The following is a 43616-nucleotide window of genomic DNA, read 5'->3' on the forward strand; positions in this document are numbered from 1 at the left end:
GAGGTCCAGGGGCTGGGCCGGCTCAAGGCCAGCCAGCCGCTGCCTGCCTCTGGCCTGGCGGAGATACTGATCCGGCCGCACCGGCTCACCCTGGCAACAGCCGCCGCCGACAACCATTTTACCGGTACCGTGGAGCATATTGTCTATCGCGGGCAGGTCCAGAGCATGACGGTGCGGTGCGGTGAGCAACGTTTACAGGCCGATCTGTTTACCCACGCCGGTCAATTGCCGCAAATCGGCGACCGGGTCAGTCTGGCGGTGGCGGCAGAGGATATCACCCTTATCGGCAAGGCGGACTTATGACCAGAGCCGCACCCGCCGCATCGAGGGGCAAAGGTATGCTGCTGCTCCTGCTGCTGCCCGGCCTGCTGGCGATGAGCGTCACTTTTTTCGCGCCCATGCTGTGGCTGATACGCGCTTCCTTTTCCAGCTCGGCATTTGAGGCCGCCAGCGGCGCCGATTGGACACTGGATGCCTATCGGGCCGCGCTGCTGGATCCTTTTTACTGGCGGGTGGCGGGCAATACGCTGGTGCTTGGACTGACGGTCAGCCTGGCCGCAGTGGTGCTTTCCTACCCGATAGCGCTGTTTCTGGCGCGCAGCAACAGCCGCTGGCGCGGGCTGCTGACCGCACTGGCGGTCGCCCCGCTGCTGACCTCGGCGGTGGTCCGCACCTACGGTTGGATGGTACTGCTCAGCGACAAAGGGGTGATCAACAGCCTGCTGATGTCCTGGGCATGGATTAGCGCACCGCTTAAGCTTACCAACAACAGTTTTGGCGCAACGGTGGCGCTGGTGGAAATCCTGATGCCTTACGCCATTCTGGCGATGCTCAGCGGCTTTGGCCGCCTCAACCGGCAACTGGAGGAGGCGGCAGCCATGCTGGGCGCCAGCCGACCGCGGATATTCTGGCGCATCATACTGCCGCTCAGCCTGCCGGGCGTGCTTACCGCCGCCCTGCTGGTGTTCGTGCTGGCGATTTCATCGTTTGTGACCCCAAGGCTAATGGGCGGCGGACGCGTGTTCGTATTGGGTACCGAAGTGTTCAGCGAAGCCACGGTCACCCTGAACTGGCCCCTGGCGGCGGCGCTGTCGGTAGTACTGCTGGTGCTGTTCAGCAGCATCATTTTCCTCTATCAGCGCGCACTGCGGACGCTGGAAACCTGAGGCCCGCTATGCAACCTGTCCAAAATTTACTCGGCAATACCGCATGGAAAGTGCTGATTGCCCTGCTGTATCTGTTTTTACTGGCGCCGATTATCGTGGTGGTGATCATTTCCTTCGATACCCGGCAATATCTGGCCTTCCCGCCGGCCAGTTATTCGTTCGGCTCGTATAGCAAGGTATTCCATAATGCCGAGTTTATCGCTGCCTTTGGCCGCAGCCTGGCGATTGGCGCAGCCGTCGGCATTATGGCGGTGGGGTTCGGCGTATTGCTGTCGCTGTGCCTGACCCGTTATCGCTTCCGTGGCCGGGATAGCCTGTCATTTTTGGTGGTGGCGCCGTTCCTGGTGCCGCATATTGTGTTAGCGGTCGGCATCATGCTGGTGCTGGCGCCGCTCAATTTGCTGGACAGCTATACCGGCATTATCCTGGCGCACCTCGGCATTACCCTGCCCTACACGGTGCGCACCATTTCCATGAGCCTACTGGCGGTGGATCTGCGCCTGGAGGAGGCGGCCCGGGTGCATGGCGCTTCGCCGGTCCAGGTATTCCGGCGCATTACCCTGCCATTGATCCGTCCCGGCATGATCGCCGGCGCGGTGATCGCCTTTCTAATTTCGTTTGATGAGGCGACCATTTCATTATTTATTGTGTCCACTAAAGTCTCGACGCTACCGACCCAGATTTATCACTATCTGGAATATGCCACCGATCCGCAGATCGCCGCCCTGTCGGTGCTGCTGATCTTGATATCGGTGGCGGTGGTAGTGGTGCTGGAGAAACTGGTGGGATTACGTAAAGCGCTGTGAGGCGCTGTTTCCGGCTGCCGTGCCGGCAGGCGGCGTGCCATTGGGAGTATCAATGACCATTATACAGACTCAGGCCGGCCGATTGGCAGGCATCGACCGACAGGGCATTAGCGAGTTTCTTAACGTGCCCTATGCCGCTCCCGTGGTTGCCGCCAACCGTTACCTGGCACCTGAACCGGTTATTCCCTGGTCAGGCATACGCGATGCCGGCACGCTGGGCAGCATCTGCCCGCAGATCCCCACCTATGGGCCGGTAGGCCATGCCGCCACCTCTTCACTGGCCGCCGGCAGCGATTTCCGCACGCTGAATATCCGCACCCGGTCGATGACCGGGCAAGCGCCGGTACTGGTCTGGATCCACGGCGGCGGCTACGCGGTCGGTTCAGCCAATGAACCGGTGCTGCAAAGCGGCGCCTTTGCCGCCAGCGGCGTAGTGGAAGTGACGGTTAATTATCGTCTTGGTGCGCTGGGTTTCCTCCATCTGGAGGGTTATCCGGCTAATCGCGGCTTGCTGGACATCATCGCCGCCCTGGGATGGGTGCGGGATAATATCTCTGCCTTTGGCGGCGATCCCTCACGGGTGACGCTGGCCGGCCGCTCAGCCGGCGGTTTTGCCGTGGCGGCGCTAATGGCCATGCCCGCCGCTCGCGGTCTGTTTGCCCGTGCACTGCCGCAAAGCGGCGCCAGTACCGGCATCTCGACCCTTGACGACAGCCATCGACTGACCGAGCGGTTGTGCCAATGGCTGAATATCGATAAAACGGCGATTGTCGGCTTGCCGCTGGAGACCCTGCTGCAGGCGCAAAAGCATTTGTGCGATCAATCTTATACCGAACATGATTTTGCCCGGGATGGCAATGTGGCGATGTTGGGCGTGCCGTTCGTGCCGGTTATCGATGGTCACACGCTGCCGGAACATCCGGAGCAGGCCGCCCAAGCAGGCCGGCTGGCGCCGGTGCCGATGATGATCGGCTGTACCAGCAGTGAATACCTGACCCATGCCACCGCTCAGCCTGAGATGGATGATGCCATGGCCGCCCGACTGCTGGATGAGCGGGTTCGTCCGCTGGGGCTAAGCGGCAGTGAGATAGTAGCGCGTTATCGGCAGGTGCTGCCGACCCATTCGGCCCGCGGCATCTGGCGGGCGGTCGGCGGCGATCTGGTGTTTCAGAATCCGGCCAGCCGCTTGGCCCGGCTTCACGCTGAATTTCAACCGGTGTGGAAATATCTGTATGGCTCAATAGACGCCGACGAACTGGGCGCCGCTCACGGCACCGAACTGGGCCATGTCTGGTACCGCGAAGGCAGCGATATCAGCCAATTGCCGGCGCGTCAGGCAATAACGGATCTGCAGTTGGCCAGGGAGATCCATCAGCTCTGGGTGACGTTTATACGCGATGAATCACCTGCTCCGCCACACGGCATGGTATGGCCACGTTATAACACCCACTCGCCGCTGTTGTTGCACCTGGTTACCGGCGGCGTATTCGAGGTCTGCGCGGACCCTTTTTTCCCCCGGCTCGCATTGTGGCGGCGGTAGATGTTCATTGCGTAGAATGGCAACAACGGCTTTCAATTTAGCAGAGGCCGTTGTGGTTTGAGGATAAACTGAAATGAATATGGCAATAAAAATGTGAGTAATTCCAATAGAGGGTTAATGGTTATACTACTTTGAATCACAGACACTGAACGTTCAACACAGCGTGATTTTCTTGGCATATCCCTATTACTGAATGCCCAGGGTATTACATTGGAAACGCATTGACTTTCACAGACTGCTTAGGCCCTAGTTAAGGCCGATAATTAAAAGGGCATTCAGAATTGCAGTGCAGTGGTTCAGTTATGATTACAAATTATCAAACCTAATCGAAGGGGGTCAATAATTGACGGCACCTTGATATGGGCGGAACTGATGCGCGCCTAATATTTTAAATCATATAACTATAACCTTAATTAATTCTTTACTGAAGGTAATAAATTAGCCTTTGCTATTATTCAACTAAGATAATCCATTTATATTTGTTGTAAAATTCAGCACCAATAATAATATATGCCCTGCTTTTAACAGCAGCTTACACCACACTCATTCTAAAACGGATAATTGTGTTTATAAGGCAAGCGAATAAAGTTTTGTGCTTATGTCGATTCAAAAATCTTAAGTTATAAAATCTTAAGGTTAAAGAAGTCATGACCAAACTATTCTTTATGAAAATGAAATTTCCACTAATGGAGCTTTGAAATGAAGTTGAAATTTTTAGCGTTGGCCGTTGTCTCATTGGCCAGCTTCAACGCCTTGGCGGTTACCATCGATTATCGACATGAAGTGCAGGACACTGCATCAAATAGCCAGAAAGACCGTTTATTATTCTCACACCGTTTTGCCAATGGCTTTGGGCTATCTACTGAGGTCAAATGGCAAAACGGCGAAAGTGATGCCGACACCGATAAAATATACAATGAGAATGTCAGCAATGGCTTTGAAGCAACGCCAAGTTATTTATATAAGTTCAATAGCGTGCTTGCTGTTGAGGCCGGATTGAATCTAGCATCCGATTCCAGTTATACAAATTATCGACCTTATATTCGCGGTAATATCCAGATAGCTAAACCGCTGCTGTTTCAGTTGCGTTATCGTCCATGGTACAAACGTTACAGCACAAACATAGGTACAAGCAAAGAAACCTCAGAGAATGGCTATTCGATTACTGTCGACTTGACTTATAAATTCCTTGATAAGTATTCTTTGATTTGGGAAGAGGAATATAATAAAACCAACTCCGCTTACTACTCACCTATAGAGAACAATAACAGCTATCAATGGACCCATGATTTAAAATTGGCTTATGCATGGGATAAAAACTGGTCCCCTTATATTCAAGTCGGCAATGTCACCGGCAGCAAATACACTAACGAACGTCAAACTCGTTATCGTGTTGGTGTTGCATACAGCTTCTGAAGATATCATCTACCCCATGGCATATCAGGCGAGGCTTATGGCTGAACCTGTGTCTGCCAAGGGATGAATTTTACTCCATCGAATAATACCTACCTTAAGCCCAAAAAAAACGGCAAGTCTGAGTGACTTGCCGTTTTTTCTTTCTGGCCTGGTCTGCATATCTCTAGACAAAGCCCTTGGGGAATGTGGTCGGCGAGAGAGGATTCGAACCTCCGACCCACTGGTCCCAAACCAGTTGCGCTACCAAGCTGCGCTACTCGCCGTTTTACTGCTGTCTGACGTCTACAACGCCAGGTACTGCCGTGGTCAACTTCAACCGTTCAAAAGGTGTGGTGCGAAGAGAGGGACTTGAACCCTCACGTCCGTTAAGACACTAACACCTGAAGCTAGCGCGTCTACCAATTCCGCCACCTTCGCATGCCCACTAATTTTGGGGTGACTGATGGGACTCGAACCCACGACAACTGGAATCACAATCCAGGGCTCTACCAACTGAGCTACAATCACCACTGTTTTACTGCATTCGCAACGCGGCAAGTAAACTAACCACGGCTCAGCGCACTGATTAAATGGTGCGCCCGACAGGATTCGAACCTGAGACCTCTGCCTCCGGAGGGCAGCGCTCTATCCAGCTGAGCTACGGGCGCGTAGCGCCGTTGCGGGTGGGGATAGTACGGATTTACGGGCTGGCTGTCTAGTGCTTTTTATCAGTTTTGATGTCTTTACGGATCACTTGCTCAAATACTGCCCGGATAACCGTTTTTTTGTACTACAGCATCTCATTTCCCAGCCAGAGTCAGCATTTTACCCGATCTGCCGGGCAAGGGACACTATAACCGACCACTGTAATAGTAAGCCAGAAAACGCAGCAGTTTAAGCTGGCGGCCGATACGGGTCGGCTGGCTCAGCAACCGGTACAGCCACTCCAGCCCCAGGTTTTGCCAGACCTTGGGCGCACGCTTCACATGGCCGGTAAATACGTCATAAGTCCCGCCGACGCCCATATATAATGCGTCTGGGTAACACTGCCGACAGTCGCGCATGAAGATTTCCTGTTTCGGAGACCCCATTGCTACGGTCACTATCGCCGCACCGCTGGAACGGATACGCCTGAAAACCGACTCGGTGTCGGCGGCAGTAAAATAACCGTCTTGAAAACCGACGATATTCACCCCCCAGCGGCTGCGCAATCGAGCCATGGTCTGGGACAGAATCTCCTGCCGCCCACCGACCAGGAACACCGGCGTGCCTTCGCGACCGGCACGCTCCATCAGCAATTCCCACAGATCGGCGCCGGCAATGCGTGAAACCCTGGCACCGGCATATTTGCGCCGGATGGATCGCACGATACTGATGCCATCGGCATATTTGTAATCCGCATTATCCAGCAGCTGTTTCAGGGCGGCATTACTTTCCGCCTTCAGCACCTTTTCGGCATTCATCGCCACCAGCGTGCCGGTTTTCACACCGGCAGCACTGAATAAGTAATCCAGAAATTGCCGGCTATCGCTAAAGCCCCAGATAGAAAAGCCGCGGATCTGGTAGTGGGGAATATCGTTATTATTATCCATCATTTATCCTGAAGGTTTATCGGTCCAACCATCGGGCCGGTGGCACCGTTAATTGAAAATCGACGAGGCAGGATTACGCCTGCCCGGTCAAGCAACCAGAACATCAGCTTGGCCAGCGACAGACAGATAATGAAAATCAAACAGAAAAAAACAATCCTGGATACGAAAGCATCCACGCCTTCCCGGGCCAGCACGATCATATTGAACACCGCGCCAAAACAGAATGCCTGCAGTACCGCCGAGCGATAACGGCAGGTGGCCGTCAGTCCGCGTTCATACAAGGTGTCAAAACCTTTGATGACCAGGCCGACCGCAATCGCTCCAGGCAGAATAAATGTCACGCCGCCCATCACCACCAGCGAACCAATCAGCGTCGGCGATATCGCCAGCCCTGAATGGTTGTTAAGCACTTCCCAGGTAAAATAGTTGGCGGAGTTCAGCACCAGGTCCGGTCGGTCGGGCCACAGCCAGGAAGGGATGAAAACATAGAAGTCGCGCGCAATCGGCGCCAGGCCCTGGAAATCGATTTTATCGTAGTTCTGCAGCAGCAGGGCCAGATTTTCCCAAGGCGAAAAGGTATCCCGGGTCAGATAAAGAAAGGTATAAAAGGCTTCATCGCCGCTGACATTCATGCCATAGCGCTTGAGGGCCAGCCAGAACATGCCGCCGATGGCGAACAGGCCCGCGCTGCCCAGCATCCACAGCGTAATCCAGCCACGCTGGATACCGATAAACAAAAACAGCGCAAAGGCGATAATGATATTGGCCCGGGTACCGCCGACCACCATATAGGTAAAGGTGCCAAAGGCGACGGTCGCCAGCAGGAACAGCAGCCAGTTACGCCGACCGGGGTGCAGGAAATACAGCACCAGCATCGCCGGGATAAAAAAATAGAAAAAGCGTTTGAGCGCTACGCCGGACACGTCGCTGGAGAAAATCTGGCTGTAGGTTTGCAGGCGAAACAGTAAAAAGCCGTTGTTGATGAAAAAGATGCCGACGGTGCCGATGGCGGTTATCGCCAGCAGGGCGCACAGTAAATGGGTCTCTACCCGGTTAACGCTTAACAATGGCCTGCGCTGGCGCTGGCGCTGGCGCTGGCGCAAGGAAAATAGCCGGGTCTTGTAGCTGGCATAATAAATGGCATAAAAGCCGGTTGCCGCCAGCAGGGCCTCTAACAGGTTCTCTACCGGCACCACCTGGACATCGAAGCGGAACACCAATACGCAGGTAAGCGGAAAACCCAGGTAAAACGTCAGCAGATACAGCAGGGAAAAAAAAATATTGAAATTAAAGCGCACCCGGCGGAATTCTCGCCAGATAGTCGCCAGCACAAAGCCGGTGGCCAGTAGATAGACCACTAGCAAACCGCTGAACTGCGCCAGCGTCATGAGCCGTCTCCCGCCGCAATGGTCAGCGCGCGTAGCCAGCCCTGCAGATAGTTGGGATAAAAGAAGGCGATTTTGCCGGTATCAAGATCCTGCAGCTGGCGTCTGGCTGCCGCCAGCGCTGCACGGTCCAGCGGATCGGTATCAAACATCACCGGCACCTGCTGCTGGGCCAGATCGTGCCAGAACGGATTCTGTCGGCTGAGTACCAAGGGCACGCCACAGCGGATAAGCAGGCTAAGGGTACCAATACCCTGCTGGCGATGGAAAATAAAATAGCCCAGCGAGCATCGGCGCAGCAATGCCAGGTAATCAGCGAAGGCCAGTTGTTCGGTCAGGATGTCTACCTGCCCTACCGGAAAATATGCCGCCGCCTGGGTGCGAACCTGCTCAATGTACTGCTGGTTGCCGCCGGGATAACCCATCGGTACCACCAGCTTCACCTCAGTGCCGAACTGCTGATATATCGCCTTGAGCGCATCGCCGTGACGGTTAGCCGGGTCGCCGGAGTTACCCACCAGAATAATCGGCATCGCGTCGTCCGCAGGCGGTTCCTGCGGCGGGTATTGCAAGTGGGCATCCATCCGGGTCGGAAAATAGAGCAGCGATGAAGCTACTGTGGGATGTCGGCGGCGATACACGCTGCGATCGCCCTCGGTGGCAAATACATGGCCGACCTTCCCCTGAGCGCGACGGCGCAGCTGGTAAAACAGTCGATGCTTGAGGCGGGTGGACTCTTCATACAGATCCGCTCCCCAAATATGCCAGGCGACGCGTTCCGGTTCAAGTTTGCCGGTGAGCAGCCCCAGCCACAGGCCGGGGTTGAATTGTCCATGCAGGAAAAACCGCGCCGAAGGATCGGCCGCCGCCCGGCGAAACACCGCCCGCGCCAGGGACTTTTTATCGGTGAACCGCTCAATGGTCAACCGTTCAAATGCGGCAAAAGGGCTGCTGTCGGCGGCCACGACCATAAAATGACGCGTCTGGTCGAGCGGACACACCGCTGCGAGCGTTTCATTGAAAAATCGCAGCACCGTCAGATTGTGATGAGGGATATCCGATCCCAGGACATGAATCAATAGGGTCATTTTTTCCTGCTGTAAATAAAGAACGCGCCGCAGCAAAGTATGAAATAGACAATATAGGTTGCCATATATGCCTGGGTCGCACCAAGGGCCCCATGGCGCGGTATCAGCCACAGCGAAAAAAGGGTAAGCAGCAAGAACTGACTGACCTCCGCCAACAGATAATAACGCAACGCGGCCTTGGCGATAACCAGATAACCAAACACATAGGCCCCTACTTTCAGTACATCGCCGGTCAGTTGCCAGATAAAAAGATCACGCATGGCGGTGAACTCGGCTGAAAACAGCAGCCGTATCGCCAGGTCCCGCAGCAGCCATACCACCAGACTGACCGCCGCCACCGCCGGCAGCACAAACCGCAGTGAGCGGCCGATCTCACGCCGAATGGCCTGTTTTTCAGTCAGGCGAGACAGCGTCGGCAGTAAATAAACGGTAAAAGAAGCGGTAATAAACTGGAGGTAGGCGTCTGAGATGCTGCTGACTCCCTGCCAGATGCCTACCTCTGCCCAGCCGTATTGTCCGGCCAGCAGATTACGCATCATGATGTAGGCTACCGGCAGCGTAATCGAGGTCATCAGCGCCATCAGGGTAAATTTACCCAACTGGCCCGCCAGGGCCGACTGCCAGCGCGGCAGCAGCCAGGCAAGCGGGACTTCGTCGCGCCGGGCGACGATTATCGCCGCCGGCAGCAGGCTGAGGGCCGGCACCAGCGCCAGGCCGGTCAGCGCCCCTGGATAACCGCCCAGGCGGTAGCACAGATAATAGGCGCCGGCGCCCAGCAGGCTGCCGCTACAAATCGCCAGCGCGTTGCCGGCCGCATCCCGGTACCCCTTAAGGATCGCCAGCATCAGGTTGGCATAGGCGATGCCCATCTGGATAAAGGCCACCATCCGCACCACATTCTGGTAACGATCGTGGCCGAACAGCGCCTGACTGATTGGCGCGGCCGCCAGCAGGAACACCACCGCCAGCAGACTGGAAAACCCGAGCACCATCGTCGATCCGGTGCCTAATACCGCTTTCAGTTGCTGGGGATCCTGACGGGATTCGGCTACCAGCTTGGTGATGCCGTTGAATATACCGGCCCCGGCCAGTACGCCGAGCACGGTAATCAGCTGACGAAAATTGCCCGCCTGCCCGACGCCGCTGGGGCCGAAGGCAACGGCCAGCAATTTGACCACCAGCAGCCCGACGGCGATTTTAATCAGCGTCGAACCGGCGGTCCAAACCGAAGCTTTAGCCAGCGACATGTCAGGCCAGATACCGTTTTACAGCGTCTATCACCCTGGTCTGCTGGGCATCGGTCATATTGTAAAACAGCGGCAGTCGCACCAGACGGGCGCTCTCGGCGCTGGTATAGGTATCCTGGCCGTGGAAACGGCCAAAGCGCTGTCCGGCCGGGCAGTCATGCAGCGGAATATAATGGAATACCGTCAGGATATCGGCGTCCTTCATATGATTGATAAAGGCACTGCGATCATCCAGGTCACGGAGCTTGAGATAAAACATATGGGCATTCTGCACGCAGTCCGCCGGTATCCGGGGCAATGCCAGCCGCCCCTCTTCCTCACCGTACGTCAGGGCATCCCGGTAGCGATGCCATAGACTCAGGCGGCGCTGGTTGATAAGCTGGGCCGCTGCAAGCTGGCCCCAGAGATAGGCGGCCTGCAGGTCGGCCATCAGATAACTGGAACCGATATCGCGCCAGGTATATTTATCGACCTGACCGCGGAAAAACTGGCTGCGGTTGGTGCCCTTTTCACGAATAATCTCGGCCCGATCAATCAGTGCAGGGTGGTTAATCAGCGTCGCACCGCCTTCTCCGCCGGCGGTATAGTTTTTAGTTTCATGAAAACTGTAGCAGCCGATATGGCCAATGGTGCCGAGCGCCCGGCCTTTATAAGTTGACATAACGCCCTGGGCGGCATCTTCCACAACCATCAAATCGTATTTTTTCGCCAGCGCCATGATGTGGTCCATCTCGCAAGCGACACCGGCATAATGCACCGGTACGATGGCCCGGGTCTGCGGCGTTATCGCCGCCTCAATCAGCGTTTCGTCGATATTCATCGTGTCGGGACGGATATCGACAAACACGATGGTGGCGCCGCGCAGCACAAAGGCGTTGGCGGTCGATACAAAGGTATAGCTGGGCATGATCACTTCATCACCCGGCTGGATATCCAGCAAGATGGCCGCCATCTCGAGAGAGGCGGTGCAGGAGGGGGTCAGCAACACTCTGGCGCTGCCGAATTGGCTTTCCATCCACTGCTGGCAGCGATGGGTAAAGCTGCCGTCGCCGCACAGTTTGCCGCTGCCCATCGCGGTCTGCATAAACCCAAGTTCGGTTCCCACCACCGGTGGCGCGTTAAATGGAATCATTTTTTCCCCTGTAAAGCCAATAGGCTGTGCTGTCGATAGTCGCCCCGCTGGCGATATAAAGCCGCAGCGCGGCGATATTGCCATTTTGGGTGGCTACCCGTAAAACCGATTTTCGCTGTTGCAGACACCAGCCAACGGCGGCGGCCATTAATGCTCGCCCTATCCCGCGTCCGGCAAAGGTTGCATCAACTGCCAGCAGTCCGATACGCACCTCGCCGTTGCCGATATCGCGCAGCGTTACCATCCCCTGCACCGCATCCAGGCTGCCGATAACCAGGCAGCAGTGATCGAAACTGCCCACAATGGCGTTCTCGGCCCAAGTGCCGTAAAAAAGCCGGCGCTTTATCGGGTCGAACCAGGGCGCACGGAAACGACTTAGGGTGAACGCGCGCTCAGCCAGTGCGCGCACGGCAACCATATCGGCCGGCCCTGCCAGCCTGACGTTGGCCAGCGCGGCTTCTGCCGGAACGTCGGCACGCACTGACAGACGCAAGTCGATCTCGCCGTCCACCAGCCTGAAACCTGCCGCCGTCAGCGCATCAAGCTGGGCGCTGTCGTCAGAGGTCACTTTGGCCTGCACCACCTGCCAGGCGTCAAGCGCAGCGGGCGTCAGCGCGGCGGCGGCGGTGTCGAATACCACTTTGCCGCAGGACAGTCCGAAGAATGCGCTCTCCCAGTCAAGGGGCTCAATATTGGCGTGGACGGGCATGGAGCAGATTTACCAAATATTGGCCGTAACCGGTTTTAGCCAAGGCGTTGGCCGCCCGCATCACGCCTTCATCATCCAGCCAGCCGTTACGCCAGCCGATTTCTTCCAGGCAGGCTATTTTAAAGCCCTGGCGCTTTTCGACCGTCTGGACGAAGGTGCTGGCTTCGATCAGGCTGTCGTGGGTGCCGGTATCCAGCCAGGCGAATCCGCGGCCCAGCAGCTCGACCGACAGCTGGCCGCGATCCAGGTACATCTGATTGATCGAGGTGATCTCAAGTTCTCCCCGCGAGGAGGGTTTGACCTGCCTGGCGAACTCGACTACCTGGCTGTCGTAAAAATACAGCCCGGTGACGGCCCAGTTCGACAGCGGTTTGGCCGGTTTTTCCTCCAGCGACAGCGCTTTGAAATCATCATCAAACTCAACCACGCCGAAACGCTCCGGGTCCATTACCTGATAGCCGAATATCGTCGCGCCGTGAACCCGGGCAGCCACCTGTTTGAGTTTCGGGCTGAAGCCCTGGCCAAAGTAGATGTTATCGCCCAGCACTAGGCAGCAGGGCTCGCCGCCGATAAACGCCTCGCCGATAAGGAACGCCTGGGCCAGCCCATCGGGACTGGGCTGACAGGCGTAAGTCAACCGAATGCCGAACTCGTCGCCATTGCCCAGCAGGCGCTGGAAAAACGGCAGGTCATCAGGGGTGGTGATAATGAGAATATCGCGGATCCCCGCCAGCATCAGCACTGATAACGGGTAATAGATCATCGGCTTATCATAAATAGGCAACAGCTGCTTGGATACGCCGCGGGTAATGGGATGCAAACGGGTGCCTGAGCCGCCCGCCAGAACGATGCCTTTCATACGCTCTCCTGCCGTCATGGAATGACGCATGGATAAATTATCGGAAATAGGCCAGCATGACCTGCTCCAGGCTCAGCGAGTCAGTCCCAGGCGTTCGCCGGCATAACTGCCGTCCTTGACCCTTTGCCACCAGGTCTGGTTCGCCAGATACCAGTCTATGGTCTTTTTCATGCCCGACTCAAAGGTTTCCTGCGGCCGCCAGTCCAGCTCACGCTCAATCTTGCTGGCATCTATGGCATAGCGCAGGTCATGGCCAGGTCGGTCTTCGACATGGGTAATCAGGTCGCGGAAATAGGCTACGCCGTCAGGCTTGGCGGCCCCCGCCTGCTCCAGCAGTTCACAAAGGGTATTGACCACCTCGATATTGCGGCGCTCGTTATGGCCGCCGATAGTGTAGGTCTCTCCTACCCGGCCCCGCGTCACGACCTGATAAAGGGCCTGGGCGTGATCTTCCACATACAGCCAGTCCCTGATTTGCGAACCGTCGCCATACACCGGCAGCGGTTTGCCCGCCAGCGCATTCAGGATCATCAGCGGAATCAGCTTTTCCGGGAAATGATAAGGGCCATAGTTGTTTGAGCAATTGGTGATGATCGTCGGCAGGCCATAGGTGCGATGCCAGGCTCTGACCAGGTGATCACTGGCCGCCTTGGAAGCCGAATAGGGACTGCTTGGGGCATAGGCGGTGGTTTCAGTGAAGAAATCGTTCGGGTTCTCCAGGTCGCCATAGACTTCGTCAGTGGAAATATGATGGAAACGGAATGCGGCTTTTGCCTCAGCGGCCAGCGGCTGCCAGTAGTGGCGGACCGCTTCCAGCAGTTGGAAAGTGCCGTTGATATTGGTGGTGATAAAATTGGCCGGGCCATCAATAGAGCGATCCACATGGGTTTCCGCCGCCAGATGCATTACCGCATCCGGCTGGAAACGCCGCAGAACATCGTCGATTGCCTGGCGGTCGCCAATATCGTGGCGGGCGAACGCATAACGCGGGCTTTGTGCTACCGGCGCCAGTGAATCCAGGTTGCCGGCATAAGTCAGTTTATCGACCACCAACACCTGTGCATCGGTGGTATTTACCAGATGGCGCACCACGGCCGAGCCGATAAAACCGGCTCCGCCAGTGACCAGGATCCGGCGACTCACCGCCAGACTCCTTTGGTGTCCACCAGCCATTGCTGGGTAATCTCTGCGGCAGGGATGGCCTTGAACTGACGGTGATCGACCAGCATCACCAGCACATCGGCGGTGTCCAGAGCCTGTTCCAGGCTGGCCAGCGTCACGTTGTCCGCCAGGAAAGCGGGCAATGACTGTACGTTTGGCTCGACGGCCAGCGTACTGCCGCCGTGCCAGTCGGCGATGAGCCGGGTAACCAGCACCGCTGGGCTCTCGCGCAAATCATCGATATCCGGCTTGAACGCCAGGCCGAAGCAGGCAATCACCAGCTCGCTGGCGCGTTTATCGGTAGTGGACAGGCAATCCGCTACTGCGGCCTTTACCCGGTCTACCACCCAAAGAGGTTTATCATCGTTGACCACCCGTGCGGTACGGATAAGACGCGCCTGTTGCGGATTCTGGGCGACGATGAACCAGGGATCAACGGCGATGCAGTGCCCGCCGACGCCCGGCCCGGGCTGAAGGATATTGACCCGCGGGTGGCGATTGGACAGGGCAATCAATTCCCATACGTTAATGCCTTGCTCGGCGCAAATGACCGACAGTTCATTAGCGAAAGCGATATTCACGTCACGGAAACTGTTTTCGGTCAGCTTGCACATTTCGGCAGTGCGCGAATTGGTGGTGACGCACTCCCCTTCCAGGAAAATCCGGTATAGCTCGCTGGCACGCGCTGAACAACGCGGCGTCATGCCGCCGATCACCCGATCGTTCTGAAACAGTTCGACCATGATTCTGCCCGGCAGCACCCGTTCCGGACAGTAGGCGATATTGATATCGGCCTGCTCGCCCGCCGCCTGCGGAAAACGCAGATCCGGACGGGCTTCGGCCAGCCACGCCGCCATCTGTTCGGTGGTGCCGACCGGAGACGTAGACTCCAGGATCACCAAATCGCCTTTTTTCAATACCGGAGCTATCGACAGGGCCGCAGATTGTACATAGGCCAGGTCCGGCTGATGCTGTTCGCGAAAGGGCGTGGGTACCGCAATCAGGAAGGCATCCGCCGTTTGCGGACGAGTGGCGGCGCGCAGGTAACCCTGTTCGACCGCCTGCCTGACCACCTGGTCCAGATCGGGTTCGACGATATGGATCGCCCCGCGATTGATGGTATCGACGGCATGCTGGTTAACATCCACGCCAATGACCTGAGTCTGGCGCGAGGCGAAGGCCGCGGCGGTCGGCAGACCGATATATCCCAGTCCGACGACTGAAATAACGTTGAAACTCATACATTCACCTGATGATTTTTTAAAACGTCAATAATGTGCTGGCAGGTCCGGCCCTCGCCATAAGGATTATGCGCCCGGCTCATCGCCAGATACTCATCAGCGTCGGAAAGCAGCCTGGAGACCGCCGACTGAATAGACGCGGTGTCGGTACCGACCAGTCTTACCGTACCGGCGGCGACGGCTTCCGGACGCTCGGTGGTTTCCCGCATCACCAGTACCGGCTTGCCGAGAGAAGGCGCTTCTTCCTGGATACCGCCGGAATCGGTCAGGATCATATAAGACCGATTCATCAGATAGACAAACGGCAGGTAATCCTGGGGATCAATCAGCCTGATATTCGGCACGCCGCTCAGGATGCGGTTGACCGGCTCGCTGACGTTGGGGTTCAGATGTACCGGATAAACGATCTGGACATCGGGATGATGACGGGCGATATGCGCCAGTGCACTGCAGATGCGCTCGAATCCATCACCAAAACTTTCACGGCGGTGGCCGGTAACCAGAATCAGCTTTTTCTGCGGATCCAGGAAAGCATAGCGTTGCTCGAGGGTTGCCCGCAATGCGGCGTCATTCATTACGCGATCTCGCACCCAGAACAGTGCGTCGATAACCGTATTGCCGGTGACGAATATCCGCTCCGGCTTCAGTCCCTCGGCCAGCAGATTGCTGCGTGAAGTATCGGTGGGTGAGAAATGCCAGGTCGCAAGATGGCCGGTCAGTTTACGGTTGGCCTCTTCCGGCCAGGGCGAATAGATATCGCCAGTGCGAAGTCCAGCTTCGACGTGCCCGACGGGAATATGCTGATAAAATGCGGCCAGGCTGGTGGCGAGCGTGGTGGTGGTATCGCCGTGCACCAATACCACATCAGGCTTGAATTCAGACAATACCGGTTTCATACCGATAAGGATTCGGCTGGTAATTTCAGTCAACCCTTGGTCAGGACGCATGATATTCAAATCGTAGTCGGGTACGATTTCAAACAGGCGCAACACCTGATCCAGCATTTCCCGATGCTGGGCTGTGACACAAACCCGGGCCTCGAAGGCCGGGTCTTTGGCCAGGGCCAGGACCAGAGGCGCCATTTTAATGGCCTCCGGTCTTGTGCCGAAGACGATCAACACTTTCACAGCAGTTCCCTTCAGTATCAAGTAAGCCACTATAAGTGGCCGGGTAGAAGATCTATCCGCGCAATCGACAGAACCCCAAGCGGACAGTTATACCGGTGATCGCCATCTTAACGGCGCCGGGCAAGTACCAGGCCTGCCCCTACCAGTACGCCTACCGATCCCCATAGGATAAGCAGGAACAGCCGGCGTGGTTTATCACGTTTGACCGGCTCTTCCGGCGTTCTTAAATAACGGTAAGTCTGAAATTTATCCTGCAGCACCGGCCCGACATTAAGCGTAGCCAGCATCGCTCGATTCTGATCATACTCTACATCAAAGGCAGGACCATTGGCCTGCAGGGCATCAAGTCGCGCCTGCAGCAGATTGTGGCCGAGCATAAAAAGCTCGGACTGCGGCAGCTCTTCTGGCGGCGTGGCAGTCTGCCGACGGGTAATACCCTGCTGTCGGGCGAGTTCCAGCGCCTGGCGATAGACCGTGATTTCTCGGTCGTAGATGGTCTTGGCTACGGCTTCTTGCCGTTTGACCTGGGCCTTCATCGACACGGTTCTTGCCGCCCAGGCGCCTTTAACTTCATCATTAAGCAGTTGGGCCGCTCGTTGATTCGCGAACGCCACATAAGCGCGCAACAGAGTGTTGGCATCGCCTGGGGTCTCAGCCACCAGTTTCAGTTGGTCAGGCAGTTTTTTGCTGTCATCGCGCGGGGTGAACTGGATGTTGTTGATCATTTCATCCAGCAGCGCCGCATCGGCCCGGGCGTCGCCCTCTTTACGGGCGGTGAAATAATCGCTTGCCAGCCAAAAATTGCGCCGCGTGTCATAAGAGGCAACCTGGCGCAGGAATTCCTGAAAAGCATCATCGGCAATCGACGGCATATCCGATGTTGGGAAAGCGGTGTTCTTCACGTCCAGATTACGCAGGAACTGCTGCTGGGAAAAGTAACTGCCCAGCATGTTCACCGTTGGTTTATCGGCTATCGCCGTCGATGACCATTCCTGTTTCACCACATAGGAACTGACCAGCGCCACCAGGGCAAACAACAGCGCCACAGCGATGATAAGCGCCTTACCACGCCACAGCACGCAGAACAGGCCGCGCACATCCAGCTCGTTTTCGGTTGTCTCTCGCTGCCCTGAAGATTGCCAGTCTGGTTTCATTTGCGCCCCGAATGCCGATTTAAATTGTTTCGCTTGTTCTGAGCCAGCCGACGTTTGGCCCGTTTAACAAAACGGGCAACGCGCCAGGCGCACTTCAGGACATAGCCGTACAGGAAAAAAACGAAGATAAACAGGGCCAGCATTACCGACTCCGGCCATTGCAGCCAGCGCTCACCGGCAACGCCAAAGGCCGCCAACAGGGCTGCAGTCAGGGTAATAATGGCAAATGCCTGACGGGAACTGAAGCCTGCGCGCATGATCAAATGGTGAATATGCTGCCTGTCCGGTGAAAAGGGGCTCATCCCCTTGCGCATGCGCCGGTACATAATGGCAATCATATCCATCAGCGGGATGGCGATAATCCAGAGTGCGGTGACCGGATTCATCGGATGGCCGCTGCCCTGGGTGCTCTGCAGCAGAAACCAGATAATGGTGAAGCCGATCATGGTGCTGCCGGCATCCCCCATAAATACTTTGTAACGCCGGCCGAACAGGCCGAGGTTCAGCATGATATAGGGAATAATCGCCGCTATCATGGCAAAACACCAGAGCCCGAGACCCGGATTGTTGTCCAGGTACAGCAGGATGCCCATCGCGCCGAGAGATACGCAGGACAGCCCGCCCAGCAGGCCGTCGATACCATCGACCATGTTGAAGGCGTTGATTGCCGCCCAGACGGCGAACAGCGTAACCAGGTAGCCGAACGGGCCCAGCACCAGCTCCCATGGACCGAAAATATAGCCCAGGCTGTTGATATAGCGGCCGCCGAAATACATCATCGCCAGGGCAACCAGGGCCTGGATAGTGGCACGGGATTTTACGCTGATGTCAAAGCGGTCATCGAGGGCGCCGGTGAGCACCAGTATACCCGCGCACACCAGATATAGTCCCGCATTGGGAACATAGTGATCGGTATAGGCGAAGGTGAAACAGATACCGGCATAGATGGAAATGCCGCCGACCAGGGGGATTTGCCCTTGGTGACGCTTGCGGTGGTTGGGTTTATCAACAAGACCTATTTTAATGGCGACTTTACGGGCGAAAAACAAAAACACCAATGAAAATAGAAATATAGCAATAAAATCAGTACTCATATTGAGTAAGTTCACAATAGAAAGCTCTCTGCATCCATCAGGCAGTTCAGTGCGCGAATGACGTCGTTGGCGCTATGAAGCATACGCCTTAATCGTCGCCATAATGTTGCGACAATGAATATTGTCTTTGCATACCTTTTGCTCCACCTGAATCTCCGTCAGCAGAGCATAATTAAGACGGTAACATGTTGATTAACACTAATCTGTATAGCTAACCATTGTGACTATCCTAGCATCAGAAAACAAAAACGCCACGCTTGACGTGGCGTAACCCGAGTTTTTTCTGAATTAGGCGTGTTTGATCATACCTGTTACGAACGCTTCATCATGTCAAAAAATTCATCGTTGGTTTTGGTCATCGCTAATTTGTTCATCAGGAATTCCATGGCATCGGTCTCACCCATAGGATGAATGATCTTGCGCAGGATCCACATCTTCTGCAGCTCTTCCTGAGTGGTCAGCAATTCTTCTTTACGGGTACCGGAACGGTTGTAATCAATGGCCGGGAATACACGTTTCTCGGCAATTTTACGCGAGAGATGCAATTCCATATTGCCGGTGCCTTTGAATTCTTCGTAAATCACTTCGTCCATTTTAGAGCCGGTATCGATAAGCGCAGTGGCGATAATGGTCAGGCTGCCGCCCTCTTCCATGTTACGCGCAGCACCAAAGAAGCGTTTTGGACGATGCAGGGCGTTGGCGTCCACGCCGCCGGTCAGCACTTTACCCGAGGCCGGAACCACGGTGTTGTAGGCACGGGCCAGACGAGTAATGGAATCCAGCAGAATAATAACGTCTTTTTTATGTTCGACCAGGCGCTTGGCTTTCTCGATGACCATCTCAGCCACCTGAACATGGCGTGAGGCAGGTTCATCAAAGGTGGAAGCGATAACTTCGCCTTTGACCAGACGCTGCATCTCGGTCACTTCTTCAGGGCGTTCATCTATCAGCAGGACCATCAATACGCAGTCCGGATGATTGTAGGCGATGCTCTGGGCGATATTCTGCAGCAGCATGGTTTTACCGGCTTTCGGCGGCGCCACGATAAGGCCACGCTGACCGCGACCAATAGGCGAAGCCAGATCCAGTACGCGAGCGGTCAAATCCTCGGTAGAGCCATTGCCGCGCTCCATACGAAGGCGGGAATTGGCATGCAGCGGCGTCAGGTTTTCGAACAGAATCTTGTTACGCGCGTTTTCCGGCTTGTCATAGTTGACTTCGTTGACCTTTAACAGGGCAAAGTAACGCTCGCCTTCTTTCGGCGGGCGGATTTTGCCTGAAATGGTGTCACCGGTGCGGAGGTTGAAACGGCGGATTTGGCTGGGAGAAACATAAATATCGTCGGGACCGGCAAGATAGGAGCTGTCGCCTGAGCGGAGGAAACCAAATCCATCCTGCAATATCTCCAACACGCCGTCACCGAAGATATCCTCGCCACTTTTGGCATGCTGCTTCAAAATGGCGAAGATAATGTCCTGTTTGCGCATACGGGCCAGATTTTCCAGCCCCATATTTTCGCCGAGAGTAACTAGCTCAGAAACCGGCGTATTTTTTAATTCGGTAAGGTTCATAATGGGGGTTCTTAAACTCGGGGTATATCTCGAACTGTTTTGTGGATGGTATGGCAGCGTATAATCGTGCCGGTCTAACGGCATTTAATCCCGGTGCATCCCGTTTGGGCTGATGAACAGCAAATCATGCAAAATGAATAACAAGAAGACTGAAGATTAAGAGCGCCTAATAACGGATTAATTCAAATCAGGATTGCCTTGAACACCTTGCTTGACACGCTGAAGCTTGTTCTACAACGGGGTTCGGGCAAAGAGTAAAACTCAGATTCAAACTACAGGTAAGATCTAAATGCAGTGGACATAAACTTAGCATGGTTCTTGATGGGCGTCTAGCAGTCAATATGAGAAAACATAATGAACGCCGCCGCCCAGACAGGATACTCTGAGAGGGTATTACAGATTGGCGTTAAGAAAATCTTTCAACTGGCCTTTTGACAGGGCGCCAACTTTGGTTGCGACCACTTCGCCGTCCCGGAACAACAGCAGGGTCGGAATACCGCGAATGCCGTATTTTGGCGCAGTAGCCGGGTTCTCATCAATGTTCAGCTTGGCGATAGTCAGTTTACCGTCAAACTCATCAGCCACTTCAGCCAGGATAGGGGCAATCATCTTGCAAGGCCCGCACCATTCGGCCCAGAAATCGACCAGGAAGGAACCCTTAGCCTTTAATACATCGGTATCAAAGCTGTCGTCAGTCAGGTGAATAATTTTATCGCTCATGTTCGCTCCACAGGATTATCATTACCACGCTGCGGATACATTGACCGGCAACGGGTTGACTTTATTTCACTGGATACACTTTCGTAATGCAATAGTTAACTGTTATTCTACCACACTATGAGCAAAACACACTTAACTGACAAGAAGTTTTCCGACTTCGCCCTGCACCCGCTGATTACTGAATCTCTTGAAAAACAAGGATTTACTAATTGCACGCCTATTCAGGCTCTGACGTTGCCCATCACCCTTAGCGGGAAGGATGTGGCGGGCCAGGCGCAAACCGGAACCGGAAAGACGCTGGCATTCCTCGCTGCCACGTTTCATCACTTACTGACTCACCCTGCAAATGAGCAACGCCAGACCAATCAGCCAAGGGCGCTTATCATGGCGCCTACCCGTGAGCTGGCAGTGCAAATTCATTCCGATGCTGAACCCTTAGCCCAGGCAAGCGGCCTGAAAATGGGTCTGGCTTACGGCGGCGATGGCTATGACAAACAGCTGAAGGTGCTGGAATCCGGGGTCGACATCCTGGTCGGCACCACCGGTCGCCTGATTGACTATACCAAGCAGAATTACATCAATATGGGTGCCATTCAGGTGGTGGTGCTGGATGAAGCCGACCGGATGTTCGATCTGGGCTTTATCAAGGATATCCGCTGGCTGTTCCGCCGTATGCCCGCCGTCGATACCCGTGTCAACATGCTGTTTTCCGCTACGCTTTCCTATCGGGTGCGTGAACTGGCGTTCGAACATATGAACAACGCCGAATATGTCGAAGTCGAGCCGCTGCAAAAAACCGGCTATCGCATTAAAGAAGAATTGTTCTATCCGTCCAATGAAGAAAAAATGCGCTTGCTGCAGACGCTGATAGAAGAAGAATGGCCTGATCGCAGTATTATCTTCGCCAACACCAAGCATCGCTGCGAGGATATCTGGGGCCATCTGGCGGCGGACGGGCATCGCGTTGGCCTGCTGACCGGCGATGTTTCCCAGAAAAAGCGCTTGCGTATTCTGGATGAGTTTACCCAGGGTACCCTGGATATCCTGGTTGCCACCGATGTTGCGGCCCGCGGCTTGCACATTCCCTCGGTCACCCACGTGTTCAACTACGATCTTCCCGATGACTGTGAAGATTATGTTCATCGCATCGGCCGGACCGGCCGCGCCGGTGAAAGCGGTTTCTCCATCAGTCTTGCCTGTGAAGAATATGCGTTGAACCTTACCGCGATTGAAAGCTATATTGGCCATCAAATCCCGGTAAGTAAATACAACAGCGATGCGTTGCTCACCGATTTGCCGGCGCCCAAGCGTCTTACGAGAACTCGGCCCGGTAACGGCCCGCGCCGTAACTCAGCGCCGCGCCGCAGCGGAGCTGTGCGTCATAACCGCAAACGTCCGAGCTAGCGAGATAAGATGAACCGTTCCACCTCACTCTATGCCGCCATTGATTTGGGCTCCAACAGTTTTCATATGTTAGTGGTACGTGAGGTGGCAGGGACCATCCAGACTCTGTCCCGTATCAAACGTAAAGTGCGTCTGGCCGCCGGGCTCGATAAGCACAACCGGCTTTCCGCCGATGCCATGCAGCGCGGCTGGCAATGCCTACGCCTGTTTGCCGAGCACCTGCAGGACATTCCCGCAGCGCATGTCCGGGTTGTGGCGACCGCTACCCTGCGTCTGGCGACCAATGCCGACGATTTCATGACTACCGCCCGGCAGATTCTTGGCTGCGATATTCAGGTAATCAGCGGTGAAGAAGAAGCCCGGTTGATTTATCAAGGCGTCGCCCATACCACCGGCGGCTCTGATGAGCGTCTGGTGGTGGATATCGGCGGCGGCAGTACCGAGCTTATCGTCGGCCGCGGGGCGCAGGCGCTGGAGCTTTACAGCTTGGAAATGGGCTGTGTGACCTGGCTGGAAAGGTGGTTTAACGACCGCAGCCTGACGAAAGAGAACTTTGAGCAGGCGGAACAGGCGGCCAGGGAAATGATCCGTCCAGTGGTCTCCAGTTTGCTGGCCCGGGGCTGGCAGATATGCGTTGGCGCTTCCGGCACCGTACAGGCCATCCAGGAAATCATGGTCGCTCAGGGCATGGATGAACAGATTACCCTGAGTAAGCTGCTGCAGTTAAAGCAGCGGGCAATCAACTGCGGCAAACTGGAAGAGTTGGAAATAGAAGGATTGACGCTGGACCGGGCTCTGGTATTTCCCAGCGGTCTGTCGATTTTGCTGGCGGTATTCCATGAGCTGGGCGTCAAAAGCATGACCCTGGCCGGTGGGGCGCTGCGCGAAGGTATCCTGTACGGCATGCTCGATTTGCCGGTCTGCGAAGATATCCGTGAGCGTACGCTGGCCAATCTGCAGCGCCGTTATCAACTGGACACCGATCAGGCAGAACGGGTCAGTCAACTGGCCGAAGATCTTGCCCGTCAGGTCGCGCACAGCTGGCAGCTGGACTACCGATGTTTCGCCTTGCTGCACTGCGCCAGCATGATCCATGAGATCGGTCTGAGCATTGATATTAAACACGCGCCGCAACATGCGGCCTATCTGGTCAGACACACTGATTTACCCGGCTTTACCCCCGCCCAGCAAAAATTGATTGCCACGCTTTTGCAAAACCAGAGCCACCCTATAGATTTGGTACAGCTGAATCACCAGAATAGCCTGCCGCCCGCCATGGCGCACCGGCTGTGCCGCTTATTGCGTCTGGCGATTATTTTCGCCAGCCGCCGACGCAGCGATACGCTGCCCGAGGTAACACTGCGGGCACAGGACGACACGCTGCAGGTGATCGTGCCCGAGGGATGGCTAAGCGCGCACCCGCTGCGGGCGGAGTATCTGGAGCAGGAAAGCCAGTGGCAGAGCTATGTCCACTGGCCACTGCTGATTATCGAAGCAGGACCGGCGCCGGTTTCAGCCTGACCCGGGCTTCACCCCTCTCCCTTGGCTTTCGCCAACTGGGCGCGGATGGTGGCCAGATGGCTCTGTCCCTTGGTCATCCGCTCTTCGGCGCTGACCACTTTACGTATCGTTTCCCATGCCAGATCGTCCTGGGGCAGTTCCAGCAGAAAACGGCTCGGCTCCGGGCGGATGGTTTCGCCATACTGGCGCCGCTCCCGGCACAGGGTAAAGGTCAGTTCCCGCTGAGCGCGAGTAATGCCGACATAGGCCAGCCGGCGCTCTTCATCGATATTGTTCTCGTCGATACTGCTCTGATGCGGCAATATGCCCTCTTCCATGCCGACCAGGAATACGCAGGGAAACTCCAGTCCCTTGGAGGCATGCAGGGTCATCAGCTGCACCTGATCCAGCTCTTCATCACTTTCGCCCCGCTCCATCATGTCGCGCAGGGTGAATCGGGTCACTACCTGATCCAGCGTCATCGGGTCATTCAGTTCCGAGCCTTCCAGCATATCAGTCATCCAGGCAAACAGCTGGTTGACGTTCTTCATGCGCATTTCAGCGGCCTTCGGGCTGGGCGAGGTTTCATGCAGCCAGCTTTCGTACTCCATGCCTTGCACCAGATCACGTACCGCCGCCACCGGCTCGCTGTCGGCGCGGCGGGCAACCCCCGCCATCCAGTGAGTGAAGGTTTGCAGCGATTCCAGACCGCGTCCGGTCAGCGTTTGCGACAGTCCCAGGTCAAAACTGGCGGCAAACAGGCTTTTGTTGCGCTGCGCGGCCCACTCCCCCAGCTTGGACAGGGTCGCCGGTCCTATTTCACGGCGCGGCGTATTGACCACTCTGAGAAAGGCGCTGTCGTCGTCGGGGTTGGTCAGTACCCGGAGGTAAGCCAGCAGATCCTTGATTTCAGGACGTGAGAAAAATGACGTGCCGCCCGATATCCGATAAGGAATACGGTTTTGCATCAACATCTTTTCAAACAGCCGGGACTGGTGGTTACCCCGATAAAGAATGGCGTAGTCGCGATAGGGCGTCTTATTGATATAATGGTGGGCTATAAGTTCTCCCACCACCCGCTCGGCCTCATGATCCTCATTATTAGCGGTAATCACTTTCAGTGCCTGACCATAGCCCAGCTGTGAGAACAGGCGCTTTTCAAACAAATGCGGATTGTTGGCGATAAGGATATTCGCCGCCTTGAGGATACGTTCGGTGGAGCGGTAATTCTGCTCAAGCTTTATCACCTGCAACGCCGGAAAATCCTGCTGCAGCAGTTCCAGGTTCTGCGGGCGAGCTCCACGCCAGGAATAGATCGACTGATCGTCATCGCCCACCACGGTAAAACGCGCCCGGGCGCCGACCAGCATCTTTACCAGCTCGTACTGGCTGGTATTGGTATCCTGGTATTCGTCCACCAGCAGATAGCGCAAACGCTGCTGCCAGCGCTCCCGCACTTCCGGGTTACTTTGCAAAAGCCGGGTCGGGCGCAGGATCAAATCATCAAAGTCCAGCACATTACAGGCGCGCAAATGGGCATCATACAGGCCGTAGCAGTGAGCAAACAGCTTATCCCGCTCAGTTCGCGCCGACGCCGCGGCCTGAGCGGGATCGCGCAAATCGTTCTTCCAGTTGGAGAGGGTGGATATCAACTGCTTGAGCAGGTCTTTATCGCCTTCCAGCCATTGATCGGTCAGGTCCTTGAGCAGCGCCAGCTGATCCTGATCGTCAAACAGGGAAAAGCGTGATTTCATCCCCAGGGCCTGGTATTCCCGCTTGATGATTTCCAGACCCAGGGTATGGAAGGTGGCGATGGTCAGCCCGCGAGCTTCTTTGCGGCCCAGCGTCTGGGCCACGCGTTCCTTCATCTCGCGAGAAGCCTTGTTGGTAAAGGTAACCGCTGCGATATGCCGCGCCTGATAGCCGCACTCCCGGATAAGGTGGGCTATTTTAGTGGTGATAACGCGGGTTTTGCCCGATCCTGCACCCGCCAGCACCAGACAAGGCCCGGTAACAAACTCTACGGCATGCTGTTGGCTTGGGTTCAGGCGCATATCGGTCTCCTGCACATACGCGGGGAAAAATCAGTGGCAGGGATTGTAGCAGAAAGGCCGGCAAGCTTAAGCGCAAAAAAAACCACCGCCAAGGCGGTGGCTGAATAGACCTGACTGCGGCAATGGATTAGTTGGCCACCGCAATACGTTTCATGTCTTTCATGTAGCCGCGCAGGGTGCTGCCGATGATTTCGATCGGATGCTGGCGGATAGCTTCGTTCACATCACGTAACTGGGCATTGTCGATTTCACCGGCGGCAACCGATTTACCCAGATCGCCGGCCTGCAGACTGGACATGAATTGTTCTTTCAGTAACGGCACGGCAGCGTTGGCGAACAGGTAGTTGCCGTATTCGGCGGTATCAGAGATAACCACGTTCATTTCATACAGGCGCTTACGGGCAATGGTGTTGGCAATCAGCGGCAGTTCATGCAGTGATTCATAGTAAGCCGACTCAGCGATGATACCGGAGCGGGTCATGGTTTCAAACGCCAGCTCAACACCGGCTTTAACCATGGCGATCATCAGCACGCCGTGGTCGAAATATTCCTGCTCAGGGATTTTGCCTTCAAACTGCGGCGCATTTTCGAAAGCGCTCTGGCCGGTCTCTTCACGCCAGCCAAGCAGTTTAACATCGTCGTTATCCCAGTCGGCCATCATGCCGCTGGAAAATGCGCCGGTGATGATATCGTCCATGTGTTTTTCAAACAAAGGCTGCATCAGGCCTTTCAACTGCTCAGACAGGGCAAAGGCGCGCAGCTTGGCGCTGTTGGACAGACGGTCCATCATCAGGGTGATGCCGCCCTGCTTCAGCGCTTCGGTGGTGGTTTCCCAGCCGAACTGAATCAGTTTTTCAGCGTAGGCAGGGTCGACACCGTCAGCGACCATCTTGTCGAAGCACAGCAGCGAACCGGCCTGCAGCATGCCGCAGAGGATGGTCTGTTCGCCCATCAGGTCGGATTTGACTTCGGCAACGAAAGAAGACTGCAATACCCCGGCACGGTGACCACCGGTTGCGGCGGCCCAGGCTTTGGCCAGCGCCATGCCTTCACCCTTGGGATCGTTTTCAGGATGAACGGCGATAAGGGTCGGCACGCCGAAACCGCGCTTGTATTCTTCACGGACTTCGGTGCCCGGACATTTCGGCGCTACCATGATGACGGTGATGTCCTGACGAATTTCTTCACCGACTTCCACAATATTGAAACCGTGTGAATAGCCCAGGGCTGCGCCCTGTTTCATGATCGGCTGCACCGCTTTTACCACGGCGGAATGCTGCTTGTCCGGCGTCAGGTTGACCACCAGATCCGCTTGAGGGATCAGCTCTTCATAGGTGCCGACCTTGAAACCGTTTTCGGTGGCTTTGCGCCATGAGGCGCGTTTCTCGCTGATGGCCTCCGGACGCAGGGCATAAGAGATATCCAGGCCGGAATCGCGCATGTTGAGACCCTGGTTGAGCCCCTGGGCACCACAGCCGACAATCACCACTTTTTTCCCTTTCAGGTAGCCCGCTTCATCCGCAAATTCGTCCCGGCCCATAAAGCGGCATTTTCCTAATTGCTCCAGCTGTTGGCGCAGGTTTAAAGTGTTGAAATAATTAGCCATGGTACTACTCCGTTGTGGTCTGGTGCTTTTCAGTTGTCTGGGCAGTTTACCCGGTGGGGAAACTTTCGTTGATAGCCACTATAAGGCAGGAAACGCGTTGCTTAAATTGATATATTAACAATCTGATGTTGCGAATAGTGCAACGTACTGCCGAGAACGTCATCCCATGGATATCCGAGATCTGAAACTGTTTCTTCATCTGGCCGAAAGCCGGCATTTTGGCCGCAGCGCCAAAGCGATGCATGTCAGCCCTTCAACGCTGTCGCGCCAGATCCAGCGGCTGGAAGATGACATCGGGCAGATCCTGTTTTTGCGCGATAACCGGACAGTTCAGCTCACCGATGCCGGCCAGCAGCTCAAACAATTCGCCCAGCAGACCCTGTTGCATTACCAGCAGCTACGCCACAGTCTCGGGCAGCATGGTCCCTCGCTCAGCGGCGAGCTGCGGCTGTTCTGCTCGGTGACCGCCGCGTACAGCCATCTGCCGCCGATCCTTGATCACTTTCGGGCTGAACATCCGCTGGTTGAAATCAAATTGACCACCGGCGATGCCGCCGATGCGGTAGAGAAAGTCCAGTCCGGTGATGCAGACCTGGGCATTGCCGGCCATCCTGAAATTCTGCCCTCAAGCATCGATTTCACGCCGATTGGCGATATTCCAATGATCCTTATCGCGCCGGCCCTGCCATGTCCGGTACAGGCCCAGACCCGGGCCGAGCTTCCCGACTGGCCGCATATCCCGTTTATCCTGCCGGAGCACGGCCCGGCCCGACGACGCATCGACCACTGGCTGCGGGCCAATCGCATTACCAATCCGCTGATTTATGCCACCGTCGCCGGGCATGAGGCCATCGTATCAATGGTCGCACTCGGTTGCGGGATAGCGTTAATCCCGGATGTGGTCATGGAAAACAGTCCGGAACCGGTAAGGAACCGTATTTCGGTACTGGAGCACGGCACGCCGGTCGACGCCCTGCAACTGGGGGTCTGCGTGCAGCGCAAGCGTACGCAGGAGCCACTGATCAGCGCCTTCTGGCAATTACTGGAGCGCTGATGCGGCCGTCGACATACTAGCCCGCCAGAAAGAAGCGAAAGGCCGGATTACGCGTTTCATCATGGCATTCATAGCCCAGTTCGCGCAGATGACGCTCAAATTCCGCGTCCTGCTCTGGCAGTTCAAATCCGGCCAGGACCCGGCCATAGTCGGTGCCGTGACTGCGATAATGGAACAGCGAAATATTCCAGTGAGTGCCCAGGGTGTGCAGGAACTTCAGTAAGGCGCCCTGGGATTCCGGGAATTCAAAACTGTACAGTCGCTCGCGGATAGGCTTCGATGGCCGGCCGCCCACCATGTAGCGAACGTGGGTCTTGGCCATTTCATCGTCGGACAGGTCCACCACCTGATAGCCGCCCTGGTGCAGCAGACTGATGATCTCTTCGCGTTCTTCATGGCCGCGAGTCAGGCGTACGCCGACAAAAATGCAGGCATTATCGCCATCGGCATAGCGGTAGTTGAATTCGGTTACCGCCCGGCCGCCCAGCAGTTGGCAGAAGGTCAGGAAACTGCCTTTCCGCTCAGGGATGGTGACCGCCATCAAGGCCTCACGCTGTTCACCCAGTTCGCAGCGTTCAGACACATAACGCAGGCCATGGAAATTCATGTTGGCGCCGGACAGCACGTGCGCCAGCCGTTCGCCCTGAATATTATGGAGCTGGATATACTTCTTCATGCCCGCCAGCGCCAGAGCGCCGGCCGGTTCGGCAATCGCCCGCACGTCTTCGAATAAATCCTTCACTGCCGCGCAGATAGCATCGCTGTCGACGGTAATCACGTCATCCAGGTAATCCCGGCACAGCCGGAAAGTTTCATCGCCGATGCGTTTCACCGCTACACCTTCAGCAAATAAGCCGACCCGGGCCAAGTCCACCGGGTGACCGGCTTTAAGGGCGGCGCACAGACAGGCCGAATCCTCGGCCTCGACGCCAATTACCTGTATCTGCGGCATCAGATGCTTAATCACTACCGCCACGCCCGCCGCCAGTCCGCCGCCGCCGACCGGCACGAAAATCCGGTCCAGATGGGCATCCTGCTGCAGCAGTTCCATCGCCAACGTACCCTGCCCGGCGATCACCGCCGGATGGTCGAACGGCGGAACGAAGGTGTAGTTCTGCTCTCGCGCCAATTCAATGGCTTTGGCCTTGGCTTCATCGAAATTGGCGCCATACAGCAGCGCCTGCCCGCCAAAACGCCTGACCGCATCCACTTTGATATCCGCGGTGCTGACCGGCATGACGATAAGCGATGTCATCCCCAGGCGGGTAGCCGACAGCGCCACGCCCTGGGCGTGATTACCGGCCGATGCCGTCACCACCCCATGGGCCTTCTGTTCCTCCGTCAGGCTGGCCATCATGGCGTAAGCCCCGCGCAACTTGAAGCTGTGCACCGGCTGGCGATCTTCACGTTTCACCAGCACCTGATTGCCCAGGCGAGCCGACAGCTTTTCCATTTTCTGCAGCGGAGTCACTTCGGCGACTTCATACACCGGCGAACGCAGGGCGGCACGCAGGTACTCCGATGGACTGGGGGCCGCCGGCAATGGTAACGACTCTGCCATGATAGGTTAGCCTCCCAGCTTGCTTTTATCGCGTACGGCACCTTTATCGGCGCTGGTCGCCAGAGTGGCGTAAGCGCGCAGCGCATAGGAAACCTGGCGCTGGCGGGATTGCGGGGTCCAGGCAGCGGTTCCGCGCGCCAGTTCGGTTTCACGGCGGGCGGCCAGTTCACTGTCGGCCACCTCCAACTGGATGCTGCGCTGGGTGATATTGATATCGAGGATATCGCCATCGTGCACCAGGCCAATCAGACCGCCGCTGGCGGCTTCCGGAGACACATGGCCGATTGAAAGGCCAGAAGTGCCGCCGGAGAAACGTCCATCGGTGATAAGGGCACAGCTTTTACCCAATCCCATCGACTTGAGATAGGTGGTCGGGTACAGCATTTCCTGCATCCCCGGCCCGCCTTTCGGCCCTTCATAACGAATCACCACCACGTCGCCGGCCACCACTTTGCCGCCGAGGATTGCCTCAACCGCATCGTCCTGGCTCTCAAAGACTTTCGCCGGGCCGCGGAACAGCAGATTACCTTTGTCGACCCCGGCGGTCTTGACGATACAGCCATCTTCGGCGACGTTGCCGTAAAGCACCGCCAGCCCGCCATCCTGACTATAGGCAAACTCACGGGAACGGATACAGCCTTCCTGCCGGTCGGTATCCAGTGACGGCCAGCGACAGTCCTGGGAAAAGGCTTTGGTGGTGCGGATGCCGGCCGGGCCGGCCGAATACATGCTTTTGACCGCTTGATCCTCGGTCAGCATCACATCGTATTGACGCAGGGTTTCCGGCAGATCCAGGCCAAGAATATTTTTGACTTCACGGTTCAGCAGACCGGCGCGATCCAGCTCACCGAGGATGCCCAGCACGCCGCCGGCCCGGTGCACATCTTCCATATGGTATTTTGGCGTGCTTGGCGCCACTTTACACAGGTGCGGTACCTTGCGTGACAAGCGGTCGATATCAGCCATGACAAAGTCTATTTCGCCTTCCTGGGCCGCCGCCAACAAATGCAGCACGGTGTTGGTCGAACCGCCCATGGCAATATCCAGGATCATGGCGTTTTCGAACGCTGCTTTGCAGGCGATGCTGCGCGGCAGCACGCTTTCGTCATCCTGTTCGTAATAACGTTTGGCCAGGCCGACGATCCGGGTTCCGGCATTGAGAAACAGTTGCTCGCGATCGGCATGGGTCGCCAGCAGCGAGCCATTGCCCGGCTGGGAGAGGCCGAGGGCCTCGGTCAGGCAGTTCATCGAGTTGGCGGTGAACATGCCGGAACAGGATCCGCAGGTCGGACAGGCAGAGCGTTCAATCTGGTTGCTGTCGGCATCGGAGACATTGGGGTTGGCCCCCTGGATCATGGCGTCGATCAGATCCAGTTTGATGATTTTGTCGGATAATTTGGTTTTACCGGCTTCCATCGGGCCGCCGGAAACAAAAATCACCGGGATATTCAGGCGCAGCGCCGCCATCAGCATGCCCGGGGTGATTTTATCGCAGTTAGAGATACAGACCATGGCGTCGGCACAGTGGGCATTGACCATGTATTCCACCGAGTCGGCAATCAGTTCGCGCGACGGCAGTGAGTAGAGCATGCCGCCATGGCCCATGGCGATACCGTCGTCGACGGCAATGGTGTTGAACTCTTTCGCCACCCCGCCTGAGGCTTCGATCTGCGTGGCCACCAGCTTGCCCAGATCACGAAGGTGAACATGGCCCGGCACGAACTGGGTGAAGGAGTTGACCACGGCGATAATCGGTTTACCGAAATCATCGTCGGTCATTCCGGTCGCTCGCCATAACGCGCGGGCACCGGCCATATTTCGGCCATGGGTGGTGGTAGCTGAACGGTACTTAGGCATGCTCGATACTCCAGTTATTCTTTTTTGCAGGCAGAATCTTCTGCCCGCTGAGTCTTAACGTTTTATTGTTATGGGTTGACCTGATCCAGCCAGCCCCATTTATCTTCCGTTTCACCGGTGAACAGGCCAAAGAACGCCTGCTGCAGTTGCTTGGTCACCGGGCCGCGTTTACCGATACCAACCTGAATACCGTCGACGCTGCGAACCGGAGTGATTTCCGCTGCGGTACCGGACATGAACACTTCATCGGCCAGATACAGGGATTCACGGGACAGCACCTGTTCGCGAACCTCGAGACCGGCATCTTTGGCCAGTTTGATGATGGCGTCGCGGGTAATGCCCGGCAGCGCGGAGGAAGTAAACGGCGGGGTAAACAGAATACCGTCCTTCACTTCAAACAAATTTTCGCCCGCGCCTTCGGACACATAGCCGTGCACATCCAGGGCAATACCTTCCTGGTAGCCGTGACGGCGTGCTTCACTGCCCACCAGCATCGATGAGAGATAGTTACCACCGGCCTTGGCCGCGGTCGGAATGGTGTTGGCCGCGACCCGGTGCCAGGAGGAAACCTGGGCATCGATTCCCTGCTCCAGCGCCTCTTCACCCAGATAAGCCCCCCAGGGGAACGCGGCGATAATAACGTCGGTGGTATAGCCTTCAGGCGGGTTGACGCCCATGCCCACATCGCCGATAAACACCAGCGGACGGATGTAGGCGCTGATAAGCTTGTTCTTTCTCAGCACTGAACGGCAGGCTTCCATCAGATCGTCAACGCTCTGGCTAACCGGCATACGATAGATTTTGGCTGAATCGCGCAAGCGCTGCATATGTTCGCGGTGACGAAATACCACCGGCCCTTTGTGCGAGTCGTAGCAACGCACCCCTTCGAAGACTGATGAACCATAATGCAGCGCATGCGACATTACGTGAACTTTGGCTTCTGCCCACGGAACCATTTCGCCGTTAAACCAAATAAAATCAGCTTTCTTCGTCATTTCTTTTTTCCTTACTCGCGCATCAGGCACGTATTTGTTGTGTAGTCATGTGCTGGATCTCGACACCGGCGACATCCATTAATTTGCTTAACTGTACAGACAGTAAATCGACCGGACGCTGGCTGGCAACGGTCATTTGAATATTTAATCTTTCCGTATCGGCCTGCGGCGCCATATTCAACGCGCAGACTCTGAAACCACGGTGGCGCACCACACGCAAGATACGCTCCAGAACTTCAGGACGAAAGCGTGCATCGATAGAAAGCTGATGTTGCATCATGACATTTTCTCCATCATGGTTTCATTGCCGGCGCCGGGCGGCACCAGGGGCCAGACATTTTCATTCTCATCAATAGACACATGCAGCAGATAAGGGCCTTGATGAGTTAACAGGGTGTCGAGCGCGGCATCAATCTGGTCTTTACGGCTGATGTGCTGGCCGGGGATATCAAAGGCGCTGGCAAGCGTAAGGAAGTCGGGGTTATCTGAAAGGGTAGTTTCGCTGAATCGTCCATCAAAGAATAACTGCTGCCACTGCCTTACCATTCCCAACCGCTGGTTATCCAGCAAAACAATTTTCAGGGGCAATTGTTTTCGTTTGATGGTGGTCAGTTCCTGAACATTCATCATAAAGGAACCGTCGCCCGATATGCAGATAACCTGGGCCTCCGGCCGGGCTACCTGGGCACCGACTGCCGCAGGGATGCCAAAACCCATGGTGCCCAGTCCGCTGGAGGTGATGAAATTCTCCGGCCGTTTAAAGCTCATATGCTGGGCGGCCCACATCTGGTGCTGCCCGACATCGGTGGTGATGACGGTATCTTCGGGCGTGCGGCTCGACAGGGCATTAAGCAGCGCCGGCGCATAGATAGCCTCGCCGGGATGATCATAGCGCCAGCGATATTCGGCCTTCAGCGCCCGGACTTCGCTGCGCCATTGATTGATGGATAAGGGCTGGGCCAGCGCCGGCAGCAGGGTATTCAACGCGCCCTGCAGCGCCACATGGGCCTGGCGCAGTTTACCCAGCTCGGCCGGATCGATATCCAGATGAATGACCTTGGCATGGGGAGCAAAAGTATTCAGTTTGCCGGTAACGCGGTCATCAAACCGTGCGCCTACCGCCATCAGCACATCACAGGACTGCACCGCCAGGTTAGCCGCCTGATTGCCGTGCATGCCGAGCATGCCCAGATAACACTCGTTATCAGGGTCGGGCGCCCCCAGTCCTTTCAGCGTGGCTACCGCCGGCATCCCGGTGATAGCCATGAATTCACGCAGGGCCGGTACGGCACCGGCCATACCCACACCGCCGCCGACATACAGCATCGGCTTGTGCGCCTGGCGCAGTAATTCGATCGCGGCGCTGATATCGCCCTGAAAAGTACTGCTCGGGTCATCAACCGTGGCCAGATGGGGAACCAGGTCGGCGGCGGCCAGTTGGATATCCTTGGGAATATCGATAAGTACCGGTCCGGGACGGCCGCCTTTGGCGATGTTGAAGGCTTCGGCCATGATCGCCGGCAGCTCATCCAGCGATTCCACCAGGAAACTGTGCTTGGTGCAGGCCAGAGACAGCCCCAATACGTCGACTTCCTGGAAGGCATCGGTACCGATAAAGGCCGAACCCACTTGGCCGGTAATCGCCACTACCGGCACGGAGTCCAGTAAAGCATCGGCCAGGCCAGTGATGAGATTGGTGGCCCCGGGGCCTGAGGTAGCGATACAGACGCCGACTTTACCTGTTGCCCGTGCATAGCCAATTGCCGCCATGGCTGCGCCTTGTTCGTGACGGCAAAGCAGGTGCTCTACCCCGCCATCATATAGCGCATCGTATACCGGCATGATAGCGCCGCCGGGATAGCCGAAAACCATGTCCACACCCTGTGTACGCAACGCTTGTACTACCCACTGAGCCCCATTCATAGTCAGTTCCCCGCCTTATTAGTGGAGGAACAGCATCTTATGCTGATTTTCATCTTCTGCCCCTTCTGTCTATACGTCGTTAAATTCTTCATTTTCAGTCCGCCGACATCATGCCAAAAAAAAACCCCCGTCCTTTCGGTGCGGGGGTTTTTCAGATTAGAGCTTGTTTTCTAAGCTTTTCTTCGTCCAAGTGCCGCCCCGCACGGTGGGATAATAATCACCACCACGCTAATCACGACTAGGCTAATCACTTGGGATACAGCTTTCATAAATAGGTTTTCATTAATTGTCTTTCGAATGAATACCTACAGAGTTATCACAGTTATTAGGCAATTGACAATCTTTTTTTAAGGATGATGCCGAAGATCGCCTGGGGTGTTAATTTAAAAAATGCTATTTTTCAGTGGATTAAGTAATACTCTTTTTTCTTTGCCTTTAGGGATTATCTTACAGCGCCTCGTGGCCGGATCCCCGCCGCAGTCTCAACTTGATGCTGCGTACACGGAACAGGTTTTCCTTAATCTCTGTCGGAAAGCCTGACTTGATGGCCGGCGAACGCTGGCGGATCAGGGCATGATAAACATCCCTTATCCAGGAGCACGCCATGTCACTCGCACTGATCCACAGTAGGGCTTCCACCGGTATTCAGGCGCCTCTGGTATCGGTAGAAGCTCATATCAGCAAGGGTTTACCCGGTTTCTACCTGGTGGGATTGCCGGAAACCGCCGTTAAAGAATCACGGGATCGGGTGCGCAGTGCATTGCTTAACAATGACTTCGTGTTCCCCGCCAGGCGGATAACCGTGAGCCTTGCACCTGCCGACCTGCCAAAAGAAGGCGGTCGCTATGACCTGCCGATCGCGCTGGCTATCCTTGCGGCTTCCGGCCAGGTGTCCACCGAAGCGCTAGCCCGTTATGAATTTCTGGGAGAACTCGCGCTGTCGGGTAGACTGCGGCATGTGCATGGGGCCATCCCAGCGGCGATGGCAGCGGCGGCCGACGGGCGCCAGCTGATTCTCGCCGCCCAGAACAGCGATGAAATAGCGCTTATCCCCGATTCGCGGGCCTTGGTAGCAGAACAGCTAAAGGAGGTCTGCCAGTTCTTCAGCGCCGGCCGGCCCCTGCAACCGCCACCAGAACCTGTCTTACCTCAAGCAACCGAAGCCGGCCCCGATCTTGGCGAGATAATCGGCCAGCAGCAGGCCCGCAGAGCCTTGGAGGTAGCCGCCGCCGGCGGCCACAACCTGTTGCTGATTGGCCCGCCAGGCACCGGGAAAACCATGCTGGCCAGTCGCCTGCCCGGATTGCTGCCACCGTTAACCCGCAGTGAAGCCGTTGAAGTCGCCGCTATCATCAGCCTGATGACCGACAATCCGCGGCGGATCTTGCCGGGCTGCCGCCCCTTCCGAACGCCACACCATGGCGCATCGCTGGCCGCCATGGTCGGCGGCGGCGCACTGCCCCGTCCCGGGGAAATCTCGCTGGCGCATAATGGCGTGCTGTTCCTTGATGAACTGCCTGAATTCCAGCGGCGGGTACTGGATGCGCTGCGCCAACCCCTCGAGTCCGGTGAGATTGTGATTTCGCGGGTTCAGCGCAAACTCAGACTGCCGGCACGCTTCCAGCTGGTTGCGGCGATGAATCCTAGCCCGACTGGCGATTATCACGGCATCCACGGGCGCAGCGGTCCCAGAGACACACTGCGCTACCTGAACCGTTTATCCGGCCCGTTTCTCGATCGCTTTGATTTATCCATTGAGGTGCCGCTGCTGCCGCCTGGCATGCTGCGGCGGCAGCGTCATGACGGTGAAAGTACCGCAACGGTGCAACGGCGGGTTCTCTCCGCCATAGGCATCCAGCAACAGCGCTGCGGCAAGACCAACGCACATTTAACTAATTCGGAGGTGGTAAAGTACTGTTATTTATGCGATGAAGACGCGTCGTTTCTCGAGGATGTCATGGAAAGGTTGGGGTTATCGGTCCGGGCATGGCACCGGACGCTGAAGGTCGCCCGCACGCTGGCGGATCTGGAAGGAGCAACTGATATCAGGCGCAGCCATCTTAGTGAAGCCATCAGCTACCGCAGCATGGATCGTTTGTTGCAAAAGCTCTGGCAGCAGGCTGAATAGCAATGTGGGGCCTTGTGGCCCCCCGGCAGAATCAGTCTTCGCTGTCGGTATAGTCTTCCACCACGTCCATTTGCGGTTTGCCGCCGGATAGCGTGTGAAACCGTTTTGGCCGACGTGTGTGGCTGACATATTTGAACCACACCTTTTCGTGCTCGGTGGATGGCTCGTGTTCACCGCGGCAAGTGGCAACAAAATGCTGCTCCTCGTCGGTAGCAGCCTGGCGTTTGCCACTGTCCAGATCATTGTAGGCATGACCACAACGCTCCAGCAGTTGAGCTTCCCTGATGGTGAAATGACCATGGCGCGAAAAGCCGCGAGGGTAATATTTGTTATCGAAATAACGAGTTGTGCTAGAAAAGCTGTCCGCCATTTTATGCGCTCCCCATCCTTACATAAGCCGTACAGATTATGGCGCGGAGTATTAGATAGGCTTGACTTTCTGTAAAACAAAACATTTTAATCATAACGATAAAATATTTTTGGAGATGGGCATGGATACAGAATTACTGAAAACCTTTTTGGAGGTCAGCCGCACCAGACACTTCGGCCGGGCAGCCGAAACCCTCTACCTGACGCAGTCCGCCGTCAGTTCACGCATTCGTCAACTGGAAACTCAGCTGGGCGTCAGCCTGTTTACCCGGCACCGCAACAATATCCGCCTGACGCTGGCCGGAGAGCGCCTGCTGCCCTATGCCGAAAGTCTGATGTCGACCTGGCAGTTGGCTAAAAAAGAGGTGAATCATTCGGTAGAAAACTTCCAGCTATCAATCGGCGCCAGCGCCGCGCTGTGGGAAGCCTGGCTCGGCAGCTGGCTAGAGACTCTTTATCAGCAGCGCCCGGCGCTGCAGTTGGAGGCCCGCATTGCGCCCCGCCACTTACTGATACGCGAGTTGCATGAACGGCAGCTGGATTTGCTTATCACCACCGAACCGCCGAAGATGGAGGAATTGGCCAGTCTGCAGTTGGGGCAATTTTCCCTGTCGCTGTTTGCCCACGGCCCCGCGCCGGAAGACTCGCCCCGTCCCTATATCCGGCTGGAATGGGGCGCCGATTTTCACACCCTGGAGAATCGTCTGCTGGCGGGCAATACCCAGCCACTGATGACCACCACGTCGGCCCATCTGTCGCGGCGGCTGCTGGCCTCCACCACCGCCTGCGCCTTCCTGCCGAGCGACTGGCAGAATGCCTATCCCGAACTGCAGCTTATCGTCGATATCCCCCCGCTTGTCCGGCCGCTGTATGCCGTATGGCTGCAGAACAGCGATCAGCGGCCGCTAATCCGCCAGATACTCAAAACCCCGGTGATATAACGCCGTCAACCGCGCTTTAAGCGGGTTTCGATACCGCAGCCGTACCCACGCTGCGCTTAGACAGCCAAAACGCGCTGAGCGCCTTCTGAAGACCGATAAATCCGAACAGTAGAATACCGATTACAATCTTGGTCCACCATGAACTCAGGGTGCCGTCAAAAGTGATATACGTCTGGATAAGCCCCTGGATCATTACGCCAAACAAGGTGCCCAGCACTGTTCCGACCCCCCCGGTCAGTAAGGTTCCGCCGATCACCACCGCAGCGATAGCATCCAATTCGACGCCGCTCGCCGCCAGGGCGTAGCCGGCCGAGGTATAAAGTGAGAATACGATCCCCGACAGTACCGCCAGCAGGCTGGACAGCATGTAGATCTGCACGGTGGTGCGCTTGACCGGCACCCCCATCAAGCCGGCCGAATAGGGATTGCCGCCGATGGCATAGACATTGTTACCAAAACGGGTGCGGTGAGCCAGCAGCATGCCGAGCGCCACGACCAGCAGCATCACCAGAGCCAGCAGCGTCAACCGGCCACCGCCGGGCATGCGCCAGGCGAAATTTGCCAGACTGGCATACACCGGATGATCAATTGGCACCGACTCCCGCGAGACGATAAAGCTCATGCCGCGCAGGAAGAACATGCTGGCAAGCGTAATAATAAACGCCGGCAGCTTCAGAGTATCGATAATCCATCCTGTCATGGCGCCATAAAGGGTGCCCATCACCAGCACGATGACAAAGGCGTAAGCCGGATCGATGCCGTATTGGCCAATCAGTTTCGCCAGCAGCACGCCAGTAAAGGCAATGGTCGAACCTACCGACAAATCAATACCGCCGGACAGGATGACAAAAGTCATCCCAACGGCGACAATACCGAGGAAAGCATTGTCGGTAAGTAAATCGCCAATCACCCGAGTAGAGGCAAAGCCTGGATACTGGCTCAGGCAATAGCCATAGCCGAGAATAAACACCAGAATGGTTATCACCAGCGGCAGGTTTCGTTTCAGCATCAGCGGTGCCTCCGGAACAGACTCAATGAGATACGCGGTGACTGAACCATCAGTACCAGCAGCACCACGATAGCTTTTACCACCAGATTGAATTCAGGCTGATAGCCTGAGAGTAGAATGCCGGTATTCATTCCCTGGATAATCAGCGCCCCCAGTACCGACATCAGTAAATTGAACCGACCGCCCAGCAGCGAACCGCCGCCGATAACGACCGCCAGAATCGCGTCCAGCTCCAGCCAAAGGCCGGCATTGTTGGCATCAGCTCCCTGGATATCCGCCGTGACGATAATGCCTGCCACCGAGGCGCACAGGCCGCAGAGCATATACACCACCATCACCATCAGGCGAGTGTTGACGCCTGCATTGTTGGCCGAGCGGATATTGATGCCTACGGCCTCGATAAACAGCCCCAGGGCGGTTTTGCGGGTCAGCAGCCACAGCAGCAGCAGCATGGCGAAAGCGATGATGACCGGTAATGGCAGCAGCAGCAGAGCGCCGTGGCCTATTTTGCCGAACAGCGCATGATCAAAGGTAATGATCTGCCCTTCGGTAATAAGCTGGGCAATACCCCGGCCCGCCACCATCAATATCAAAGTAGCCACGATCGGCTGGATACCCAGAAATGCAATCAGCAGCCCATTCCACAAGCCGCACAGGGCACCGACCACCAGCGCCGAACCGAGGGCGACCGGCAGCGATGCGCCATTGGCGATAAGCGTAGCCGATGCCGCCCCGGCGATAGCCATCACCGCCCCTACCGATAAATCTATTCCGCCGGTGGCAATCACCAATGTCATGCCGAGCGCCAGCAACGCCACCGGCGCACCGCGATTAAGAATATCGATAAGGCTGCCGAACAGTCGGCCGTCCTGGATATGCAGTGAGAAGAAGTGAGGCGAGACCAGGCTGTTGATGACCAGTATGGCAATAAGCGCCAGGCATTGAGTGGCGCCTTTGGGCATCGACCAGCGTATCCTTTTTGGACTCTCCAGAGCGGAGGGGGTTTTGCGGTTCACGATACAGCCTCCCTGTCCGGTGCGGCGATAGCTTTCATGATGGTGGCGACCGAAATGTCAGGATCTTGCAGCTGGGCCACATGGCGACGATCGCGTAGCACAATAATGCGGTCCGCATAACCGGCCATTTCTTCAAGTTCGGAGGAGATCACCAGCAGCGCCATACCCTGAGCGCAGAGCTGTTCAATCAGGCGGATAATCTCCGCGTGAGCCCCCAGATCAATGCCTCGGGTTGGTTCATCCAGAATAAGGAAACGGGGGTGGGTCGCCAGCCAGCGCGACAGCAGCACCTTTTGCTGATTCCCCCCGGAAAGATACTGGATTTCCTGTTCAGTGCCGGGAGTACGAATATTCAGCAGCCGGATAAATTCCTCGCTTATGCGCATCTGTTCGCGCAGCGAAAGCGGGCGCAGCCAGCCGCGCTGAGCCTGTAGCGCCAGGATGATGTTCTCCCGCACGGTGGCGGCGCCGACGATGCCTTCGGTCTTGCGATCCTCCGGGCAATAGCCGAAACCCAGTCGGGAGGCCTTGCGCGGATGATTAAGGCGTATCGGTTTGCCTTCAAGGGTCGCCTGTCCCCGATCGGCCGTCTTGATGCCAAACATCAGTTGGGCGGTTTCCGTCCGACCCGATCCCAAAAGACCGGCCAGGCCAACAATTTCGCCTGGCCTGACCGATAAATCAAATGCCTCCACCACCCCACGCCGCCCATACTGGCTGAATGCAACCAGGGGAGCGGCAGTGGCCGAGGCACGCTGACTGCGGTGCAGCAGGGTTTCATCAAAGGTTTTACCCAGCATCATCTCCACCAGTTCGAGCCTGGGCAGTTGAGCGGCGATACGGGTACCCACCAGTTTGCCATTGCGCAGCACTGTAATTCGGTCACTGATCTTGTAGACCTGATCGAGAAAGTGGGTGACGAAAATCATCGCCACCCCTTGGTCGCGGATCTGCCGCAGCATGGTAAGCAGCATGTCGACTTCGCGTGCGTCCAGGCTGGCGGTCGGTTCATCCAGAATCAGCACTCGGGCGGACAAATCCACCGCTCGGGCGATGGCGATAATTTGCTGGACGGCGATGGAATAGCTGGAAAGCGGTTGAGTTACATCAATATCCAGCCCGTACTGGGCAACGATCTCTCTGGAGCGCGCATTCATCTTTTGCCACGATACCATTCCCATACGGGTCGGTTCACGGCCGATGAACAGATTGGCGGCGACAGACAGGTTAGGCAGCAGGTTAACTTCCTGATAAACAGTGCCGATACCCATGCTCTGGGCATCGGCGGTACTCTTGGGATCCACCGATTCACCGTCCAGCAGGATTTCCCCCTGCGAACGATGATAAACCCCGGTCAGGGCTTTGATCAGCGTTGATTTGCCAGCACCGTTTTCCCCCAGTAATGCCATTATTTCGCCGCGGTTCAGCGTAAAGTCCACCTCTTGGAGCGCCTTTACCCCCGGGAATTCCACACTCAGGCCTTTAACCACCAACAGTGGCGATGTTTCCATGGTCTTCCCCTTTACAGCCGGACACGAATGGAAAACTTAACCGCTCGTCAAGGCGTGGGGGTCAGACCCGCCACGCCGGTTAAGGTCGAGATCAATAGCCCAGGGATTTCTTGGACTCAAACTCTTGCTTGGCGGTGTCCTGCAGTAATAAACGGGAATCGGTCTGGATGAATTTTTTCGGGACGGTACCGTCTTTTTTCCAGGCAATCAGCGCATCAAACGCCGGGCCGGCCATATTGGGGGTCAATTCGACCGTCGCATTGGCTTCACCGTTCATCATGGCTTTGAAAATATCCGGCACGCCATCAATAGAGACCACTTTGATTTGACTGCCTGGTTTCAGGCCCGCTTCCTTGATGGCCTGGATGGCGCCGATAGCCATATCATCATTGTGGGCATAGACCGCACAGATGTTCTTGCCGTTCTGTTCTGCCTTGATGAAGCTCTCCATGACCTCTTTGCCCTTGCTGCGGGTAAAATCACCTGACTGAGAGCGCACAATTTTGACCTTGCCGTTTTCGCTGATGCCGTCAGCGAAACCTTTTTTACGGTTAATCGCGACGCTTGACCCAACCGTTCCCTGCAGTTCGACCACGTTGCACTCTTTATCGCCGACTTCTTTCGCTAACCACTGACCGGCTACTTTGCCTTCGTAAACGCTGTCGGAGGCAACGGCGGCGGTATACAGCGAAGGATCATTGACCTCAATCATCCGGTCCAGCAGGAACACTGGGATCTTGGCTTCTTTCGCTTCCTGCAGTACCGGCGTCCAACCGGTAGCGACCACCGGCGCAATAAAGATGGCATCTACCCCTTGGGAAATAAATGAACGTACGGCTTTGATTTGGTTTTCCTGTTTTTGCTGGGCATCGGCGATTTTGAAGGTAATGCCGCGTTTTTCGGCTTCCATCTTGGAAACTTTGGTTTCGGCAGATCGCCAGCCAGACTCAGAGCCGATTTGTGAAAATCCCACGACCAGGGGAGCGGCTTGTGCTGCCTGGCATAAGGCGGCACTGACAGCCAATGCGATCATCATGCGCTTGACCATATTATTCTCCTTCACTTTGAATTTTATTATCTGTAGGGACGAGGCGCGTCAGGAGCGGTTGAGCCGCTGCCCTTACGCAACGCTTAAAACACAGTGAAAAATGCAATACTCCGCTACCGCCGACAGGCCAGCAGGCGCCTTGTATTTTTAGATGAATTGAAAATAATTATGATGAGCAATGTCACAGCCTGCAGTTATAGTGCGATTGTGCATATTTTTAGCTGATTTAGACCAGGGGATAGGCGAAAATCACGCCAAAAAAAAACCCCTCGCTTACGCGAAGGGTTTTTCTTTATCTGGCAGGGGCGGAGAGACTCGAACTCCCAACACCCGGTTTTGGAGACCGGTGCTCTACCAATTGAACTACGCCCCTAAATAGGGTGGCGGTGCGGACGGGACTCGAACCCGCGACCCCCGGCGTGACAGGCCGGTATTCTAACCGACTGAACTACCGCACCACCGATTCGGTACTCACCAAAAGACATAACAAATGCGGGGTCAACGCTTGCTAATGCTGTCTTCGGTGTTCGCTACAGCCGATATTCATGACTGAAGCTTAATTGGATGCCTGGCAGTTCCCTACTCTCGCATGGGGAGACCCCACACTACCATCGGCGCTACGGCGTTTCACTGCTGAGTTCGGCATGGGGTCA

The 43616-nt window shown here is 56.1% G+C and carries 37 protein-coding genes, 6 tRNA genes and 1 rRNA gene (1 of these 44 only partly in view); 10 read left to right on the forward strand and 34 right to left on the reverse strand.

What is annotated here, in order from left to right; translation table 11 throughout:
* The 5 genes from EDC52_RS15560 to EDC52_RS15580 form a co-directional block, all read left to right on the forward strand.
* A protein-coding gene (locus EDC52_RS15560) for an ABC transporter ATP-binding protein (RefSeq protein ID WP_131866508.1) crosses the window boundary here: on the forward strand, positions 1-303 show its end. The gene continues 765 nt to the left of window position 1, outside the view; only the last 303 of its 1068 coding nucleotides appear in the window; the start codon falls outside the window, past its left edge; its stop codon occupies positions 301-303.
* Complete coding sequence (locus tag EDC52_RS15565) at positions 300-1166, forward strand: ABC transporter permease (protein WP_131866510.1); 867 nt, start codon at positions 300-302, stop codon at positions 1164-1166. The genes EDC52_RS15560 and EDC52_RS15565 overlap by 4 nt, the downstream gene beginning before the upstream one ends.
* A gap of 8 nt (positions 1167-1174) precedes the next feature.
* The gene (locus EDC52_RS15570) at positions 1175-1972 is read left to right on the forward strand and encodes an ABC transporter permease (protein WP_131866512.1); all 798 of its coding nucleotides are present in this window, start codon (positions 1175-1177) and stop codon (positions 1970-1972) included.
* Between the two features lie 52 nt (positions 1973-2024).
* Positions 2025-3512 (forward strand): carboxylesterase/lipase family protein, encoded by a 1488-nt coding sequence (locus tag EDC52_RS15575; protein WP_131866514.1) that lies wholly within the window; start codon positions 2025-2027, stop codon positions 3510-3512.
* A 699-nt stretch (positions 3513-4211) separates the two neighbouring features.
* Positions 4212-4928, forward strand: coding sequence for an oligogalacturonate-specific porin KdgM family protein (locus tag EDC52_RS15580; RefSeq protein ID WP_131866516.1), 717 nt, complete (start codon positions 4212-4214; stop codon positions 4926-4928).
* 186 nt (positions 4929-5114) lie between these two features.
* On the opposite strand, the gene EDC52_RS15585 is transcribed toward EDC52_RS15580, so the two are convergent.
* From EDC52_RS15585 to trxA, 18 genes are all read right to left on the reverse strand, one after another.
* A tRNA-Pro gene (locus EDC52_RS15585) sits at positions 5115-5191 on the reverse strand.
* Positions 5192-5258: 67 nt separating this feature from the next.
* Positions 5259-5345: transfer RNA gene (locus tag EDC52_RS15590), tRNA-Leu, on the reverse strand.
* A 14-nt stretch (positions 5346-5359) separates the two neighbouring features.
* Positions 5360-5435, reverse strand: a tRNA-His gene (locus EDC52_RS15595).
* Positions 5436-5498: 63 nt separating this feature from the next.
* Positions 5499-5575, reverse strand: a tRNA-Arg gene (locus tag EDC52_RS15600).
* A 183-nt stretch (positions 5576-5758) separates the two neighbouring features.
* A complete protein-coding gene (gene wecG / locus EDC52_RS15605) occupies positions 5759-6499 on the reverse strand; it encodes a lipopolysaccharide N-acetylmannosaminouronosyltransferase (protein WP_131866590.1) in 741 nt (246 codons plus the stop codon).
* Complete coding sequence (wzyE, locus tag EDC52_RS15610; RefSeq protein WP_131866518.1) at positions 6499-7887, reverse strand: ECA oligosaccharide polymerase; 1389 nt, start codon at positions 7885-7887, stop codon at positions 6499-6501. The genes wecG and wzyE overlap by 1 nt, the downstream gene beginning before the upstream one ends.
* Positions 7884-8972 (reverse strand): TDP-N-acetylfucosamine:lipid II N-acetylfucosaminyltransferase, encoded by a 1089-nt coding sequence (locus EDC52_RS15615; RefSeq protein ID WP_131866520.1) that lies wholly within the window; start codon positions 8970-8972, stop codon positions 7884-7886. Before EDC52_RS15615 ends, wzyE begins: the two co-directional genes overlap by 4 nt.
* Entirely contained in the window at positions 8969-10219 is a 1251-nt protein-coding gene (gene wzxE / locus EDC52_RS15620; protein ID WP_131866522.1) for a lipid III flippase WzxE, read from the reverse strand. Before wzxE ends, EDC52_RS15615 begins: the two co-directional genes overlap by 4 nt.
* Position 10220: 1 nt before the next feature.
* Complete coding sequence (gene rffA, locus EDC52_RS15625) at positions 10221-11351, reverse strand: dTDP-4-amino-4,6-dideoxygalactose transaminase (RefSeq protein WP_131866524.1); 1131 nt, start codon at positions 11349-11351, stop codon at positions 10221-10223.
* Complete coding sequence (gene rffC / locus EDC52_RS15630; RefSeq protein WP_131866526.1) at positions 11338-12060, reverse strand: dTDP-4-amino-4,6-dideoxy-D-galactose acyltransferase; 723 nt, start codon at positions 12058-12060, stop codon at positions 11338-11340. Before rffC ends, rffA begins: the two co-directional genes overlap by 14 nt.
* Positions 12038-12919, reverse strand: a complete 882-nt coding sequence (rfbA, locus tag EDC52_RS15635) for a glucose-1-phosphate thymidylyltransferase RfbA (protein ID WP_131866528.1) — start codon at positions 12917-12919, stop codon at positions 12038-12040. Before rfbA ends, rffC begins: the two co-directional genes overlap by 23 nt.
* Before the next feature lie 72 nt (positions 12920-12991).
* Positions 12992-14092, reverse strand: coding sequence for a dTDP-glucose 4,6-dehydratase (gene rfbB / locus EDC52_RS15640; RefSeq protein WP_131866530.1), 1101 nt, complete (start codon positions 14090-14092; stop codon positions 12992-12994).
* Positions 14059-15321 carry a UDP-N-acetyl-D-mannosamine dehydrogenase gene (gene wecC, locus EDC52_RS15645; RefSeq protein ID WP_131866532.1) on the reverse strand — a complete coding sequence of 421 codons (1263 nt, stop codon included), beginning with the start codon at positions 15319-15321 and terminating at the stop codon, positions 14059-14061. The genes rfbB and wecC overlap by 34 nt, the downstream gene beginning before the upstream one ends.
* Complete coding sequence (gene wecB / locus EDC52_RS15650; RefSeq protein WP_131866534.1) at positions 15318-16448, reverse strand: non-hydrolyzing UDP-N-acetylglucosamine 2-epimerase; 1131 nt, start codon at positions 16446-16448, stop codon at positions 15318-15320. The genes wecC and wecB overlap by 4 nt, the downstream gene beginning before the upstream one ends.
* 107 nt (positions 16449-16555) lie before the next feature.
* The gene (gene wzzE / locus EDC52_RS15655; protein ID WP_131866536.1) at positions 16556-17602 is read right to left on the reverse strand and encodes an ECA polysaccharide chain length modulation protein; all 1047 of its coding nucleotides are present in this window, start codon (positions 17600-17602) and stop codon (positions 16556-16558) included.
* Positions 17599-18711: a UDP-N-acetylglucosamine--undecaprenyl-phosphate N-acetylglucosaminephosphotransferase gene (wecA, locus tag EDC52_RS15660; protein WP_131866538.1), complete on the reverse strand. Its 1113-nt coding sequence runs from the start codon at positions 18709-18711 to the stop codon at positions 17599-17601. Before wecA ends, wzzE begins: the two co-directional genes overlap by 4 nt.
* A 296-nt stretch (positions 18712-19007) precedes the next feature.
* Positions 19008-20267: a transcription termination factor Rho gene (gene rho / locus EDC52_RS15665; protein ID WP_131866540.1), complete on the reverse strand. Its 1260-nt coding sequence runs from the start codon at positions 20265-20267 to the stop codon at positions 19008-19010.
* A gap of 393 nt (positions 20268-20660) precedes the next feature.
* The gene (gene trxA / locus EDC52_RS15670; protein ID WP_131866542.1) at positions 20661-20987 is read right to left on the reverse strand and encodes a thioredoxin TrxA; all 327 of its coding nucleotides are present in this window, start codon (positions 20985-20987) and stop codon (positions 20661-20663) included.
* 117 nt (positions 20988-21104) lie between these two features.
* On the opposite strand from trxA, the gene rhlB reads away from it, so the two are divergent.
* Together rhlB and gppA are read left to right on the forward strand one after the other, a co-directional pair.
* On the forward strand, positions 21105-22391 hold the full coding sequence (gene rhlB / locus EDC52_RS15675; RefSeq protein ID WP_131866544.1) for an ATP-dependent RNA helicase RhlB: 1287 nt from the start codon (positions 21105-21107) through the stop codon (positions 22389-22391).
* A gap of 9 nt (positions 22392-22400) precedes the next feature.
* Positions 22401-23912: a guanosine-5'-triphosphate,3'-diphosphate diphosphatase gene (gppA, locus tag EDC52_RS15680; RefSeq protein WP_131866546.1), complete on the forward strand. Its 1512-nt coding sequence runs from the start codon at positions 22401-22403 to the stop codon at positions 23910-23912.
* Between the two features lie 8 nt (positions 23913-23920).
* On the opposite strand, the gene rep is transcribed toward gppA, so the two are convergent.
* Positions 23921-25945, reverse strand: coding sequence for a DNA helicase Rep (gene rep, locus EDC52_RS15685; protein WP_131866548.1), 2025 nt, complete (start codon positions 25943-25945; stop codon positions 23921-23923).
* Between the two features lie 127 nt (positions 25946-26072).
* Positions 26073-27551 (reverse strand): ketol-acid reductoisomerase, encoded by a 1479-nt coding sequence (ilvC, locus tag EDC52_RS15690; protein WP_131866550.1) that lies wholly within the window; start codon positions 27549-27551, stop codon positions 26073-26075.
* Between the two features lie 166 nt (positions 27552-27717).
* Between ilvC and ilvY the strand changes: the two genes are divergently transcribed.
* Positions 27718-28605 carry an HTH-type transcriptional activator IlvY gene (gene ilvY / locus EDC52_RS15695; RefSeq protein ID WP_131866552.1) on the forward strand — a complete coding sequence of 296 codons (888 nt, stop codon included), beginning with the start codon at positions 27718-27720 and terminating at the stop codon, positions 28603-28605.
* A gap of 16 nt (positions 28606-28621) precedes the next feature.
* Here ilvY and ilvA read toward each other — a convergent pair whose 3' ends face one another.
* From ilvA to ilvL, 6 genes are all read right to left on the reverse strand, one after another.
* Entirely contained in the window at positions 28622-30166 is a 1545-nt protein-coding gene (ilvA, locus tag EDC52_RS15700) for a threonine ammonia-lyase, biosynthetic (RefSeq protein WP_131866554.1), read from the reverse strand.
* 6 nt (positions 30167-30172) lie between these two features.
* Positions 30173-32023: a dihydroxy-acid dehydratase gene (gene ilvD / locus EDC52_RS15705; protein WP_131866556.1), complete on the reverse strand. Its 1851-nt coding sequence runs from the start codon at positions 32021-32023 to the stop codon at positions 30173-30175.
* Between the two features lie 68 nt (positions 32024-32091).
* A complete protein-coding gene (locus tag EDC52_RS15710) occupies positions 32092-33018 on the reverse strand; it encodes a branched-chain amino acid transaminase (protein ID WP_131866558.1) in 927 nt (308 codons plus the stop codon).
* A 22-nt stretch (positions 33019-33040) separates the two neighbouring features.
* Complete coding sequence (gene ilvM, locus EDC52_RS15715) at positions 33041-33298, reverse strand: acetolactate synthase 2 small subunit (RefSeq protein ID WP_131866560.1); 258 nt, start codon at positions 33296-33298, stop codon at positions 33041-33043.
* Complete coding sequence (gene ilvG / locus EDC52_RS15720; RefSeq protein ID WP_131866562.1) at positions 33295-34941, reverse strand: acetolactate synthase 2 catalytic subunit; 1647 nt, start codon at positions 34939-34941, stop codon at positions 33295-33297. The genes ilvM and ilvG overlap by 4 nt, the downstream gene beginning before the upstream one ends.
* Positions 34942-35111: 170 nt before the next feature.
* On the reverse strand, positions 35112-35210 hold the full coding sequence (gene ilvL / locus EDC52_RS15725) for an ilv operon leader peptide (RefSeq protein WP_131866564.1): 99 nt from the start codon (positions 35208-35210) through the stop codon (positions 35112-35114).
* Between the two features lie 335 nt (positions 35211-35545).
* On the opposite strand from ilvL, the gene EDC52_RS15730 reads away from it, so the two are divergent.
* Positions 35546-37069 (forward strand): YifB family Mg chelatase-like AAA ATPase, encoded by a 1524-nt coding sequence (locus EDC52_RS15730; RefSeq protein WP_131866566.1) that lies wholly within the window; start codon positions 35546-35548, stop codon positions 37067-37069.
* A gap of 31 nt (positions 37070-37100) precedes the next feature.
* On the opposite strand, the gene EDC52_RS15735 is transcribed toward EDC52_RS15730, so the two are convergent.
* Entirely contained in the window at positions 37101-37439 is a 339-nt protein-coding gene (locus EDC52_RS15735; RefSeq protein ID WP_131866568.1) for a DUF413 domain-containing protein, read from the reverse strand.
* Between the two features lie 121 nt (positions 37440-37560).
* Here EDC52_RS15735 and hdfR point away from each other — a divergent pair, with 121 nt between their 5' ends.
* Positions 37561-38379 (forward strand): HTH-type transcriptional regulator HdfR, encoded by an 819-nt coding sequence (gene hdfR, locus EDC52_RS15740; RefSeq protein WP_131866570.1) that lies wholly within the window; start codon positions 37561-37563, stop codon positions 38377-38379.
* A 16-nt stretch (positions 38380-38395) separates the two neighbouring features.
* Here hdfR and yjfF read toward each other — a convergent pair whose 3' ends face one another.
* The 7 genes from yjfF to rrf form a co-directional block, all read right to left on the reverse strand.
* A complete protein-coding gene (gene yjfF, locus EDC52_RS15745) occupies positions 38396-39388 on the reverse strand; it encodes a galactofuranose ABC transporter, permease protein YjfF (protein ID WP_131866572.1) in 993 nt (330 codons plus the stop codon).
* Positions 39388-40404, reverse strand: coding sequence for a galactofuranose ABC transporter, ATP-binding protein YtfT (gene ytfT, locus EDC52_RS15750; RefSeq protein WP_329955562.1), 1017 nt, complete (start codon positions 40402-40404; stop codon positions 39388-39390). The genes yjfF and ytfT overlap by 1 nt, the downstream gene beginning before the upstream one ends.
* Positions 40401-41915 carry a sugar ABC transporter ATP-binding protein gene (locus tag EDC52_RS15755; RefSeq protein ID WP_131866574.1) on the reverse strand — a complete coding sequence of 505 codons (1515 nt, stop codon included), beginning with the start codon at positions 41913-41915 and terminating at the stop codon, positions 40401-40403. The genes ytfT and EDC52_RS15755 overlap by 4 nt, the downstream gene beginning before the upstream one ends.
* A 91-nt stretch (positions 41916-42006) precedes the next feature.
* On the reverse strand, positions 42007-42963 hold the full coding sequence (gene ytfQ, locus EDC52_RS15760; RefSeq protein WP_131866576.1) for a galactofuranose ABC transporter, galactofuranose-binding protein YtfQ: 957 nt from the start codon (positions 42961-42963) through the stop codon (positions 42007-42009).
* 297 nt (positions 42964-43260) lie between these two features.
* Positions 43261-43336, reverse strand: a tRNA-Trp gene (locus EDC52_RS15765).
* 8 nt (positions 43337-43344) lie between these two features.
* A tRNA-Asp gene (locus tag EDC52_RS15770) sits at positions 43345-43421 on the reverse strand.
* 108 nt (positions 43422-43529) lie between these two features.
* Positions 43530-43616 (reverse strand): 5S ribosomal RNA (rrf, locus tag EDC52_RS15775); the annotation flags it as partial.

The sequence above is a fragment of the Biostraticola tofi genome (assembly GCF_004343195.1).
Classification (GTDB): domain Bacteria; phylum Pseudomonadota; class Gammaproteobacteria; order Enterobacterales; family Enterobacteriaceae; genus Biostraticola; species Biostraticola tofi.

Bases quoted from the DNA above. Each gene is read 5' to 3' on its own strand.
- rho (WP_131866540.1), bottom strand. From the start codon at position 20,267: ATGAACCTTACCGAATTAAAAAATACGCCGGTTTCTGAGCTAGTTACT.
- hdfR (WP_131866570.1), top strand. From the start codon at position 37,561: ATGGATACAGAATTACTGAAAACCTTTTTGGAGGTCAGCCGCACCAGA.
- ilvM (WP_131866560.1), bottom strand. From the start codon at position 33,298: ATGATGCAACATCAGCTTTCTATCGATGCACGCTTTCGTCCTGAAGTT.
- ilvG (WP_131866562.1), bottom strand. From the start codon at position 34,941: ATGAATGGGGCTCAGTGGGTAGTACAAGCGTTGCGTACACAGGGTGTG.
- EDC52_RS15730 (WP_131866566.1), top strand. From the start codon at position 35,546: ATGTCACTCGCACTGATCCACAGTAGGGCTTCCACCGGTATTCAGGCG.
- rffA (WP_131866524.1), bottom strand. From the start codon at position 11,351: ATGATTCCATTTAACGCGCCACCGGTGGTGGGAACCGAACTTGGGTTT.
- ilvD (WP_131866556.1), bottom strand. From the start codon at position 32,023: ATGCCTAAGTACCGTTCAGCTACCACCACCCATGGCCGAAATATGGCC.
- trxA (WP_131866542.1), bottom strand. From the start codon at position 20,987: ATGAGCGATAAAATTATTCACCTGACTGACGACAGCTTTGATACCGAT.
- wecG (WP_131866590.1), bottom strand. From the start codon at position 6,499: ATGGATAATAATAACGATATTCCCCACTACCAGATCCGCGGCTTTTCT.
- EDC52_RS15575 (WP_131866514.1), top strand. From the start codon at position 2,025: ATGACCATTATACAGACTCAGGCCGGCCGATTGGCAGGCATCGACCGA.
- yjfF (WP_131866572.1), bottom strand. From the start codon at position 39,388: ATGCTGAAACGAAACCTGCCGCTGGTGATAACCATTCTGGTGTTTATT.
- wzzE (WP_131866536.1), bottom strand. From the start codon at position 17,602: ATGAAACCAGACTGGCAATCTTCAGGGCAGCGAGAGACAACCGAAAAC.
- EDC52_RS15735 (WP_131866568.1), bottom strand. From the start codon at position 37,439: ATGGCGGACAGCTTTTCTAGCACAACTCGTTATTTCGATAACAAATAT.
- ilvA (WP_131866554.1), bottom strand. From the start codon at position 30,166: ATGGCAGAGTCGTTACCATTGCCGGCGGCCCCCAGTCCATCGGAGTAC.
- ilvY (WP_131866552.1), top strand. From the start codon at position 27,718: ATGGATATCCGAGATCTGAAACTGTTTCTTCATCTGGCCGAAAGCCGG.
- ilvL (WP_131866564.1), bottom strand. From the start codon at position 35,210: ATGAAAGCTGTATCCCAAGTGATTAGCCTAGTCGTGATTAGCGTGGTG.
- rfbA (WP_131866528.1), bottom strand. From the start codon at position 12,919: ATGAAAGGCATCGTTCTGGCGGGCGGCTCAGGCACCCGTTTGCATCCC.
- EDC52_RS15565 (WP_131866510.1), top strand. From the start codon at position 300: ATGACCAGAGCCGCACCCGCCGCATCGAGGGGCAAAGGTATGCTGCTG.
- EDC52_RS15615 (WP_131866520.1), bottom strand. From the start codon at position 8,972: ATGACCCTATTGATTCATGTCCTGGGATCGGATATCCCTCATCACAAT.
- rfbB (WP_131866530.1), bottom strand. From the start codon at position 14,092: ATGGCTGGTGGACACCAAAGGAGTCTGGCGGTGAGTCGCCGGATCCTG.
- EDC52_RS15755 (WP_131866574.1), bottom strand. From the start codon at position 41,915: ATGGAAACATCGCCACTGTTGGTGGTTAAAGGCCTGAGTGTGGAATTC.
- ilvC (WP_131866550.1), bottom strand. From the start codon at position 27,551: ATGGCTAATTATTTCAACACTTTAAACCTGCGCCAACAGCTGGAGCAA.
- wzxE (WP_131866522.1), bottom strand. From the start codon at position 10,219: ATGTCGCTGGCTAAAGCTTCGGTTTGGACCGCCGGTTCGACGCTGATT.
- rffC (WP_131866526.1), bottom strand. From the start codon at position 12,060: ATGCCCGTCCACGCCAATATTGAGCCCCTTGACTGGGAGAGCGCATTC.
- rhlB (WP_131866544.1), top strand. From the start codon at position 21,105: ATGAGCAAAACACACTTAACTGACAAGAAGTTTTCCGACTTCGCCCTG.
- EDC52_RS15570 (WP_131866512.1), top strand. From the start codon at position 1,175: ATGCAACCTGTCCAAAATTTACTCGGCAATACCGCATGGAAAGTGCTG.
- gppA (WP_131866546.1), top strand. From the start codon at position 22,401: ATGAACCGTTCCACCTCACTCTATGCCGCCATTGATTTGGGCTCCAAC.
- EDC52_RS15580 (WP_131866516.1), top strand. From the start codon at position 4,212: ATGAAGTTGAAATTTTTAGCGTTGGCCGTTGTCTCATTGGCCAGCTTC.
- rep (WP_131866548.1), bottom strand. From the start codon at position 25,945: ATGCGCCTGAACCCAAGCCAACAGCATGCCGTAGAGTTTGTTACCGGG.
- wzyE (WP_131866518.1), bottom strand. From the start codon at position 7,887: ATGACGCTGGCGCAGTTCAGCGGTTTGCTAGTGGTCTATCTACTGGCC.
- wecC (WP_131866532.1), bottom strand. From the start codon at position 15,321: ATGAGTTTCAACGTTATTTCAGTCGTCGGACTGGGATATATCGGTCTG.
- ytfQ (WP_131866576.1), bottom strand. From the start codon at position 42,963: ATGGTCAAGCGCATGATGATCGCATTGGCTGTCAGTGCCGCCTTATGC.
- EDC52_RS15710 (WP_131866558.1), bottom strand. From the start codon at position 33,018: ATGACGAAGAAAGCTGATTTTATTTGGTTTAACGGCGAAATGGTTCCG.